Here is a 48,258-nt window from a genome sequence, read left to right as displayed (position 1 = left end):
ACCCTGCAAAATTTCGCCGACCGCTCAGCCGCCACCTCGCCAGTGTTGAACAGCCTGAAAGCGCGGGCAAAAGTGGTTGTGGAAAAAATCTAGACGACTCAAACCGTTTTCTTGTTTTCATTTCGTTAAAAGCCCCCTTTTCTAGACAACTTGAAACGTGCTTAATCGCTCAAAGGAGTACATGGCATGCAACAACTGCACACTTTGAAAGACATCGAACAGGCCATCGCCACACACCCTTTAGTATCACTGTACATCAAAGCCCCAATCTGCGGTGTTTGTACGGTTGTGGGCGCCCAGCTTGACTCAGCTTTGGCGGAGGAAGGAAATGTGTATGCCGTAAAAGCCGATATTGCTGAAATACCCGAAATGGCCGGACGTTTCCACGTGCTGACCGTACCTGCATGGCTGCTGTTTTATCAAGGCAAGGAAGTAGAACGGATGGACCGCTTCATCCCTCAGACACAGATGAAGCAGACATTGGCAAAATGGACAAAAGTAGCAGAAAGCGAACATCAGTAACCGGTCTATCAATGTTTCAGACGGCTGCGGTCTTGATAATGATGCAAGTGGTCAAGTTTTTAAGATGATTTGCAAAACACTTAAAAATTTGACCGCTCTTTATTACGAAAAGGTCGTCTGAAACAGCTTGCAGACTGAGATAATGATTGATGAAACGCTGTGATTTGTACACTAAAACCATCTTCTGAAAATCCCCTTTGACATTCCCCATCTTTCCATCTAAAATACGTTCAAATTTTTAAACATATAAACTTAAAAGGCCGAATATGCCGCAACAAACCATGAATTTAATGCGCGAGTGCATACCCATTTTTACCGTATTGAGCGATGAAAACCGCCATCAGATCCTGCGCGTGCTGTGGGAACACGGCAAGATGAATGTGAATGAGCTGACCGAGCATCTGCATCTGTCGCGCCCTGCGGTGTCGCATCATTTGAAAATTATGCTGCAAGCCGGGGCGGTGGCGGTGGAGCAGGTCGGCAAAGAGCGGTTTTACAGTATTGCCATGGCGGATGCGGTGGCGAAGTTGAGACAGCTTGCTGATTTGATGGCACAAAATTGCCCACTTTCAAAATAGGGTTATCCATTAACCCTTTATTTTTACCCAAATACGTTTACATTTTTAAACTTATCAACTTAAAGGAACGATTATGTTATTCACGCCATTCACTTTTCAAAACGGCAAAACCGCCAAAAACCGTATCTTCAAATCCGCCATGGAAGAGCAACTTGCCCAAAACGACCAGCCGTCTGAAAAACTCGTCCGCCTGTACGGCACTTGGGCAGAAGGCGGCGTGGGCGTTTTAGTTACGGGCAATGTGATGGTCGCCGAAAGCGGCAAAGGTTCGATAAACGATGTGGTAATTTCAGACGGCCGCAGCCTTGAGATGCTGAAAAAATGGGCGAAAGCCGGCACGCAAAACGACACGCTGCTCATCATGCAAATTAACCATGCGGGTAAACAGTCGCCTGCGGTGGTCAATAAAACGCCGCTTGCACCGAGCGCCGTGCCGTTGGTGGGCATGGACGGCTTTATCAACCCGCCGCGCGAATTGACTGCCGATGAAATCAACGGGCTGATTCAGCAATTCGTACAAACCGCGAAAATTGCCGAACAGGCAGGGTTTTCAGGCGTACAAATTCACGGCGCGCACGGCTATCTCATCAGCCAATTCCTCTCACCGCACCACAACCGACGCGAAGATCAATGGGGCGGCAGCTTGGAAAATCGTATGCGTTTCCTTTTGAAAACCTACACCGCCATCCGCGCCGCTGTGGGCAAAGATTTCTTGGTGGGCGTAAAACTCAATTCGGCGGATTTCCAAAAAGGTGGATTTGATGAAAGCGAATCGGTGCAAGTGGTACAAAAACTGTCGGAAATGGGCATTGATTTTATTGAAGTTTCCGGTGGTAACTACGAAAGCCCGCAAATGCTCGCCGCCAAAGACAGCACCCGCAAACGCGAAGCCTTCTTTATCGATTACGCCGAAAAAGCCCGTGCAGTCAGCCAAGTTCCGCTGATTATCACCGGCGGCTTCCGTTCGCAAAACGCCATGGAAGACGCCTTATCCAGCGGCCATTTGGATTTGGTCGGCGTCGCCCGCCCATTTGCCTTAGTGCCTGATTTAGCAAACCAAATGCAAAACGGTACCTACCAAACGGTGCAAACCGACCGCATCCAAACTGGCGTAGCATTTGTTGATAAAAAAGCAGGCGCGATGCTGGAAATGAACTGGTACATGACGCAAATGGACTTAATCGGACAAGGTAAACAGCCTGATCCTAAACTATCAGCGTGGAAAGTATTGCTGAAAACTTTATGGGAAAATGGCAAGGCAGGTTTGAGTACGGGCAGGGCTTGATGATGAAAGTGGTTGGATTTGAAGGAAGATTAAATTTCAAAATTTAACCGTATTTAAAAGTATGAATATAAATAAGTTGATACTAAAAAACTATTTGAATCTTTAAGTTCAAACGGTTTTTTTAGAATTTACGATAAAGACATTAATACAGAAAAGACCTTGTTTTAGTTGAGATTTAAAATAAAAAATAATGAGTAGATTTAAAACGAGTGTATTGGGTCTAGAGCTAACAGACTAACAGTGTGTCGATGTGTGAATTAGGTAATAGATTGTGATCATTGTAAATGAGCCACATCGTTAAGCTGCTCAATATGAAAACCGCTTTCACTATCGTATTTCACAATACTGATCGAAGTGTTCAACAATGACACGGATTTACCCTCATCACGATGATTTTCCCAAGTTGCTCCGCCTAGTAAGGATAATAAAAGCCGCAAGGTATGGCCATGCGATACCACTAAAATATTGGCTCCCGATTGATGTACTTTAATGATATCGTAAAGGGCGTCCATTGCACGTACTGCTAATTGTTCAAAGGTTTCGCCACCATTGCTTAATGCTTTATAAGCTGCCGGGTCATTGGTCAGTTGTTTGAATTCGGTTAGCTTCCGCAAGTCAGCGATCTGCATACCTTCCCAACTTCCAAAAGATTGCTCATTTAATCCACAGTGCTGAAAAAGAGGGATGGGACGCTGGCCGATAATATGGCCAGCCGTATCAATGGCACGTTGTAAAATGCTGGAATAAGCAGCGGTAAATTCTACTTGTTGTAGCACCGCCCCGGTTTTCTGAGCTCCTGCAATCCCTTGTTCGGTCAGTGGTGAATTACCGGATCCCTGCAAAAGCCCTTGTTCGTTCCATTGGGTACGGCCATGGCGAATAAAATAAAAAGTGAGCTGTTTTGACATCATAGTTCCTTGGAGAACGGGAAGTATAGGGTATAACTAACTCATGATGCAAAGGCCGTCTGAAACGATAATTTCAGACGGCCTTTTTACTTTAACGTGTGCCGTTTAGATACGGTCGTGCCTGGAGGATAACAAGCTTACCATTATCAAACGCCCATTCGATGTCCTGCTCACCATTTGCAAATAGCTGTTTGATTTGTTGGCCGGTTTGGTCAAGGCGACGTATTTGTTCTTGATTCATCACGTTACCACTGGTTACAGGCACCTCCCGTACTCCACCGTTTTTATCCAGTTGCAACGCTGTGGTTTCATTAGAGGAGCTTAGACGTTGTACAGAATCATTGCGACGGTTATAGACTACCTGTTCGGCTACCCGTTTACCTTCAACGACACGAATACCCAACCCGCGTTTGGCGGCAATGTAGGCGCTATTTTTCTGAGCAATATCATAAGGATTGATGGTAACCAACACGCCGGAGAGATCTGCATTGATGCTTTGTTGCACAAAGACACTCATTTTCACGCTATCGTGAGGCAATCCGGCAATACGGCGGGCTTCGTATGCACTGTAATTGAAAACAGAAGCCCAAGATTGCTTCACTGCTTCGGCCAATGCGTTTTCATCGGTAACATTTGGTACGGTAGTATACAGTCCTGCGCCGCTGAAATTGGGCAGGTCTTCGGAATTAGAGGAGCTGCGGACAAACACACCTTTGCTGTTTAATTGATTACGCCATTGCTCAGCCCATCTGTGTTTCCATTCCGATGGGATTTCGGCATCGGTGATTTTTTTCTGCAGTGTAAGTAAGGCAGTGCGGCGCTTGCGGTTGTCTCCATCACTTTGCGTTTCGATTTGTGTCAGTGTTGTCGCGTTAATACCCAGCCTATCCATCATGGCTTGATAGTAGGCAAACGGAATGCAGAATCCATCAGGTACATTACTGCCTTCAATATGGGCGCGGATATGACCGAGGTTGGCAGCCTTACTGCCGCAGTAATGGCTGTCATCACGGCGTAGGTTTGCCAAAGCCCGAAGGCTGTAATCGGAAACATCAGGTTGGGGCAGGGTAAGGCCGTTTGAAAAGCTTTTGCTGGTAGTGTTCCGGTTGGTTTGGATAATTCGGTATTGCTTAGCAGTCGCTTCAAATTCGATACGATGGCCAATATACGGGGCTAGGATCTTTTCTGCGTCTTTAAGGTAAATATTAGGAATCCCCCAGCCGCGTGCCAGTACATTCACATGGGACAATGCAGTGGATGGTTTCTCACTAATAATCCCCGCCACAGGTGGCAGCTCTAGGGGAACCTCTTTCAAAATAATAATATCGTCGGAGCCGACATTATAGAGATCATCTTCTTTGGCAATAATGCGTAATGTGCCTATCGCTTTGCCTTGGTATAGAGGCAGGTAGGGGAAATTTTTAATTAAACTTTCTTGGGTAATAAAAGGAACTTTGCTTTGTTCGGCAACGGTTTCCTGCCATAAAGAATTGGTTTTATAACGCAACGGAGCGTAGAAACTGTTTTTCAGACGGCCTGCCGCCAATTTCAACAATTCAGGCGTGATTTTGTCTCCTTCCCAAAACTCATAAACATATTCCTGAGTACTATTCTGCCAACTGATAGTGCCAAACAGATAACGCCGGTTAGGACTACGGTATTGTTGATTCAATTCAGTTTTTGACAGCATGGGTTTCAAGATAGTAGCCAGGTAGTACTCATGCAGCCGAAATTTGGGAGTATTGATGTAGTCGGTACGGTTATCGTCTTCACGATCGATGAGGAAAAGGATATGAGGAATTTCATATTCACTACCTTGCTCATAGATACGCGAAAGTAAGTCAAAATCGGCCTGGCTTTTGATTACAAATAATGCAGGAATTTGTGTTTTAATTGGGGTAGCTACAGTTTGACGCTTTTCAGACTCGTAATAAGAAGGCTTACGCGCCATTGGTGCCGCCGTGTCGGCTGTCTCAGCTTCAGGACGGCACGCTGAAAGTAAAAGCAATATCGGGAGTAAAAAAGCAAGCTTCATGATGTTGTCGGTTATCTAAATCAGATAAAAAGAAATATACCTATTGTAAAAATCTAAATCAAACTGTTTGTTGCCTGGATAAATCAGTTTTATCATCTGATATTAAATAGGCCGTCTGAAACGTAATTTCAGACGGCCTTTTAGATTGTTAATACTCCTAAAATATTCATGGACCTGAATACTTTAAAACAAGTTATTGAAATTTAGAAGAAGGAAGAAGAAATAGAAAAAAACGATGAATAGGATAAGGTAAAGTAGAGTTTCCAATATTTCTTAAATATTACCATTCAGACTGTATTTTCCCCATTAATCACTATCTATTTACCATCAGCATCATCTCAGTTAAGATGTCTGAATATTGTTATAATATACCTCAATAATAACCACTATTTAGAGTAATGTGGTAAATACGTTGAAGCATCAGACAATCAACGAATATGAATGTATCCTGATCAAGTTTTCTTAAATTAATATTTAATTTGCTCATGATATTGAATAAGGACTTTACTGATGAAACCTTTTATCCTGCTGCTATCTGCAGCTTTATTGTCAACTTTTAGCCTAAATGCTTGTACGGAGAGAAATAATATGAGTGTCCAAGAACAAACAGAAGCACGTTTCAAATTGAACCCCGAGCCGAAACAACCATACAGGATCAAGGTTAAGATTAATAATGCACCGGGGCCGATGAAACTTATAAATGATATGTATATTGGTTATGCAGCAAGAAATTGTTCTTATACCATTAGTCGGTTGGCAGGTGCGACGGCATCTCCTGAAAAAAATGTTCCAATCAAAATGAATTTGGTCGGACATGATGAATACGAAGCACTCTTCTATGCTGATGCTGTACTGGATGAAGATTATTTCGGAGAAGGTGTCTGCCAATGGAAGCCTGAAAATTTTGGGGCTTCATTTAAGGCAACAGGTAAAAAGGAAGAAACTGAATTCAATATCAGTGATGTAATGGAAAATCTTGAAAAAGAAAAAACACTGACCAAATATTATTGGAAGCGAGGGTATCCGTATTATAAAAATAAAGATGGTTTACCATATGGAAGCGAAGATTCTCCTGATGTGGATTTTGGTGAAAAAAGCCTGTCTGCCTATGGGGCGGGACCTCATAATGACAATGATTTTTTTAGTATCACCGTTACTTTAGAGGAAATTAAACAATGACCCAACTAAGTAAACAACAGTATGCCGATCTAGCCCAAGATTCCTATGAAGATCGTGTGGTTACCCCCCCTAATAAAACCTTACTTATTGGTGGAAATCATTATAGAGTCCTAGCTGTCCATAAAAACCCGACTACAGACTACCAAGGTGCGGTTTATCAAGATGTCCGTACCAATGAGATTGTTGTCGCACATAGGGGGACGTCATCCCTGATGGATATCAAAGTTGATCTGAAAATGGTTATCCATAAGGCCAATATCCAGTCAGAAGATGCAGCAAAACTAACTATGCTGGCATTAAAAGAAGCAGATAAATTTCACAATAAACATCCTGAACAAAGTCAACCCAACATTACACAAGTTGGTCATTCCCTCGGGGGGGCGTTGGCTCAAATTCAATCTTATCACTTTAAGCAGGAGGGCGTTACCTTTAATGCCTATGGTGCAGCAGCGTTAAATGGAATTCCCAAAGGTGGAAATAAAGTGATCAATTATGCCTTGGCCTCAGACGTGGTATCTGCAGCAGCTCCTCATTACGGCAAAATGGTCATTCTAGCTAAACAACCAGAATTAATTATGCTGCGAGTGAATGGATACAGTAATGAAAGTACTGGCATACCTCATCTAGATACCAAGAACACTGTTTCAGCAGCCATTGGAACTGTGTGGGCACACGGCATTGGTAATTTTACAGGCATTAATTCAATACTCTCAGAACGCAATTATCAGTCAGCTTTGGAATTGACAGAACGCAATAAAAAATTGATAAATGATTATAGGGATGATGTTAATGACTACCGAAACACGTTACATAAAATAGGCAAAGATGTAAGCGAAACCCGAGAAATGTACTGGAAAATCCGGAAAAACATTGACAGAGATCCGAACCTGATGTCTTGGAATGATAAGGAAGAGCAGTACAATTTCATGCAGACAGTTGCTTCATTTAACCCACAATCTCTTCCACCTGAAGCACAAAAACTTTTTGATTCTGTCAAAGGGCATATGACCGCTTACCATGAGAAAAACGGTTTGCCTATTGATGAAGAAAAATTCCAAAATTCCGTAATGGCTCTTACTGCTTTAGGGAGATCACAAGGAATGACTAATGCCACTCTGTTCAGTGTGAAAGGAGATCAATATCTAATTGGTGAACTCAACCCCCATCTGAATCGTGTTGGAATGCATATGAATGAATCTGCCTCTATACCTGCAGTAGAAAGTTTGAATCAAATTCAACAAGCTACACGGCAATTTGAATATGATGAACAACAAAAACAGATAGCGCAAACCCAGACACGAGGTATGAGCTTGTCGTAAAAGAAATGGACGCCAAGGCGCGGTTCGGTAACGAACTTGGACTATGATGTCACTATTTTAAAATTGGCAAATGCCTTGGGTGGAATAGAAGATGTTGGTCAAAAAGATGTCCTAAATCCGTTAGGGGACATAGGTAGCATGAAAAAAAGAAACAAAACCGTCGTAAAACCAGTCGTTATAATGAGAATTTAGTGTGCATCAATAGAGAAAAAGTCATCTGATAAATTTCAGGTGGCTTTTTTATTCTTGGATTCTATAAGTGATTGTACTACTGAGCGAAACAGAATTTAGCAGGCTAAAATACTAGCATTATAAATTTAACATAATATAAATTATGTAGTTTTTCCCTATACCTAACAATCGCCGTTGTTTATTCCTGTTTGTTAACTATTAGTTAATTTTAAAAGATTTCGTATAGTACTCCAATTTTTAGTATAAAATCAATAGGTTTTGATAGAAATTTGGCTACTTAATTTTACTGTGAACCTATCATTAATAGTAGCCTGACGAAATAGAGTAGGGCAAAGATAGTGAATTGTGCTAACTTTGTTTGAACTTATTCAAAACTGTTTAGATGGTCTTATTTCATTAATCCTATCTTTTTTCTCTCTACAAAATGCAAAGACCATTGTTGATTAGTTATTATCACTTATAACTACGGTCAATCCCTGCATTTTAGTTTCCACTGTTTTTCCTACTTTTTTTCAATCTTTCCTTAATCATGTGTGAACCTTTTCTTTTTCAGTCAATGACGTTATTTATTGGAGAAAAGTTTTCACTATCAGCCTTAACAATCACTATTAAAATGCGCTCCGATGTTCTGTCTCCGCCTGTATGCGGCTTGGGCTACGGCGAGGCTGCATTCGAGTAGGTTGAGGTTTTCGTATTCGGACGCGGTGTGCGGTTCGGCTTGTTTTTGCTTCCAAAGCCGCAGTTGGGCGATGGCGCGGCGCAGGCCGGTATCGTTGCGGAGGATGCCGAGATGGTGTTGGTTGAACGCTTGCAGGGCGGGGCGGCTGAATGTGTTTTGGAGGTCGTCTGAAAAGATGCCTGCTTCGGCGGAGGGGCTTTCAGACGACCTTTGGGACGGTGCGGTTTGGAATGCTTGTCCGTCCGCGATGGTTTGGGCGGCAAGTCTGGCGGTAACGACGCATTCGAGCAGGGAGTTGCTGGCGAGGCGGTTGGCTCCGTGCAGCCCTGTGCAGGCGGTTTCGCCTAAGGCGTAGAGCTGCGGCAGGGAGGTTCTGCCGCTGGGGTCGGTTTGGATACCGCCGCAGGTGTAGTGTTGCACGGGGCGAACAGGGATGGCTTGGCGCGTGATATCCAAGCCGCATTGGGACAGGCAGTGCCGATGGATGGACGGGAAATGCTGGAGGACGAACTCTGCAGATTGATGGCTGATGTCGAGCGAGACGAAGTCTTGCGTTTGTTTGGCGATTTCGGCGGCGATGGCGCGGGCAACGATGTCGCGCGGCGCAAGTTCGGCGCGGCGGTCGTAATGCGGCATAAACCGTTCGCCCGCTTGGTTGGTCAGGATGCCACCTTCGCCGCGCACGGCTTCGGAAATCAGGAAGGTGCGGCCGTTTTCAGACGACCTTGCCAAGCCTGTGGGGTGGAATTGGATAAATTCGAGGTTTTCGACTGCGCAGCCTGCGCGTATCGCCATGGCGATGGCGTCGCCCGTGCATTCGGGCGGCGTGGTGGTGGCGGCGTAAATCTGTCCCAAGCCGCCGCCTGCGAGTACGGTATGGCGGGCGCGGATGCTGTAGGTTTCTTGCGTTCGGCAATCGAGGACGGTCAGTCCGCACGCCACACCTGATTCGGTTTGAACGTCCAACGCCATCTGCCGCTCGCAAACGCGGATGTTCGGGCGGCGGCGTATTTGGGCAATCAGGCTCTGCATGACGGCTTCGCCCGTGTAGTCGGCGACGTGGGCGATTCGGCGGCAGGTATGCCCGCCTTCGCGCGTCAGGTGCAGGTCGTTATTATTTTGGTCGAACGCCACGCCCTGCGCCAGCAGCCATTCGATTGCCGGTTTGCCCTGCGACAGGATGGTGCGGACGGCGGCTTCGTCGCACAAACCCGCGCCCGCCTCCAAGGTATCGGCAACGTGTTTTTCGATGTCGTCCTCTCCCGACCACGCCGCCGCAATCCCGCCTTGCGCATGACGGCTGGCGGTGTCGTCCAGCCGGTTTTTGCACAAAATGACGATGCGGAACGACTCAGGCAGCGACAGGGCGAGCGTCAGTGCCGCCAGCCCGTTTCCGGCAATCAATACGTCACAATCGGTTTGCATGGTGTTGTCCTTGTTTGAGAGGTCGTCTGAAACGGCAATATTGACGGCAAATCAGGCGGGTCCCATGCCGTTGAACACATCCCCGCGTTTGAGTCCTGCCGCGAAGTCGAGCATACGCTGCAAAGGCAGTTTGGCGGCTTCGCCCAGCTTCCTGTCCAACAGGATTTCGTTGTGTCCTCTTGTCAGGGCGTATTTGATGCCGCCCAGCGAATTCATTGCCATCCACGGGCAGAACGCGCAGCTTTTGCAGCTTCCGCCGTTGCCCGCCGTCGGCGCGGCGATAAATTCTTTGTCGGGCGCCTGCTTTTGCATTTCGTGCAGGATGCCCAAATCGGTCGCCACGATGAATTTTTTTTCGGGACGCGATACGGCGGCTTTGAGCAGCTTGCTGGTCGAGCCGACCACATCGCCCAGCTCGATGACGCTTTGCGGCGATTCGGGATGAACCAGCACCACCGCGTCGGGATGCTCCGCCTTCAACGCCGCCAATTCCTGCCCCTTGAATTCGTTATGGACGATGCACGAACCCTGCCACAGCAGCATATCCGCACCCGTTTCGCGGCGGATGTAGTCGCCGAGGTGGCGGTCAGGCCCCCAAATCAGCTTCTCGCCACGCGATTTCAGATACGACACGATTTCCAAAGCCACCGAAGACGTTACCACCCAGTCGGCACGCGCTTTCACGGCGGCGGAAGTGTTGGCGTACACCACCACCGTACGGTCGGGGTGTTGGTCGCAAAACGCCGAAAACGCTTCTTCCGGGCAGCCCAAATCCAAAGAACATTCTGCTTCCAAATCAGGCATCAGCACTGTTTTTTCAGGACAGAGGATTTTTGCGCTCTCGCCCATGAAGCGTACGCCCGCCACCACCAGCGTATCGGCTTCGTGTTCCGCGCCGAAGCGTGCCATTTCCAGCGAATCGCCCACGCATCCGCCTGTTTCCAAAGCCAAATCCTGAATCAGCGGATCAACATAATAATGCGCCACCAAGACTGCGTTTTTTTGCTTCAGCAAGGCCTTGATTTCGTCTTTCAGACGACCTGCCGTCTCGCGGTCAGGCGTGTCGGCAACCTTCGCCCACGCCTGACGGATTTGGCAGGCGGAAGTCGGCGTTTGGATGAGGGGCATATCGTAATCGAACGAGCGGCGGGCGGCGGTTTGCATGAGACTTCCTTATGGCTGGTTTTTCAGACGGCATAAAGGTTTGCCGTTTATATTTTGAAATAGTTTTTATATTATGCTCAATTTGAGTATAATAAGCAAGATCGTCTGAAAACCGCTTTGGTTTACAATAAGGTTTTCTCTTGAATGAAAGCCACGCATGGATGCCTATCCTGAAACAGCAGCCAATACGCAAAGTATCGTCGAGCTGGTTCCTGTACTGATCGCCATTACAAACGGCAGCTTGAGGGTTTTGACAGTTGCCAAAGGAGAGCTATTACCCAATGGCCTGCTTGCACCGCTTCGCCACTCTCTGCAAGCAGGAGTCAGAATGTGGGTCGCCAAGCAGACATCGCAGCCTATGGGTTATGTAGAACAGCTTTATACCTTTGTCGATACGCGCCGCCAAAACGAGCAAGGCATGCCTGTCTTGTACGTCAGCTATCTGGGGCTGGTGCGCGAGGCAGCCGACAGCATCCTGCACCCCGACGCAAAATGGCAGGACTGCTACGGCTATTTTCCGTGGGAAGATTTGCGTACTGACGGCAGGCAGCGCGACGCCATCGTCAGCCGCCTGCGTATTTGGGCAAACTTAGCGGATACGGAGGAAGTGCGCCAGAAGCGGCTCAAGCGCATTCATTTGTGCTGGGGGGTAGAACCTGAAAATTGGTCGGAAGAATACGTTTTGCAACGCTATGAAATGCTGTATGAAAGCGGCCTGATAGCGGAAGCTGCCGAGCCTCAGGAAAACTTCAACTTCGCACTCACGGGGCAGCCTATGCGCCACGACCACCGCCGCGTGTTGGCGACCGCCCTATCCCGCCTACGAGCCAAAATCAAATACCGCCCCGTGATTTTTGAACTGATGCCGCCCGAATTTACACTGCTGCAACTGCAAAACAGCATCGAAGCCATCAGCGGCAGATTGCTGCACAAGCAAAACTTCCGCCGCCAGATTCAGCAGCAAAACCTCATCGAGCCGTCGGATACCGGCGTATCAGGCAGTAAAGGCCGTCCTGCACAGCTTTACCGCTTCCGAGATGACGTTCTGCCCGATCAGCTGATTTCTGATATCGGACTGCCGCTGGGTAGCCGCTAACTGATTTTCAGACGGCCTCAAATTAAATTTTGCCCCATCGGGCAATATCAATATTTTTCCAACAAAGGAACCTTCATGTCGTCTGAAAACAATCTTCTTCCTCTCCCCGATACCCTGTTGCGCCCCATGGTGGAACAAGCCCTGAGCGAAGATTTGGGCAGGCGCGGCGACATTACGTCCGCCGCCGTCATCGCGCCCGACAAAACCGCCAAACTCTTCCTTGTCAACCGCGAAGATGGCGTTATCGCCGGCATGGACTTGGCGCGTCTTGCCTTTCAGACGATGGATCCGTCCGTCCGCTTCCAAGCCGAAATCCAAGACGGACAAGCCGTCCGCGCATGTCAGACGCTGGCTGTCGTCGAAGGCAACGCCCGCGCGCTGCTCGCCGCTGAACGCACCTCACTCAACTACCTCACGCACTTAAGCGGCATCGCCACCGCCACCTCGCGTGCCGTTGCCGAAGTCGCTGAATACGGCACAGACATCGTGTGCAGCCGCAAAACCATCCCACTGCTTCGCGTCCTGCAAAAATACGCCGTCAGAGCAGGCGGCGGCGTAAACCACCGTATGGGCTTGGACGACGCCATCCTCATCAAAGACAACCATCTTGCCTATTGTGACAGCATTGCCCAAGCCGTACGGCAGGCAAAGCAAGCAGTCGGACCGTTGACCTGCGTGGAAATCGAAGTGGACACGCTGGCACAACTGGACGAAGCCATCGCGGCGGGCGCGGAACGGATTTTGCTGGACAATATGGACGACGAAACCTTAAAAGAAGCGGCAAACCGCTGCCACACACAAACCGCCCACCCACACACCGTCTATTGCGAAGCATCGGGCGGCATCGGCTTCGACCGACTGAAGCGCGTGGCACAAACCGGCGTGGACGGCATCGCCCTCGGCTATCTGACCCACAGCAGCCGCTCGTTGGATATAGGATTGGATTTCGTGGCTTAAATTTCGAGCTTGCTATAAAGCAAAGGCCATCTGAAATATCGACGTTTCATTTTCAAGCGGCCTTTTTGCTTCCAAAGTAGAAGATATAAAAATTATGCAGTTTAGCTTCAACCTTCATATAACATGAAAGAGTAGGGCATAACTAAGCCATCATGTAAAAAGCCGTCTGAAACCCAATGTTCAGACGGCTTTTTACTCCCAAAACGATTAATTGATCATTACCATTTTCCAGTTATCCCAATGCGTATTGTCCTACCCGGTGCGGGCAGATAGGAGCGGCTCATCGGGTCGAGGTAGTAGCGGTTGGTCAGATTGCTGCCCACCAGTTCGGCAGTCAGGTTTTTGCCGATTTTATAGCGCAGGTAGGCATCCCATACCGCAACAGGCTGCCAGCGCATATCATTATATTGGGGTTTATGATTAGTTCCCATATATTGATTGAATACGTTGTAGTGGGGCTGCCACGCATCATTGCGGTTTTCATAGACGCGGCTGTGGTAATGAAGGCGCACGCCTGTTTCCAGTCTGTTGGCAAGAAAGCGGCTGCCCAATTCGGCATCAATCGACCAACGAGGTTGAAGCGCGCTTGCCAGATAGCCCGAATCGCTCAAACCTCCGTGATTGCAGACAGGGCGGCTCATGGTTTTACCAGTTTGAGCAAAATATGTTGCATCGACATCTCCCGCAGTTACAGTCGACCATTGGAAGGTTTCGTCGCACATTTTGTTTTTCAGGCTGCGGAATACGTTCAGGCTGCCGAAGACGCGTCCGGTATCGAAGCGGGTGGACAGCTCGACACCACTGCGGATTTGTCTGTCGAATTGTTCGAATTCGAGATTATCATCCCTGTCGATAACGTTTTCGGTCTTGTTATGGAAGTAGTTAATGCGGAAATCCACTTTTTTCATTTTCGGTAACAGCCCCGTCAAATCATGAATGTAGCCGACTTCCCAGTTTTTGGCGTGTTCAGGCCGCCAGCCATAGCCCATGCGATTGAATGAGCCGGCGGCAGTAGAAAAGCCGTAAGTCCCTTCAAAAATGCTGGGGTAGCGCAGGATTTCGGTATAGCGCAGATAGGCGCGGCTGAAGTAGGTAAAATGGACGGTGGCGGAAAATACGGGAACCCAACCGCTGCCTTTCTGCTTCATTGCCCTCTGTCTCTCTGCTTCGGTCATTGGTGTTGTATAAACAGCACCATCGACACCGTAATATTTGGGCACGAATTGGGGGCTGTCGGGAATGGTGGGATCATAAACAGGGTTTGGAACCGGGAATGCTGCCGTTGGTAAGGGGGTGATCCTTCATATTCAGACGACCTTTATCGTCTTTCAACCAATAGAAATCCACCTTTTCATTAGGATTGACCCATTTTTCGCGTTCAACTGTCAAAGTCGGAATAAATTGTGAATTGACGCTGAACTGGTTTAGCGAAATCTGCTTATATTTTTTCAATTGTTCTGCATATTCATCTTTGGCATATAAGCTCCCCAATCCAAACTACCGTCTGCCAACGCATCATCAATCGCCTTGTAATCCGCGTATTCCTGCAGAGTCGCCACCCTGCCGACCGAATATTTCATCCCCCTGTTCATTTCCAGCGGGCGACCATATTTGTTCTTACCGCTTTCCAAGCGTTTGCTTTTGTCCTGAAGCTGGAAATTCGTGTACCGTCCGCCCACCGTCAACGTCAGCCAGCGGAACGGCTCATAGCGGAAATTGAAGCCCAGATTGTATTCTCGCCGCTTGCCGTTGCGCGGTACACCGTATTGGTTCAATTCATAATTTGCCCTGATGGTGCTGTTTTCGAGTTCTTCCCGATATTTGTCGTATCCTCCTCGCTCCAGCTCGTCTGAAAAATCATTGCGCGATGTCAGCTTCTCATTTTGAAAATCGCCCATCAAGGTCAACGACAGTTTGTCGCTCAATTTCATACGGTTGGAGAATTGAAAGCCTGTACGGTTGTTACGGGCGTAATAGGCGTTGCCTTCAATAGTGTTGAAGCGTCCGTTGGTATTGGGCGTTTCGGGTTTGGGCGGTTTTGGGGTTTCAAAGCCTGCATCCAGCAATTCTCGACGTTCTTCGGACGTAGCTTTTTGCCATCTGTCGTACTCATCCCATGCTATTTGAAATTTGTTGTCCTCATAAACAGTATCGCCGGGCGAGCCGCCTGCGGTATTGGTTTTGGAATTGGTGCGCGTTGTCCAAAGCGTGGCATCGAAATCTATCCAATGGCTGCCCTCGGGCTTCCACGAATAGTCGATATTGTAGGAACGCTGTTTTACCCATGCCTGCGGCCATTCGGCAATTTTGTTGAGGACGGACGCATCCCAACTGATGGGGCCGATAATGCGCGAAGGCATGATTTCGCCAAACGTGGAATCGGTATGGCGCAGACCGAATTTGAGCGTTTGGCGGTTCGGCAGACGGAAGGTGGTTTTACCTACCCATGATTTGGTTTCGAGTGAGGTATTGCTGACTTCTCCGCCCGGATGGTAGAAAAGTCCGATTTTTGAAATATCGGGTGCGCCCAGCATGTTTTCACTGCCGTAAAATTTCTCGCCCTTGGCAGCGGCTTCTTCTTGACGACGTTTTAATTCGTCTAAAGTTTCTTGTGTCCAAGGACCGATATAGCCGTAGCGTTCCGCGCCTTTTTTGCCGGAGAAATAATTGCCTTTACTGCGGTAGGCGTAGGCGAGCATGGCATCGAAATTGTCCTGCTTGGTGGCAGCGGCAATGCGGTAGGCTTTATCCTCCCCAAATTTATTGCGTCCGTTGAAACGCTGGTCGATTCGGTCGGTATCGTCAAAAAACGAACGCCAAATACCGCCCGTTGCTACTGCGGGAACAGGTAAGGTTCGATAATCGACCGAATGTTCATAAGCATTCTCACGCCGCTTGATGGAATTGTTGGCAGCTTCCGCCTTCACTTCAAAACCGTATTGCTGCCCTTCGGGGACAATATCGTCAGCATCGATGGTTTTCAGGGCGACGGAGCCGCCTATGCCGCTTTTCATATCACGGCTGAACGAGGGGCCTTTTTCGATGGAAATGCTGCTGATGATGTTGGGGTCGACGTAGTTGCGGTTATTTGCGCCTGCGTAGCCGCGCCAGACGGTAATCGCCTGCTCCGTGCCGTCGATGGTAACGGGAATCCGTCCCTGCCCCTGCACGCCGCGTATATTGGGATCCAGCGCGCCGCTGTTTCGCGCGTCGCCGCTGTACACGCCGGACATACCGCTTAAAAGGTCGGATACAGTGTTGCCCTTGAAGGTTTCGACTTCGTTTTTGCCTTTGTAAAGATTGACGATTTCGCGGGCATAAACTCGGTTTTTACCGATTTCGTCTTTATTGCGTGTGCCTTTGACAGTGATGGTATCGAGAATAACTGTCGAATTATCTGCAGCATAAACGGCAGGGACGAAACCAATGGCGGCGATGCAGGCGGAGAGGGTGGTGGCTTTGATCGGTTGCATAGAATGTATCCATATAGCTTGATTGGTAAGGCCGTTTGAATGAGACAGACCGAAAATAGATGCGATTACACTCTAACTAAAATAATATAAATAAGTTTGATTATTATTTATAATTTTGTGAAATTCTAACTAATTTTTAATAATATGGAAATGTTTTTTGAGTTTGAAAGTAAACAGAAGGGTGAGGTAAGAGGAAAAAAATAAAAGCCTGTTTGAAAGTTTCAGACAGGCTTGGATTCGGATTTCAAAAGCAACATCCGGATACCAGTGATTGGAATAGATTCAAGAATAAAACACTTGGCGTTTCGTGGCTAAATGTTTTTTCTCTGCGATGTACTTCTTGATCATTGTCGATGATGGTGTCGGCCTCCTAATCGCCGATGCGGGATTTTTGGTCGACAACGGCAGGTCGGTTTTCTATGCCAACGCGGTCGGGCACTTTGCCTCTGATCCATGAATTATTTATCCAGCTACGTCATACTATATTTTGCGTTTTTGAAGTGGTTTTAGTGCTATCTTGTGGTTTCTAAACTTGCAAAAATCGCCTATTTATTTTATAAATACAAACCATTATTATTCAAATAATAAGGTTATGTAATGAAAAAGAAAGCGATTGCCTGTGTAGTAGGGGCGGTTTTTTCCGGACAGTTATATGCGGCTCAGATGCCGGTGGCTCAGGCAGAAATAGAGCCTGTGGTGGTTACGGCCGACCGCAATGCGCAAACTTTGGATAAAGCCGCGCCGAATGTGTCGGTTATCGGACGTAAAACCTTGAATCAAGCCTCGGCACAGAATTTGGACGATATCGTGATGTATGAATCCGGCGTCAGTGTGCCGTCAGACAATAACCGCCGCGGTCATGCCGGTATCAATATCCGAGGCATAGACGGCAACCGCATTCTGATGATGGTGGACGGTGTGCGCATTCCTGAATCTTATGCAGGCGGCGGCTCCAACGGCGCGATTTCGGGACGCGATATGGTCGAAAGCGACACACTCAAGCAGGTCGATATTGTCAAAGGTCCTTATTCCGCGCTGTACGGTAGCGATGCGCTCGGCGGTGTGGTGAATATGGTGACGCTCTCGCCGAGTGATTTCGTCGATGCGGGCAAACGCGGGCATTTCGGTTTGAAACACGGCTACCGCAGCCGCGACCGCAGCCATGGAGTTACTGCGACTGTGGCAGGTTTCCATGAAAACGCCGAAGGTCTGCTGATGCTGACGCGCCGTCAAGGTCATGAAACCGAAAACATGGGCAGTGATACCAGCTACTCGACTGCGCGTACTGCTACCAACCCGCAGAAAAACAATGCCTACAATATTTTGGCGAAAGGCAATATCGGCAACGAACGCCACCGCTTTGAAACTTTGTACGAACAGTATTACCACGCCAACGATACCGTATTGGCAAACGGCTTGGGTTCGCAATCGCGCGGGCCGGTAACCATCACAACATCTGAGAGCAATGCTCGCGACCGTATTCGCCGTCAACGTATCGAAGCAGGCTACCGCTACACTGGCGAAGGTCGTCTGAAAGAAGCGAACCTGACCGCCTATCAGCAAAAACTGCGCACGGAAGACGATGCCGTCGATGTCAGCATTACCCGCATGGGCGCGCGCCAACCGGGCAACTCGACCCGCTATTCCGATTACGGTTTCAATCGGACCATACGCGGGCTGAACGGGCGCGGCGTGTGGGAATTTGACGGCGTGGTCAAACAAACCGTCGTTGCCGGCGCAGAATACAAACACACCGAGACCGCGCGTCCGCGCGACAGTCTGACAGTGGACAATCTGACCGGCGCCGTCAGCAAAGTTTATGCAGGCAGCACCTATCCGAATAAAACCTTCCCCGACAGCAAGCGCAAAACATTCAGCGTTTACGCGCAAGACAGCCTGACCTTCGGCAACGGCATCGTTCTAACTCCGGCCTTGCGTTACGAAAAAGACAAGCTGAACACGTCGACCGACCAAGCCTATCTCAATGCTAATCCCAGCGGAACGGCGACACGCTTCAGTGATTCCGCGTTTACGCCCAGCCTGCGCCTAAGTGTGCCGATGGGTGAGCAGGTCACCGGTTTTGCCACTTATTCCCAGGGCTTCCGCACGCCGCCGTTTGACAGCGCGACCATGGCATTTGCCAACACAACCTACGGCTATGCCGTCATTCCCAATGCCAATCTCAAATCCGAACGCTCCAACAGCTTTGAATTGGGGATGAAGTTCAAAAACGAACGCGCCCGTGCGCAAGTTACCGCGTTCTACAACCGTTATCGAAACTTCATCGACCGCACTGAAGTCGGCACTGCCTCCATAGGCGGTCGCCCGATTATCCAGTACCAATATCAAAACCTGGATAGGGTCAAAACCTACGGTGCCGAAGCCTCTGCCGCCTACAAATTCCTGCCGGGCTGGCAAGTCTCCGGCAGCATCGCTTGGATGCGCGGTGAGCAGCAGGACGGCAAACCGTTGGATTCCGCTTATCCGCTTAACGGAGTTTTGGGTTTGGATTACATGCAGGAAAAATGGGGTGTCGGTACCAAGCTGCGTTGGTCGAAAAAACACAGCCGCGTCAGCAGCGACACTGTTTTCCAAGCGCCGGGTTATGGCGTATGGGATGTCGGCGCGTGGTATAAGCCGTTTAAAAACCTCGAAATCGGCGCAAACATTTACAACGTCGGCAACAAAAAATACTGGCAGCACGCAGACGTTGCCGGCATGAGCCGTACCAGTGTGATGGACTTGTACACCGAAACCGGTCGCAATTTCGCCGCAACCGTACAACTGAAGTTCTAATGTGATTCAACCGTTTTCAGACGGCCTGAGAAAACGAGCAGGCCGTCTGAAAGCATGCGATAAGGAAAAAAACAATGAAACTCAAACTCCTCCTGCTTTCTGCGCTTATTTCGTTGGCCGGCACTGCACACGCACAACGCATCGTCGTGTTGACCCCCGATACGGCAGACATCGTTGCCGCGCTCGGCGCATTGGACGAAATCGTCGGCCGCGATCAGACCGTTCAAAATCCGGCGTTGAAAAACAAGCCCAGTATCGGCATTCATCGCCGCCTGACGGTTGAACCGATTGTGGCCGCCAAACCCGACATCGCCATCGGTTCATGGATGGCACAGCCTGCCGATATTTTTGCCCACCTGCAAAAAGCAGGCATTAAAGCCGTCAATGTTGCGCCAGACGACAGCATCGCCGCCTATCCGCAAAGTATCCGCAACATCGGTCAGCTTATCGGCAAAAGCGCGCAGGCGGACAAGTTGGCCGGTAAGTGGCAGGCGGATATGAAACAGCAGCCTTCCAGCGGCAAACGCTACCTCTTCAGCTACGACGGGCGCATCGTATCGGGCAAGAATACCGCTGCCGACGAAATCATCCGCCGCGCCGGCGGTATCAATGCCGCAGCCGCCATTGACGGCCTCAAACCGATGACGCGTGAGGCATGGATTGCGGCCAAACCCGACATCATCATTATTGCTGACCACAACACCGCCATGATAGGCAACGTCAAAACCTTTGCCGCACGACCCGAAATTTCCGGCTCGCCTGCCGCGAAAAACGGCAAGATTTATTTGTGGAAGGCCAACGATATGTTCCGTTACGGGCTGGATACGCCGCAAGTGATTCAGCGTTTGCACGGTCTGGCGAAATAAACGCGCCTGTTTTGAAAACCCTGCCCGATTTTTGTTTTCAGACGGCCTTGATTTGTTCCTTCTTGTTGAGGAGGAAGCAAAACGGTTGTCTTAAAAATGCCGTCTGAAACCGTTCCTCAATCCGCTTGAACCGCATGATGTCATGAAACCGCATACCCTTACCCTCTGCCTGCTGCTTACTGCCGTAGCCGTTTATTTGTGCTGCGGCATCGGCTTTGGTGCGTGGGAGTCGCCACTGGCGATGGATGAAACCGTCCGCCAAATTCGTTTACCGCGCATCTATACCGCGCTTTTGGTTGGAGCCGGTTTGTCCGCTTCAGGTGCGGCATTGCAGGCTTTATTTGAGAACCCGCTGGCCGATCCGAGTTTGATCGGGACATCGGGTGGGGCGGCCTTGGGCGTGATTGTGCTATTGGCTTTGGGCGGTGGCGCGATGGGTGTGTCGGCGGCGGCTTTTCTCGGTGCATTGGGTGTGTGCCTGCTGATTTTGGCGGTGCACAAACTGCTCGGCGGCGGTACTTTGGGATTGCTGGTGTTGGGTTTTGTGTTGAGCGCGTTTTCGGGCGCGGTAGTCAGTATGATTTTGTTTTTATCTGACGATTTGGTATTGCGCAGCGCGACCACATGGCTGTCGGGCAGCCTTGCCGAAGCCGGTTTCTCATCGCCTGTCGCGGCAATCGCAGTCATGTTGCCCGGTTTTCTGATTTTGCTGTCGGCAGGCAGGCGGCTGGATGTTTTGATGACGGGGGAAGATACGGCTGCCAGTATGGGTGTATCAGTTGGGACATTGCGTGTGCAAACCGTAATCGGCGCGGCATTGATGACGGGGGCAGCGGTATCGCTTTCGGGCATCATCGGTTTTCTCGGCATGATGATCCCCAATGTGCTTGCGCAAACCGTCGGCGGCAGCCGCCGCAAACTGATTACGCTGTCGGCTTGGTTAGGCGCAGTGTTTTTAATGGTGGTGGACGGCGCGGCGCGCTGGCTGACATACCCTGTCGATCTGCCGGTCGGTATCGTGATTGCCTTATTGGGCGGACCATTTTTTATGTATTTGTTTATCAAGCCTTTGAAAAGCCGTTAATGCCTAAACAGGCCGTCTGAAACTTCATTGCCCCATATCTTTTGCCATGCACACCTTATTTCAAATCCGTAATCTTTCCGTCCGCGTCCAAGACAAAACCCTGCTTGAAATTGATCAACTGGATATACCTTCGGGCATGACCGTTATTATCGGTCCGAATGGTGCGGGGAAATCCACTTTGTTGCGTGCCTTAATCGGGCAAACAGGGCAGGGGGGAATCACGCTTTTTGGTGAGGCCGTTGCGCCGCAAATCCGCGCGGGCAGGGTGGCATGGGTCGGGCAGCATGGCCGTTACAACATGCCGATGACCGTACGCGAATACATTGCGTTGGCGTCATTCGTACAAAAAGTCCGTCTGAACCATGAATGGGCGGACGAGTTGCTCGATTATTTTGATTTGACGGTCTTGGCGGATAAGCGCATCGGCAAGCTCTCAGGCGGCGAACAGCAACGCGCCAACATCATCCGCGCCCTGCTGCAAAACGCGCCGGTCTTGCTTTTGGACGAACCGTGCAACCATCTCGATATCCGCCACCAACACCGCCTGATGCAGTATTTGGTCGGGCATTCGAACCATGCCTCATCAATGATGGTATTGCACGATTTAAACCTCGCCGCGCGTTATGCGGAACATATTATTTTGATGAATAAGGGAAAAGTCGTTGCATCAGGCAAGGTAGGGGAAGTGATGCGCCCCGACTTGCTTGAATCGGTTTACGGTTGGCAGATACGCCGTTGTGAAGATGAAGCAGGGTTTTATTTCAGAAGCTGAGCGCCTAAAGGCCGTCTGAAAAACGATAAATAAAATTTATTGTATTGTTCAAAAATGAAACGAGATGGGACGATATTCCCGACTTGAAGCACCAAATTTTGTGTATTGCCCAAGTAACATGCCGATTTTCATCAAATAGAAATACATTTTATTATTTATAGAATACAATATTTTAAAATAATACTAATTTTTAATTACGCAAAAATATTGACAAGAAAATGATGATGGTTATTTAATATATAAATCTTATTAATAATTTTTATTAATCATTATCATGGTACAGCAGCTTGTTTGGACTCCGAAACAATCCGCGCCCAAGGCATTTCCCGAACGTCAGGCATTAATGCCCGTTTGGGGCGGCGTTCCAATGCCGCGTCCCCAGTGGCAGAACATTTGGAAGAAAAAGCTTCCCCATGCCACCGATGTGGACGCGCTTGCTTATCTGCATATTCCATTTTGCGCCAACCATTGCGTTTTTTGCGGCTTCTACCGTAATGCGTGGAAGGACAGCCAAAGCAGCGTGTACACCGACAAAATTATCGAAGAAATGGCCGCTGAAGCCGAAGTCCGTAAAGGCAAGGGCAAAATCCGAGCCGTTTATTTCGGGGGCGGTACGCCGACCGCGTTGCTTACGGAAGACCTCGTCCGCCTGATTCGTGCCTGCTACCAATATCTGCCGCTTGCCGAAGACTGCGAGTTTACAATCGAAGGGCGCATGAGCCATTTCGATTTGGAAAAAGCACAGGCTTGTCTCGAAGCAGGGGCCAACCGCATTTCCATCGGCGTGCAAACCTTCAATACCGCCATCCGCCGCCGTCTCGGCCGCAAACACAGCGGCGACGAAGCGTTTGAATATTTGGCAAAATTGTGCGAACTCGATGCCGTGATTGTGGCCGATTTGATGTTCGGCCTACCCAATCAAACCGATGAAGTTTGGCAAAACGATATTGCCCGCGCCGCCGAGCTGCCGCTGTCCGGTTTGGATACGTACGCGTTCAACCTTTATACCATGCTGCCCATCAACCGCATGATTGAAAAAGGCGCATTTCCGACACCGCCGGGTTTCGATATTCAGGCAGACCAATATGCCTACACGGTTGAAACACTGCTGGAAAAAGGCTGGGAACAGGTCAGCAACAGCCACTTCGCCTATCCCGGCCGCGGCGAGCGCAACCGCTACAATACTCTGATCAAATCCGATATTTCCTGTTTGGCGTTCGGCTCCGGCGCAGGCGGTAATTTCGGCGGTTTCAGCTATCAGGTGCAGGGCGATTTGGAGAGCTATCTTGCCACGCCGAAAGGCGAGAAAAACATCGCATTTATGAGCGGTCATAGCCCAAATAAAGCACTTCTCAGCAAAGTCCAGCACGATATTGAAACAGGCCGTCTGAATCCATCATTGTTCGACGGCAACAAAGCAGCCCAAAAGCTGATTGCACAATGGCAGGAAATACAGCTTTTTAAAGAACCCGATTCAGACGGCATTATCCGTTTGAATACCAGCGGCCGTTATTGGTCGCCAACCCTTATCCGCAAACTCATGCTCACACTTCCGACTCAAGAAAAGGATCAAACCATGCAAAAACTTTCAGCCGAACAACAAACCATGTTGCGCCAATCATTGGAAAAAAATCCCGGCCAAGTGCTGGAAATGCTGGCCGCGCAAAACCAATGCAGTTTTGAAGATGTTATCCGCTGCCTGCCTGAAGAGAACGTGCGCCAAACCGAAGGCAGCCGCATTGTCGAAATCCTCCAAGCCATCGCAGCATGGAATGAATCCGTTACCTTCATCGCCCATACCCCCGATGCCATCGTCGAAGTCAGCGGCAAACTGCCTAACGGCAAAGTCGGCCGCGGCTTCTACAACTTTGACCATCCTGAAACCGACGGCGGCGTACACGGCCACATCTACTACGAAAACTGCGCCTCCATCTACCTTTTGGAACGCCCGTTCATGGGTAAAGCCACTTGCTCGCTTAACTTTATCAACCGCAACGGTGGCGCCATGTTTAAAATTTTTGTCGGCCGCGATGAAGTAGGTGAGTTGAAACAACACCAAATCGAAGCCATGCGAAAACTGTTTGATGCCGCTTAAACGGTTTCAGACGGCCTGATAATCCGTTCCTTGTTGCATAAAGGAGCGGATTTTCTAACAATAAACATCTACCATACAAAGGAACCCTAAACATGCAACTCATCTTCGGAGCCAACGGCCCATCCGGCCGCGCCTATATCCGCACATTGACTGACTCAGCCGATACCGTCGCCGTATTGAGAAGGCCGTCTGAAGACAGCTTTTTTACCGAACACAATATTCAAACCGTCGTCGCCGATGCGCTTGATGCCGACGTGCTCGATAAAGCGTTGGCACAATACCATCCCGATACCGTGATCAGTTTTGTCGGCGGCAAAAACGAAGAGGGTATCCGCAGCGATGCGCTGGGCAATATCAACATCATTGCTGCCACGAAAGCCGCCAATCCGCAAGCCCGCTTTGTACTGATTACCAGCATGGGCTGCGGCGAACAATGGGACATGATGAGCGAGCCGTTCAAACAGGCACTCGGCGAAGCTGTCCGTGCCAAAACAGAAGCCGAAATCTATCTCAAACAAAGCGGTTTGAATTGGACCATCCTGCGCCCCTGCGGCCTTGCCGATGGCGAAGATAATGCCTATACCTTGACACAAAATGCCCAAGAAATTCCGCAAAAATACATGACGCGCAACGGCTTGGCCGCCGCTGTTGCTACCATTGTCGGCCAAGCGGACAGCAAGAGCGAAACGTATAGCGTTGGTGCGGCATAAACTGATTGAACAGATTGCCCACTTTCCATTGTTAAAGTTGGAGTAGGTAATTGATTAGCAGCCGATCAAACAATAAAGGATTTGCTGAGAAAAGACTGGGAGATATAAATAAAAGGCCGTCTGAAACATTTCAGATGGCCTTTGATTTTTTACTTTATTCTCCAAATACAGCTTCGTCAAAACGTTCAATATAAGCGACTAAATTTGCTTTGGTTCTTGCATATAGCGCAATTTCAGTGTCGATGGGGGTAAGAATCAGGTTTGCAACAACAGGCACGATGGACACATCAACGGAGGTTAATTCTTCGCCGAAAAAGTAGGATTTTGTGCCTAAGTAGTTGCTAATGGCGTCTAAATCTCCTTTTCCGAAGGCGTAAATATCGGATTGCGTGTGTCTTCCGATACCATGTCCGTACATTTCTTTTTTCGCGTTTTCCTGTAACACAGCAAAAATCGTTTCGGCTTGTTCGGTCGGCATGCCATCAAACATTGCCTTCATCATAAATGGTTTGCTGAGAGGATCGACGAAACGGTTATATACGACCATCCAATATAAATGCTCTTCTGTCATACGGCGAAAGGCTTCAGCAATCGCTTTTTGTTCAGGCGTTAAATGTTTATCTAAATCAATGCCGTAGGTTTCGGTTAGATAACGCTGAATGAGAGAGCTATCAGGGATCAACTTCTCACCATCTTGCAATACCGGAACTTTGCCTTTAGGCATTTTGCTAAGATCGGCAACATATTCTTTTTCGAAATCTAAGCCGGATAAACGCAGCATCGCTTCGGTTTTCCAGGCGAAAGGTGATGGACTGCGAATTTTACCTTCACCGGGTAAAGTAAATAATTTAAGCATTTTTTTTCCTTTCATTATTTGTTATTCAAATACGGTTCTACAATAGTCCAAACAGCCGGGAAGTTCAAGACAAATACCGGATGTGGCGCATTAGGGATAATGGATAAATCGGCATTCTGTGTCATGCGATAGGCGTTGATGACTGTATCCAAGGGTGCATTGGCATCGTCTTCGCCAACCACAAACAACACCGGCGATTGGATCTTACCAAATGTCTCTTTGCCAACTTGGGTGTTGTCATAATTTTTCTGCGCATTGTCAAACCACGTTGCCGTTTGTTGTGGGTTTGGGCGAATGCTTTGTTGCATTTCCCAATAACTTGGATCTAACTGGCGGATTTGTTCATAGCTTGCACGTTTATTTCCCCCGCCTTGAATAAAACCACGTTTCCATTCGCCGGCACCGATGGCAATAATTTTGGCAGCTTGTTCGGGATAAGCGGCTGCAAAGGTTAGGGCGGTGTAAGCGCCGTCTGAAAAGCCGAGCAAATCCACTTTGCCGTTAATTTGTGCGGCTTTTAACACGGCAAGCATATCAGCCGCTTTTTGTGCGTAAGTTGGCGCGACACTGCCGACTTCAGATTTTCCATGACCGCGTGTACTGATGGCGATGACTTCATGATTTTGGCTTAAACGGTCAATAAACTCGCCCATTTCAGCCGTTGAACCGACTAATCCGCCATGCAAAACAATCACAGGTGAGCCTTTGCCATAGCGTTCAAAATAAATTTTCGCCCCATCACTTGCCGTCGCATAATGACCGACTTTTTCATTGTTCCTATAAGGCACTTGGCTATGGTAGGCAGTTTCATTTTGTCCGAAATAACGCAACGGTTCGCCGGCAAAACTGCTCGTTGCAAGGGTGGCGAAAAGTACGCTAAACGCTATTTTTTTAAATGCTTTCATGATGTTCTCCTGAGTAAAGTGCGGTCATTTTTTTTAAGGTTTTCGATGAGACGCGCAGGTTACATTTCATATTCGGGCTTACGTAGCAGGCTCTCTACATTTGGCTCAATCTCTTTGTCCCAAACCTTTTCTTTCCACTCATCAGCCGAAATTTCAGTGTAGGCAATGGTGATGAATTCTGCGGGCGTGTTTAGGCGCTCGCTGGCACAAGCCGTTAAATCATCTGCGAAGGCTTGCAATTCCTGTTCAGACAGATTCTTTGGATAACATTTGATATTGATATGTGGCATAAAGTACGCCTTGTTTTATCTGTTTTCAATGAAATGTATTGTATATTCCTTTAATAAACTTGATAATCTATCAAATTAAACAAACAGTTTTAAGCGGAGCTTTATAATGGAGCAATTCAAACTTATTTATATTTTTGCTACCGTGCTGCAATACGGCAGTATGAATGCTGCCGCGCCGTATTTGGGCATGACTGCCAGCGCAATCAGTCAAGCCATTCGCAAGCTGGAAACACATTACGGCGTCAAATTGCTTAACCGCACCACACGTAGCCTCACGCCGACGGTAGAAGGGCGGCAGTTGCAACAATATGCCCGTCAATTGACCGACTGGCACGATGCCGTTGAGCGCGAAATGGGCATTTTGCAAACCGAACCGGAAGGAAAAGTCCGCATCAGCCTACCGACCGGTTATAGCGCGGTTGAACCGATGAAACGCACCGTGCAAACCTTACGCCATCGCTACCCAAAAATTCGCTTAATACTCAATGAAAACAACAACTTGGTGGATTTACAAAACGATACCGATATCGCTATCCGCGTTGTTTTACATCCTGACGATCCCGACAGCATCGCGCGCCCGTTGGCACAGTGGCAAACCTTGATTTGCGCTTCACCAGACTATTTGCACAAACACCCCATTGCCCAGCCGCAAGATTTACTCAATGCCGACTGGCTCAATCACAATAGCAATGTCCTGCTTCACGCATTGAAGTGTTTAGGGCTACCTGAAACGCTGCCTGAAAATCGCACCGATTGCCCAGATTCTTCACTGGTCGCACGCGAATATGCCTGTGCCGGCATGGGGTTGGCGGTGTTGCTTTCTGGCGATGTGGCGCCTTTGATAGAAAATGGTCAGTTAAGCATTGTATTACCTGAACACACACTTCCCACCCACACCCTTTATGCCACCAGCGCACATCGCACCCAATCAGCAAAAGTACGCACCGTATTGGATTGCTTAATGCGTTGTTTTGGTGAAGAGATAAATAAAAAGCCTTGAAATCTGACCGAACTTTGATGTCTAAAACGAAACTTTGTACTATTATTTCAATTCGCGATACATGTTAGGGAGTGATTTATGAAATCCAAACTATCCGCGCTCGTCGCAACAGCTCTTCTCGCTGCCTGTTCTACCGTTCCGCAACATAATGAGCAGGCTAAAGCCCTATTGGACGAAGGCATCGCCTTGTATCAAAAACAGGATTACCAACATGCAATGCCCTACTTTGAGCAAGCTCAACAGGCTGGGCATATGAAAGCACCGCGTTATCTGGGGCTGATGTATCTAAACGGCGAAGGTGTCGCCAAGAATGCGAAAACCGCTTTTGCCTACTTCATGCAAGCGGCAGAAGCGGGCGACATCACCGGGTAATACTGGCTCGGCCATTGCTACGAAAACGGCATCGGCACGGCAAAAGACATGACCAAAGCCGTGCATTGGTATCAAGAGTCTGCTAAACGTGGTGATCATATTTCCCAACCTGCCATTGATGCGTTGAACCGTTTAGGCATCGAAAAAAATTAATGATTTCCCGCAAAATTTAAGGAGTTTCCACGATGAAGAAAACCGTAACGATGATTGCCGCAAGCTTGTTGCTTGCCGCTTGCAATGCCACCTCAAATGCGACTGAAAAAGCAGTGACGACTCAAAACACGCAAAATTCCGCTTGGGACAAACAATACGGCGGCGCGGATAAATCCTACGATAGTCGCTTGCTTGCCTTGCGTGAACAAATTGCACCACGTTTTGAAGTGTTAACGTTTAAAGATCCCAAAACAGGCAAAGAAATGCAGTACAACCTGTACACCCCGAAAAATCTTGAGCCTGGTCGCAAATATCCGTTAGTCATGTTTATCGCAGATGCCAGCACAGCAGGAAAAGACGTAAAAGCCCCACTAATGCAAGGCTACGGCGGCATTATCTAGGCAACCGATGAAGCGCAGGCGAAATACCCAGTCTTTGTCCTTGTACCGTCTTACACCGAAACGGCAGTCAATGATAAATGGGAAACAACTGAAGAAGTCCCCATGACCTTACGCCTTGTCAAAAATCTGATCGCCGAAAAAGCGATTGATGCCAATCGTGTTTATACCACGGGTCAATCCATGGGCGGTATGATTTCATTCTACCTAAATAGTATCGAGCCTAACTTCTTTGCGGCGTCTATGTTTGTCGGCAGTCAATGGGATATCAATGTTTTAAAACCATTGGAGAAAGCGAAGTTTATTTATACCGTTTCGGCTGCCGATCCAAAAGCCTCTGCAGGCATGGCTCAAGTTGGAAAAATGCTGAAACAAGATAAAGTCAGCTACGCCGAAACTGAGTTCTCTGCCAAATTACCGCAGACCGAACAAGACGCAAAAGTCCAACAAATGCTTGCCCAAGGCAAACGTATTAACTTCATCCGTTTCACACCAAATACCGTAATTCCGGAAAACTCAACCCACAAAGGTGCAGAGCATATGTACTCATTTGATTACGCCTATTTACTCGAACCTGCCCGTGATTGGTTGATGCGTCAGAAGAAAGGAAAATAATTAAAAAAATACAAGCGGTCAGATTTTGAAGATGATTTACAAAAATACCTAAAAAACTGACCGCTCTTTGTTATGAAAAAAACCGTCTGAAAAACAGGATAGGGGTGCAGCATCGTAGGCACGCATTCAAAAAATCAGATCAATGGCAGCCTGCACTGTTTCAGGTAGCCTGAAACAGTATGGTTTAGATTCAGTTTCATTGTGACACGTCTGTTAGTAGTCTTTAAAAGGCTAATCATCAACTTTTAAGGACTTTCTAGGTTGTTAAATTAACTTTTAATTCATATTTTTTAAGTACAATATAACAGTCCATTTTTCGGACGAGCTTTTCCTAATCTTCGCAGGAGACACAATATGAGCAACACCCCCACCATCCTACAGAACCCTCTCACCAACAAAGATACCGCTTTCACATTGGAAGAGCGAGCAAAATATGGCCTGACCGGCCGCCTACCTGTCGTTGTAGAAACGCTCGAACAACAGGCCACGCGTGCTTACCGCCAGTTTTCATCCTATGAAAAAGATATTGAAAAATATATCTTTCTCGATCAACTGCACAATCGCAACGAAGTACTGTACTACAAACTCCTGATTGACCATCTAGCCGAAATGCTACCCGTCGTTTACGACCCCACTGTCGGCGAAGCAATTAAAAAATGGAGCCGCGACTACCGCCGTTCGCGAGCTGTCTATCTGGATGTAAACCATCCTGAAAACATCCGTGCATCGTTTGAAACGCTGGGCTTGGGTGCGGATGATGTAGATTTGATTGTAGTTTCCGATGCGGAAGAGATTTTGGGTATCGGCGACTGGGGTGTGAACGGCACGGATATTTCCGTCGGCAAACTGGCAGTTTATACTGCTGCTGCGGGCATTCATCCCAGCCGCACCATTGCTGTGAATCTAGATGTGGGTACAGATAATGAAGTCCTGCTCAATGATCCCACTTATTTGGGCAATCGCCATGCCCGCGTGCGTGGTGAACGCTACGACGCATTGATTGCAAGCTACCTGAAAACTGCTACTGAAATGTTCCCCAATGCGCTTTTGCACTTTGAAGACTTCGGTCCGTCTAATGCCCGCCGCATTTTGATGGAGAACCGTCGCCAATATCGTATTTTCAACGACGATATGCAGGGAACTGGCGCGATTGTGATGGCTGCCGTATTCTCTGGCCTGAAAGTGACCAAACAGACCTTTGCCGAACAGCGGTTGGTGGTGTACGGTGCAGGCACCGCAGGTACGGGTATGGCCGACCAAATCAGTGCGGCGATGGAGCGCGAAGGCCTGAGTCGCGAAGAAGCGAAACAACGCGTATGGCTGATTGACATTAATGGACTGATTACTGACGATATGGACGGCTTGCCCGATTACCAGCAGGAATATGCCCGACCCGCCGCCGAAGTTGCCGACTGGGCGAAAACGGACGGTAAAATCGGCTTGCTCGAAGTTGTAAAACAAGTAAAACCGACTATCTTGATTGGCACATCCACCGATCACGGCGCATTCACTGAAGACGTAGTCAAAGCCCTATGTGCGGGCGTAGAGCGCCCAATTCTACTGCCGTTATCTAACCCGACCGAGAAAATCGAAGTGATGCCGAGTGAGGCTATAAAATGGTCGGATGGCAAAGCACTCATTTCTGTCGGCATCCCCGTGCCACCCGTGCCGTATAAAGGCGTGAACTACGAAATCGGTCAAGCTAACAACGCCATGCTTTACCCAGGGTTGGGGCTGGGGGTTATCGTTTCTGGTGCGAAACACGTTACTGACGGGATGCTGCTGGCTGCAGCTGAAGCAGTCGCCTCGCAAGTCAATCCACAGGACGAAGGTGCGTCGCTCCTGCCATCGGTGAATAACCTGCGTGCATCGTCTGCTACTGTTGCTGTTGCTGTTGCTAAACAGGCGATCAAGGATGGTGTAGCGACCAAGCAGCCTGAAAACTGGGTACAGGCGGTGCAGGACGCAATGTGGCAGGCGGTATATGAATAAGGTCTCCTAGAAGCTATAAGGCTACCTGAAAGCAAAAAGCAGTCTGAAATCCATGCAAAGAAGTCAGGCTGCTTTTACATTTTCAGACGACCTCCACCCGCAGCGCATCCACAATCATCTTAAACACATTGGAATGCCCGCGGCGGCTGGGGTAATAGAGGTAAAGCGGTTCGTAAGTCATAGCATACTCAGGCAACAGCTCGACCAGGTGCCCCGAATTGAGTGCATCCGCTACGCTCATATGTGCTATCCACGCAATGCCGAGGCCGTCTGAAACGGCTTGCAGGCGTAGATGGTTGTTGATGGAAAATTGTGATTTGGGCGTGAATGTAATCAGCTCTTTTTTGTACTTGAATTCCCACTGCATTTCCGCGCCGTGTTCGGCGGAGAGCTTCGTGCCGATAAGGCGGTGCTGTTGCAGATCATCAATATTTTTCGGTGAACCATGTTGCGCCAAATAATCGGGCGAGGCAACCAATACCATTTTGAGCGGTGCGGAAATCGACACGGCAATCATCTCTTCGGGTATTGGTTCAAAATCGGCTTTAATTTTGGATACAACACGGCTTCCGCTGCCATTGCAGGGGCATTGATAATGTGGATGATCAGTTTGCGGAACGTCGCCGTATTGCTTGTCGAAGTGTTTTAGCAGGGAAAGAGCCAAAATTTTTGATTATCAACAAGCAAGAATGTTTAGATTGGGAAAAAAGATGTTTGGCAGGTCTTGAATATCAGGAAATTTCCGATAAGGAAATGTGTAGAATCAACTGGCGTTCGCCTGAATATGGAGAATAAAACTAGATGGCACAAATTGCTTATTGAAATAACCGGAGACTTTAACAAAGAAAGACTTGTTGAGAAAGGGCTGGGGAATATAAACAACGAGGCCGTCTGAAAAACCTTTCTGACGACCTTTTACTTTTGAATTTTGTAAGTGATTGAACTACTGAGAGAAACAGGATTTAGCAGGCTAAAATACTAGTGTTATAAATTTAACATAATATAAATTAATTTCCTTTTCCCTATTCTTCTACAAATTCCGCTTATTGTTCCTATATGTCAAATGAGAATTAATGATACTCTAGAGAGTGTGCTCATAGTACTCCAATTTTTAGTATCAAATCAATAGGTTTTAAGAAATTTGTCAGTTTAATTATGCTATAACTCTATCACTTAATTATTTAGTAGTGGAATAGGGCCGTGGGGACATATCCCAAGCTCTTTAAATTCTTTGAGAATAGAGAAATGCAGTACAAATACTTGGTAATGTAAATGTCACCTAAATTCTAAAAACTAGTAAAAGAGGTCCGTTTTAAGCCATAAGGGACCTGAAAACGGAAAGACCACATATCCTAACCTAATTATTAATATCAGCTTAATAATCAAGTAAGTCTTTCACTGCTTATCGTATGCAGGAAAACTGCTACAATAAAATAACCATTAATAAACCATCCCTTGAATCTATTCAGTCTACCTGAAACCCAAAAAGCAGCATACACATGGTTTTACAGAAACCCTGTAAACGGCAAAGCTATCTCTTTAGAAAACGCATAAGGAAAACAACATGAATCTAGCCATCACTGGCTCCAGCGGCAACATCGGCGGTATGGTCGCCCGTCATCTGAGCACACGCGGCCTGCCGCTTATCCTGCCGCTGCGTAACTCCGCCAAAGCGCCCAATCTCACGAACTGCGAGGCGCGACGGTTTGCCTATGGCGATTTGGAGCTTGCCAAGCAGGCATTAAACGGGGTGGACGTGCTGTTTATGGTGTTCGCCTCCGAAAGTCCGTTGCGCGAACAGGAGCATTTGACTTTGGTGCAGGCTGCTTCGGAAGCGGGCGTGAAGCATATTGTCTATCTCTCTTTTGCTCAAGCGGCGTTGGACAGCACCTTCACGCTGGCGCGCACTCATGCGGTTACCGAAAATGCAATCCGGCAAACAAATATGCGCTACACCTTTCTGCGCGACAATTTTTACAGTGAGATGATGGCAACCATTGCTGACGCAGACGGCATCATCGCAGGCCCAGCCGACGAGGGGCGCGTTGTCTGCGTTTTGCAGCGCGATGTCGCCCAAGCAGCGGCAAACATCATCGCCGACATCGCTTGCTACAATCACCACCACGATAATCAGACCTACACACTGACCAGTTCCCAATCATTAAGTTTTGCTGAAATAGCCGCCGTCTTAACCGAAATCACCGGCAAACCGCACTGCTACCACAATGAAACAGTGGAAGAAGCCTTCGCCAGCCGCAAAGCTGAGTATCCTGACACGCCCGATTGGCAGATTGAAGCCTGGGTTTCTACCTACACTGCCATTGCCAAAGGCGAGCTTGCTACCGTTTCAGACGACCTGTCGCAGTTGTTGGGACGCGCACCGCTTAGTTTTGAAGACGTAGTAAAGGCACAATATGCAAAATAATCTTGTCCCATTTATCGAGTTTCGTGGCACAGGCAAGCATTATGACGGCAAATATGCTGTGCGCGATTTGGACTTGACCATTTATCAGGGGGAATTTTTCGTGTTGGTAGGTAGCTCGGGCAGCGGCAAATCCACCACTTTACGCATGATTAACGCGCTAATTGAACCGACCGATGGCAACGTTTATCTGCACGGGAAACGGATTAAAGACTACGACATCCGCCAGCTCCGCCACCAAATTGGTTACGTATTGCAACAAATCGCGCTTTTCCCCACCATGACCGTCGCGGAAAATATCGAACTCATGCCTGACGTACTGGGCTGGCCGAAAGCCGAACGCAAAACGCGTGTGAATGAATTATTGGAGCTGGTGGAACTTGACCCTGCGCACTACCGCGACCGCTATCCGCACGAACTTTCCGGCGGTGAACAGCAGCGCATCGGTATTTTGCGAGCCATTGCAGCTAAGCCCCAAGTTCTGCTGATGGACGAACCGTTTTCAGCACTTGACCCGCTGGTGCGCACCGTGCTGCAAGACCAAATTGCTATGATTCACCAAAAATTTGGCACCACTATCGTTTTCGTTACCCATGATATGCAGGAAGCCACCAAACTCGCTTGCCGTATCGGTGTAATGCATAATGGCAAACTGGTACAAATCAGCACACCTGAAGAAATCAAAAAGCAGCCGGCAAATGATTATGTGCAATCGCTGTTTTCCACCGCCGACGCACCCGATGCCGAACGCATTATCCACCAATTCTTACGGTTGGATAAACAGGGACAGGAAGCTGTGAGAAGGGCAGTGTTATGATGGTGAAGGCCGTCTGAAACCTTTTTCACGGCGCTAACACCTTTGCTGTAAAGCAAACATAAACATCTATTATTCAACATACTAACCATAACAATTAAAACTATGCTCTCATCCCTAAACGTTACCCTAGCAGAACTCTGGCAAATGCTACTTACGCATTTATGGCTTTCCGGACTGGCTTTGCTCGCGGCAGTGGTAATTGCGGTGCCTGCCGCCGTATTGTTTGCGCGCAGACAGCGGGCAGCGGAAGTGGTATTACAGTTTACCAATATATTGCAAACCATTCCGTCTTTGGCGCTGCTAGGTTTGCTGATTCCGTTTGTCGGTATCGGTTCGCCGCCCGTCTTGATTGCACTCACGCTATACGCACTGTTGCCGATTTTTCAAAATACCTATTTGGGGCTGACCCAAATCGACCAATCGATTCAAGATGCATACACTGCATTCGGACTATCGCGCTGGCAATCATTGTGGCGGATTGAGCTGCCGATGGCTTTGCCTGCCATGATTTCGGGCATTCGCACGGCGGCAGTGCTGATTGTCGGCACGGCAACTCTGGCTGCGTTAATCGGCGCAGGCGGCTTGGGTAACCTGATTCTGCTCGGCATTGACCGCAACAACATGACAATGACGTTTACCGGCGCATTGCTCTCCGCGTTATTGGCTGTCGGTGTAAGCGGCATTATCGGGCTGTTGCAGAAATCGCGACGCAAGTTGCCGATTATTCTTGCATTGGCGGTGGGCTTCGGCGCACTCGGTCTGTCTCAGATTTCATTTACACCTGCCACAAAAAACGTGGTGGTTGCCGGCAAAATGGGGAGTGAGCCGGATATTCTGATTAACATGTATAAATTATTGATTGAACGTGAGAATTCGAACGTGAAAGTCACAGTCAAACCTAATTTTGGCAAAACTACTTTCCTGTTTAGCGCACTGAATAGTGGCGAAATCGATATTTATCCTGAATTCACCGGCACAGTGCTGGAAGCCTTAGTACGAGTACCAACTGAACAGAAGAACCGCCATCTTTCGCCAGATGAAACCTATCAACGGGGCAAACAATTATTGGCGGAACAATATCAGTTAGAGTTTCTGCCACCAATGTCTTATCAGAACACTTATGCGTTGGCAGTCAAAGAAAGCTACGGCGCGGAGCACCAACTGAATGCCATCAGCGACTTGAAGCAGGCTGCGCCCGATATCCGAGCAGGTTTCTCACTGGAGTTTACCGACCGAGCAGACGGCTACAAAGGCATGCAGGCAGCAGGTATCACGCTGAAACATATTGTTAGCTTGGAACCCGCCTTACGCTATACGGCATTGTTGAATAAAAAAATCGACCTAGTGGAGGCCTTTTCTACCGACGCAGAATTGAAGCAATACCAGTTGCGCCTGCTGAAAGATGATATTTCCCTGTTTCCTGCTTATCAGGGGGCACCATTGATGAAAGCAGAATTTGCCGAAAAAAATCCGCAAATTGTGACCGCACTTAACCGACTGGCGGGAAAAATTAGCGAAGAGGAAATGAGCGAGATGAACTACCGCGTGAAAGTGCAAGGCGAAAGCGCGGAAAACGTGGCTCGGAATTATTTAGAGAAAAATGGGTTGTTAGGAAAGTAAAATTGGCAGTAGGCTACCTGAAAGCATCAGATTCTTAGGGAGGTATTATGAAAGCCTTAAAAATCAAAGGCTTCTGCATCAACCATTCCGAGATTTTCACGCGTGAAGGTAAATCGCCGTCTGTCCAATTTCCGCGCATCTTGGGCATTGAATGTGTAGGCGAAGTGGTGCAAAGTTCCACACCTTCACTGGCGGTCGGACAAAAGGTTGTCTTCTATTATGGGAGAGAAATGGGGCGCGCCTTTGACGGCAGCTACGCCGAATATGTGTTGCTGCCAAACGAGTAAATTTACCCCATTCATACCGATTTGGGTTGGACAACCCTTGCCGCAATTCCCGAAACTTACTACACCGCGTCCGGCTCATTACAACAGCTTCGTATCGCACCGCAAGATCGTGTGTGTTGGTGCGTGGTGCCGGCAGCAGTGTGGGCATAGCCTTTGCACAGCTTCTTAAAGTACGGTTTCCGCATATCGTATTACACGGTTCAACGCGTAATCCTGCTAAAGCTACTCATTTGCAAGCGGTCGGATTTGACGAAGTGATTACTGAAGCCGATGGCAAACTACAAACAGACCAAAACTATGACAAAATTCTGGAATTGGTCGGGCCGGCAACTTTGTGTGATTCTTTCACCCACATCAACGAACACGGCATCGTCTGCAATACAGGGCAGCTAGGTAATATATGATACGTAAACGATTTTGATCCGATTATCGAACTCAAAAACAACAGCTATCTCACCGCCTTTCATTCGGGCAATGTGTCGCAAGCCAAGCTGGATGCGATGTTTGACTATATCTGGCAATTTAATGTGAAAATCTTAATTGAACGCGTGTTTACATTGGAACAAGTTCCCGAAGCCCACCGTTTTTTGCAAAGCGCGGACGGGTTTGGGAAAGTGGTGGTAGTCAATGAATAGGGCTATCTAAAATTCTATCAAAGAAATTTAATCATGCTTTGGAATAAAACTGTGATCTGAATTGGTTTCATGGATATTGATAAAGAGAAGGCCGTCTGAAATTCTTCAGATGGCCTTTTATATTTGAATTCTGTAAGTGATTGTACAACTAGAAGAAACTGGATTTAACAGGCTAAAATACTAGTATTATTAATTTAACATAATATAAATTAAGGATGCTTTCCCTATTCCTACATCAAATTCGCTTTTTGTTCCTGATTGTTAACTGAGAGTTAATGATACTCCTTGAGAGTAGGTATTATGGTACTTTATTCTTGGGTATACAGGCAATACCCTTTATATTGTACTTCTAAAATCTTCCTACTATAACTGTCGTCACGTTATCACTCATTATGGGCGTAATGGAATAGGGTAGGGTAAAGATTTCAATATCTCCTCATACTGCCTTTCAGACGGCCTTCTTCCCATTCATCCCTTTCCCTTTACCATCGGCACGATCACAGATACCATATCTGTGTCATATTATTCCATTTGATGAGAAGGTACTCATGATGAAACCAACGACCACTGTATTGCTGACAGTTTTCCTGCTTACTGCATGCACCCCTGCCGTTTCTCCACTTACAGAACAAAATCTCTCTGCAACGACTGCTTCCTCATCTATCGATACCGCCTACTGGACCGAACAACCTTATTGCAGCAGCCGCTATCAATTGCGCCTGCCGTCTCATCTCCGCCATGGTAGTACACACATTGATTACAACGGCTGGAGCGTGATGGTTATGTTTAACGACTGGAATAGAAATGTCAGGAATATTAATGAGTTTAAAAGTAGTGGAGAATTTGGAACAGATATTGTCGCTGATACTCGCACCCTGATTCCGGATAGGGCGATGATGCAGGTAACGCGTAGTGATTTTGATTGGGATGGTAGATATGTTAAGAAACATGGTATGCCCTACGAAGCCTATTTATATTTCAAACTAGATAATAATGACGCCTATATCGTACGAAGTTATTTCCGTATTCCTTCAGATCATGGCAAAACCCCTGCCAACTGGAAAGCCAAAGAGAAAGAATTGATAGATGGCATGGAGAAAAAATTCCGCCAAGATTTCCTGAATAACCTGTGGGCACGTCAAGAGTTTGAAGTACCGAATCGGCAGGGTATCTGCCTGATAGGCGGTTTTATTGCGGACGATGGCAAAAAACCGTTTACAGCGCATACAACTGTCGAATTTGCCAAGCAACACGATATGAGTCTGGAAATCATGCATGGTGACGAGCTTAAGAAAGGCGAATCAACACTGCTGCAACGGGATATTGCTCCGAAAAAAGCGCATTGGCAAAAATCTTTAAAATCACAGGCTACCGCACTATTCGTCAAGGATCGCGTACCATTAACGGCATGTCAGGTACGGAAAAACTGATCAAGTGGGATGGTAACAAATATATGTTGATTTGGGAACGGGACGGTGGCGACCCACGCATCATGATGCAGTTTGGTACCGAGAAGAAAGACGGAACGAAGCGCAGCGAAGCCGAAATCCTCGCTATCTGGGACACCGTATTACCGACGTTAAAGCCGGTTGAGTAAAGATACGCTGACCATTTTTTTAGAATAAAGTTTAAAAACCTGTTTACCGGTGAAATAAAAGATTACACTGACCGTATAAAAAAAGGAAATACCATGATCGGTTCATTATTTCGCAGTATACACTTCAAATCCTTGCTTATCATTATAAGTGTCATGGCTTTATTGCTTGGTACCGCCCGACTGTCGGCACAAGAAAAAATCATGCCGCAGGAAGTAACTTTACAATTGGGTAAAAAAGGGCCGGAAAGTTTCAAACAGGCAGGTGCGGTGGCGGATCACTATACAGCAGGCGAATTGGCCGGCTTTTTAGATTTAAAATGGCCGTCGAAACAATTGGGAGCCGTCACCATCCGCCACAGCGGCCATGACCTGACTATTCCGCATACCTTTACCGCCATGGGATCGGTACGTTCCGAACCTGAGGGAGAGGAAGTAAATAATATTGTTTTAAACAGCGGTATCAGTGCCGATGAACTTATCCGCCATCGTGAAGCCTATGATTTATGGGGTAAGCTGATGAAGCGGATACAGGAAAGTGGTTGGCAACGCTATATTTATTTATCCAGACCAAGGTTAGCCGGTAAAGATGCAATCAGATATTTCCAAGATGAAGAAAATTTTGGCTTGGGCTATATTACCGATCCCAGTGCTGTTCCTGATTTTAGTACATGGTATAGCGTGATAAGACAAGGAGGCTTTATCGTGAACTTTTATTTGGACGGTGTTGAAATGAGTCTTTCATTTGACCCAACCGTCAACGACCAAGAAGATTTAGACGATATCAATAAAACTTTAAGTTTTAAAGAATGGGGACAGTATATGATGCGGATTGAATTTAATAATCTCAGGATGAGTATGCGTGAGCAAATGTATCTTACCTTTCTTGAAGGTATTCATGATGAAAAACTGTTATCAGCCAAGCGTGAGGATATTGCAAACAACATGACTAAATATTGGCCGCGCTACCGCGATATAGAATTAGCAAAACGCAAAAAAGAGGAAGCCATGCTGGTCAGCAAGGGTTATAAAATCGATGAGGGTTATCAGGATCCTGATCTACTGCCTTATTTACAGAAAGAACCCAAGTTTTAAAGTAGGGACACTTGGATTCGAATTTCAAGTGCAACACTAGTGTATTAGTGGTTGGAACAGATTCAAGAATAAAACACTTGGCGTTTCGTAGCCAAGTGTTTTTCTTGGTCGGTGGTTCAACTCATCTTGAACCCTGCGTATCTCCCGATCACTGATGTTGCGGAAATCGGTTTGTTTGGGGAAGTATTGCCGGATGAGTCCGTTGGTGTTCTCATTCAGCCCTTTCTCCCAAGAATGGTAAGGGCGGCAAAAATAAGTCTCCGCTTTCAATGCTTTGGTTATTTTGGTGTGTTGGTAGAACTCTTTGCCGTTATCCATGGTGATGGTGTGCACCCTGTCTTTATGTGCCTTTAATGCCCTGACAGCTGCCCGGGCAGTGTCTTCGGCTTTGAGGCTATCCAATTTGCAGATGATGGTGTAGCGGGTAACGCGTTCGACCAAGGTCAATAATGCGCTTTTCTGGCCTTTGCTGACGATGGTGTCGGCCTCCCAATCGCCGATACGGGATTTTTGGTCGACGACGGCGAGTCGGTTTTCTATGCCGACACGGTTGGGCACTTTGCCTCTGGTCCATGTGCTGCCGTAGCGTTTTCGGTAGAGTTTACTGCATATTCTGAGATGTTGCCACAAAGTGCCGCCGTTGCTTTTGTCTTGGTGAAAGTAGCGGTAAATGGTGCTATGGTGGAGCGTGATTTGGTGGTGTTTGTGCAGGTAGGCACATACTTGTTCGGGACTAAGTTTGCGGCGGATAAGTGTGTCTATGTGTTGAATCAGCTGCGAATCGAGCTTATAGAGTTGTCGCTTACGCTGTTTGAGAGTCTGGCTTTGCCGCTGGGTTTTTTCGGCACTGTATTGTTGCCCTTGTAAGCAGTGACGCTTGATTTCTCGGCTGATGGTGCTTTTGTGGCGGTTAAGCTGTTTGGCGATTTCGGTAAGGGTGCAGTGGCGGGATAGGTATTGGATGTGGTATCGTTCGTCTTGGGTCAGTTGTGTGTAGCTCATGGCAATCTTTCTTGCAGGAAAGGCCGTATGCTACCGCATACTGGCCTTTTTCTGTTAGGGAAAGTTGCACTTCAAATGCGAATCCGCCACAATATCAAATTGGATTGATTTTGATACCGTGTAAAAACAAAGGCCGTCAAAAATTTTGACGACCTTTGTTTTTGAATATTGTAAGTGATTGTAGAATTAAGAGAAACTGGAGTTATCAGGCTTAAATGTTACTTTATGAATTTAACATAATATAAATTAATTTCCTTTTCCCTATTCTTCTACAAATTCCGCTGTTTTGTTCCTATATGTCAAATGAGAATTAATGATACTCTAGAGAGTGTGCTCATAGTACTCCAATTTTTAGTATCAAATCAATAGGTTTTAATAGAAATTTGGCTGTTTAATTTTACTGTGACCCTATCATTAATTGTAGCCTGACGAAATAGAGTAGGGCAAAGATAGTGAATTGTGCTAACTTTGTTTGAACTTATTCAAAACTGTTCAGATGGTCTTATTTCATTAATCCTATCTTTTTTCTCTCTACAAAATGCAAAGACCATTGTTAATTAGTTATTATCACTTATAACTACTGTCAATCCCTGTATTTTAGTTTCCACTGTTTCTCCTATTTTCTTTCAATCTTTCCTTAATCATGTGTGAGCCTTTGCTTTTTCAGTCAATGACATTATTTATTGGAGAAAAGTTTTGACTATCAGCCTTAACAATCAACTATTAAAATATGCTCCGATGTTCTGTCTCCGCCTGTATGCGGCTTGGGCGACGGCGAGGCTGCATTCGAGTAGGTTGCGGTTTTCGTATTCAGACGTGGTGTGCGGCTCGCTTTGGTTTTGCTTCCAAAACCGCAGTTGGGCGATGGCGCAGCATAGGCCGGTATCGTTGCGGAGAATGCCTAGATAGTGTTGGTTGAACGCTTGCAGGGTGGGGCGGCTGAATGTGTTTTGGAGGCCGTCTGAAAAGATACCCGCTTCGGAGTAGGGGCGTTCAGACGGCCTTTGGGACGGTACGGCTTGGAATGCTTGTCCATCTGCGACGGGCTGGTATGCCTGCCAGCTTTCGGCGTAGCTGCGGATGAGGTAAGCGTCGTATAAATCGTGGCTGAAGAACGACCAGAACACGGGTTCGTCCTGATAAATCAGGCTGATGCCGTCGGGTGTGTGGAGTTTCAGGTAGCCTTGCGTTTGACGGTCGATATGCAGGGCGAGGCTGTTTGGGGAGGAGGGATGGTGGTATTGTTCCAGAACGGCGTTGAGCGATCGGTAGTGCATGGGGCATCCTTTGAAAGGCGTTCAGCGATAACTGATGACGATCATCGTACTGCCGTCTTTATTGTAGTAATACGCGCTCGCATTGCCCCATGTAAATCGACGGCATTTGCCAGATGCCGATGTTTCAATGGCGCAAGGGGCATCGCCCAGCTGCTTATCCAGCCATCGATCAAATTGTTTTCTGCGTTGCAATTCGCGCTCCTCCGACCATGCTGCCCAGCTGTTGTCCTCGCCTATCGGGCAGAAGAATATGGATAAGCTCTCCAGCCGCTGCTGCTCGAACTGGGCGGTAAGGGTGTATTGTTCGGACTGTTTGGTAAATGACAAACCGAAAAATGTTATTCCCGCTTGCAGATGATTCGGGCTGGATTTTGGGAAGCATGCAATCCAATCATCAAGCGTGGTGCGCGCGCTAATAATGTTGCCGTCTGGCAGGATGATGCTGCCGTTTTTAGGGTTTATCTTCATCGGTTTGAATTTCCAAATATAGTTTTCAGACGACCTGAGACTATGTCCGTTTTATAACACCTTTAAGCCGCACGATTTTTCATTTCACCAACAAGCGCCCCTGTCTCGCCAAATTCAAAGTCGCCAGCAACAGCAACATCACCAAACCGGAGCCTGTGGTGGCGAGGAAATAGCCTAAAAACAGTAAACGCTGTTCGGCGATCAAATGAAAACCGCAGCCCGTCATTGCCGCCAAACCGAACGAGAAACCCCAAAAACTGGGGCTAAATCCTTTCTCCAGCATCCAAGCCAGAAGGCGTAGCAGTAGCAGGAATTGCAGGCAGCCGTAGCCGATTAAAAGCACCGGGAAGGTATCGATGTGCCCACCCGATACGGCGAAATAGGCGCCGCAGCCGACAAAAGCGGGCGCAAGTTGAATGCCGACAATACCGCGCACAGGGGCGTTGACGGGTGTGCCGGTGCGCAAACGGCTCAATATGGCGGCTTCCAAGCTAAGCCATGAAAACAGTCCCGCGCCCAAAAACAGCCAAGCGTAATCCGATAAACCCAATGTCGCCATTGAGGTCGCGCTGACAAAATTGGTGGCAACGGTGGGCAGGTAAACAATCGGCGTGGTGGCATCAAGGTTATGGACGCCGCGCCACAAGCCGCCTGCGCGGTACATGGCAAATGCCAACTGTCCCGCCGTTCCCAGCAAAATCAACCCTCTCGCCGGTAGCGTTTGATAGGGTATACGGCGCAAACATCGGGGCGTAACGCGGGTTCATTTTTTGGCTCCTTGTGTTGGGTTAAAGGCTGTCTGAAAGCGGGTTCAGACGGCCTTTTTTGCATTTGTGTTGAATCAAATACAGTTATTCAAAATCAGATCTTTATCAGCTACGCGAATAACCCTGGTATTCCGTTTCCTGTTGTGCAATTTGAGTCTCTTGGTTCGAAAACGATGGTGTCTGTTGTGCCAAACCCTCCTGTACACGTTTGTTGAATTTATCAACAATATCTTGGTTTTCTGCTAAAAGCTGCTTGGTGTACGAACCATCCTTATCATTCATTAACCCATTGATCATCGAACGAATTTTTTCATATTTAGATTGGGATTCCGATTCATTTTTTCCAATATCCGGCGCCATCTCAGGTTTAATAAAGTTTTCTTTAGGCCGTAATGCACCGTGAAAAATAGTTTTTTGATCCCAATAAGAATTTCCTGTCATCACTACTTCAGCAGGCCCTGTTGATGTTTGAGATCCAAAAAAATGAATGCGTCCTTTTTCATCATACTCTTTAAAAACAGCAACGTGTTGAGAACCTCCCGGCATTGTCATCATTAATATGTCGCCTGCTTTCAAACTGCCATCTGTTTTGGCAGATGCAGGTAGTACATCAAAATTTTTTTGAGCATAGTTCGTTATATGTTTTCCGTTAAACAGCGTTCTGGTTCCAAAGTCTTTGGCTTCCATTTTAAGATTAAATCCCGCTCCTTCTAATGAAAAATAAACAAGAGAAGAACAATCAACACCTTTTCTTCCATCATGATCTTTGTCTTCATTTAAACGAGAAGGATCAATTTTCTCTCCAGATTTATTTGCAGAGCGTCTAGCCATATCCTGTCTGCCGTATTCATGCGTGGTTTTCGAAAAGTTTGCTTCAGCATAATCAATAATCCGTTGATTCTGCCGTTCTTGAATTTCAGACATTTCAATTTCTTTTATGCCGTGTTAAAAAATTAATCTGCAAAAAAACGGACAGCCTTTGTTTTAACCCAGCCGGTTGCACATACACCGCTGGCGGTTACAACAAGCTGCCCGCCCTCGTCAAACGAAGTCGTCAGACGGCATTGGCTGCCTGACGGTTTCTTTACCTGCCATTTGCTTGGAAAATCTGCCATTTTCAAGCATTCTTTCGCGCCTGCATCTTCACAGCCCGCACCCGCTGCCGGAGGCACTTTTTTCACCAGCGTCCAGCCGTTTGATTCAGCCACATTGCCAACCACACAGAGATATTGGGTGTTTCTTAACTGCATTACCGTTTTCGAACGGGCATCGGGCTTTTCCTTTAACACTGCGCCGCCTGATGATTGTACATAAACCTGATTGCCGCACGACACGGTTTGATGATGGGCTATTTTTCCACTATTTACCGGCTTCGCCACCACTGTTGCCGAGACGAGCAAGGTTAAAAGCAGCATTTTTTTCTTCATTTAAATACCTTTTAAAAACAATAAATTACTAAAATACGCAACATAATCAATGTAGTATTGATGATAAAACAACATTGCAAATAATGCAAACGACGAACATCCGAATGCGGTAAGGCCGTCTGAACAGTTTGTTTGTCGGGCATCCATGCCCGACCTGCTCGGCGTTTTCAGGCTGCCTGCGTGCGGAGTGCAAAGCCGAAAAACTTTTGCAAAATCCACCGCTCTTTTGGGGCGAAATGCCGTCTGAAAGCGATTTCAGAATCGGTGTGGGTATGTTGTTTGTAACCAAGTTTGTAGAGGCCGTTTTTCTTTGTCCAGCGGGCATCTTTATCTTTGCTCGGTGTGGTTTGACCGCTGACTTGTCCTTCTTCATCAACTTCTATGGCCTGACGCTATTTGCTGCCGGCAGTCTAAATAATGGTGGCGTCAACGACGGCGGCGGATGCTTTCTCTACTTTTAGGTCTTTTTCGGTCAATTGTCGGTTGATCAGTTCCAGCAGTTCGGACAGGGTATTGTCTTGCGCCAGCCAGTTGCGGTAGCGGCATAAGGTGCTGTAATCGGGGATGCTCAGTTCGTCAAAACGGCAAAACAGATTGAAGTCGATGCGGGTGATGAGGCTGTGTTCGAGTTCGGGGTCGGAGAGGCTGTGCCATTGTCCGAGCAGGACGGCTTTGAACATGGATAACAGGGGATAGGCGGGACGACCTAGGATTAGTTGATAAATGTGTCGCCGTATGGTTTAAATAATAAATTCATGGGGTTTCAAGACTATTTACAAAAAACACCTAAACATCTGATCGCTCTTTTATGTGAAATGCCGTCTGAAATTTCAGACGGCATTTGTGTCTAAGTTCATTACGATAACAATTTTTTCAATTCTAATTCACCGACACGCTCGCAGGCTTTACGGTAATATTCGTTGCTTTCTACTTGAGCAACAAAGCGTTCGATGTTCGGGAATTTGCCCTTAGGTACGAACATGAGAGCAAATTGCAGCGGGAAGGACATCATGATGTCGGCGCCGCTTAATTCTTCGCCTAAAAACCAAGTTTTACCATTTAGACTGCTTTCTATATAGCTGATGTGTAGGTCAAATTGAGCATCATAAAATGGTTTCATGGCTTCGCTCGGAGTAATGTATTTTGTCAACATTGCGGACATAGCTGAGCCTTCGGCGTAATGTAACCATTGCAAGTAGGCACTATAGTCAGCATGGTTAACATCGGGATGTAATTTGCCGTTGCCGTAACGAGCTAGGATGTATTCAACAATTGCTCCGCTTTCAGCAATAACGGTTTCATTGTCTTTAATCAGTGGAGATTTTCCTAGGGGATGAATGTCTTGTAGCTCTTTAGGGGCTTGTTTAGTCACAGGATCGCGCTCAAAATTTTTCACGTCATACGGCAAGTTCAGCACTTCCAGCAACCATGCGATACGTTGTGAACGAGATTGTTTAAGGTTGTATAGGGTGATCATGTTTTACTCCTTGTTTCTCTGTAAAGTTAGGCAGCTTGAGCACTACTTGATGTATTCAGGCAGCCTTTATTATAAATCAAAAGATTGGCTCACATTCACATGTAAACGTACATCGACATTCCCACGTGTAGCGTTGGAATAAGGGCAAACTTCGTGTGCACGAGTAATCAATTTGCGGGCTTCATCTTCAGTCAAACCTGCTACGGTAATCGTGATATCTAAATCTAAGCCAAACGCGCCATCTGCTTTTTGACCAATACCCACGCCAACTGTCGTAGAAGATTTCGTTGGTTTCAAACCGAGGGTCGGGGCAACATGATTCATCGCACTATCAAAACAAGCGGCGTAACCCATTGCGAAAAGTTGTTCTGGGTTAGTACCTTGCTTACCACTTTCATTTTGGAAAGAAACTAAATCAAAGCCGACTGAACCATCATCTATTTGGGTATGACCATCACGTCCGCCGGTTGCTGTTGCTGAAGTTTTGTAGAAAATTTTCATCATATTATCCTCAATTAAATATGGATTAACTGTTTGGGCGTATTGCCGTTGAAAGTGAAGCCATTATATTGAACTGCGTGTAGAGGTGTTATATGATTTCTCCAATTTACTTGCCTGTTTCTCTAAAATTATGTTTTCAACTGAAACGATCGAACGCTTATTAAAAGTTATTCCACATAACGAAACCTATTCATCTCCAATTAAAGGCTTGGTGATTCGCCATGCCGATCAACCGTTTTGCTACGAAGGTGTTATTCAAGAGCCGAGCATTTGCATCGTGTTAAGCGGGGAACGTGAAATACAGTTGGGCGAACAATGTTACCGTTTTGACAATCACCACTTTATGTTCTGCCCTGTCAATGTGCCGATGCGCGGTGAGATTAAATATGCAGAGCCGAAAAAGCCGTTTTTAGTGATGTCGATGAAAATTGATATTGAGAGCGTTAGCAAGATTTTATTAGTAAATCCAAACCTTGCAGATGATGTTGAACAGGGGAACGAAGGTTTTGCACAATGGCATTTGGATGAATCCCTCAAAAATGCCGTTAAACGCTTATTACTTTTGCACGAAAATCCAAAAGACATTGAATTTCTTGCACCACTTATCCAACAAGAAATCTATTATCGACTCCTTACTGGCGAACAAGGCGGCAAATTTAAAGCCATGGTAAGCAATGGATCGCACACCAAAAAAATCGCCCAAGCCACCCATTATCTGCAACAGCATTTTAGCGAAACCATCACCGTGGAAACCTTGGCAAATCTGAGTGGTATGTCACTGTCTGGTTTCCATAGTCATTTTAAGAAGATAACCAGCCTTTCACCGCTGCAATACCAAAAATCCCTACGTTTGATGGAAGCCAGACGACTAATCGCGCAAGAAGGGCGAGGCATTACTGAAGCCGCTTACCAAGTCGGCTATGAGTCGCCCAGCCAGTTTAGCCGTGAATACAAACGCTATTTCGGGCATGCGCCGAAGGGAGATATTAAATAGATGAGTTTTAAAGACAGGTTGCAAAAACACCTGAAAATTTGACCGCTCTTGGGTGTAAAAAGTCGTCTGAATTTTCAGACGGCTTTAACTTTTAACTCATCCACAATCATCTTAAACACATTGGAATGCCCGCGGCGGCTGGGGTAATAGAGATAAAGC

42 protein-coding genes and 5 pseudogenes are annotated in these 48,258 nt (G+C 47.4%); 29 read left to right on the top strand and 18 right to left on the bottom strand.

The window, feature by feature from the left end; genetic code table 11:
• Positions 1 to 186: 186 nt before the first annotated feature.
• The 3 genes from ACTHTS_RS10415 (at position 187) to ACTHTS_RS10405 (ending at position 2,385) form a co-directional block, all read left to right on the top strand.
• The gene (locus ACTHTS_RS10415; protein ID WP_440370000.1) at positions 187 to 522 is read left to right on the top strand and encodes a thioredoxin family protein; all 336 of its coding nucleotides are present in this window, start codon (positions 187 to 189) and stop codon (positions 520 to 522) included.
• A gap of 266 nt (positions 523 to 788) precedes the next feature.
• Positions 789 to 1,100: an ArsR/SmtB family transcription factor gene (locus tag ACTHTS_RS10410; protein ID WP_107723282.1), complete on the top strand. Its 312-nt coding sequence runs from the start codon at positions 789 to 791 to the stop codon at positions 1,098 to 1,100.
• A gap of 73 nt (positions 1,101 to 1,173) precedes the next feature.
• Positions 1,174 to 2,385 carry an NADH:flavin oxidoreductase/NADH oxidase family protein gene (locus ACTHTS_RS10405; RefSeq protein WP_440369999.1) on the top strand — a complete coding sequence of 404 codons (1,212 nt, stop codon included), beginning with the start codon at positions 1,174 to 1,176 and terminating at the stop codon, positions 2,383 to 2,385.
• Between the two features lie 275 nt (positions 2,386 to 2,660).
• Here ACTHTS_RS10405 and ACTHTS_RS10400 read toward each other — a convergent pair whose 3' ends face one another.
• Positions 2,661 to 3,293, bottom strand: coding sequence for a histidine phosphatase family protein (locus tag ACTHTS_RS10400; RefSeq protein ID WP_440369998.1), 633 nt, complete (start codon positions 3,291 to 3,293; stop codon positions 2,661 to 2,663).
• A gap of 91 nt (positions 3,294 to 3,384) precedes the next feature.
• Positions 3,385 to 5,328, bottom strand: a complete 1,944-nt coding sequence (locus ACTHTS_RS10395) for a PEP/pyruvate-binding domain-containing protein (RefSeq protein WP_440369997.1) — start codon at positions 5,326 to 5,328, stop codon at positions 3,385 to 3,387.
• A gap of 510 nt (positions 5,329 to 5,838) precedes the next feature.
• Here ACTHTS_RS10395 and ACTHTS_RS10390 point away from each other — a divergent pair.
• Both ACTHTS_RS10390 and ACTHTS_RS10385 read left to right on the top strand, forming a co-directional pair.
• Positions 5,839 to 6,507: a hypothetical protein gene (locus tag ACTHTS_RS10390; protein ID WP_440369996.1), complete on the top strand. Its 669-nt coding sequence runs from the start codon at positions 5,839 to 5,841 to the stop codon at positions 6,505 to 6,507.
• Complete coding sequence (locus ACTHTS_RS10385) at positions 6,504 to 7,826, top strand: lipase family protein (protein ID WP_440369995.1); 1,323 nt, start codon at positions 6,504 to 6,506, stop codon at positions 7,824 to 7,826. The genes ACTHTS_RS10390 and ACTHTS_RS10385 overlap by 4 nt, the downstream gene beginning before the upstream one ends.
• Positions 7,827 to 8,613: 787 nt before the next feature.
• Here ACTHTS_RS10385 and nadB read toward each other — a convergent pair.
• Positions 8,614 to 10,122, bottom strand: a complete 1,509-nt coding sequence (gene nadB / locus ACTHTS_RS10380; protein WP_440369994.1) for an L-aspartate oxidase — start codon at positions 10,120 to 10,122, stop codon at positions 8,614 to 8,616.
• A gap of 51 nt (positions 10,123 to 10,173) precedes the next feature.
• Positions 10,174 to 11,286, bottom strand: a complete 1,113-nt coding sequence (gene nadA / locus ACTHTS_RS10375; protein WP_440369993.1) for a quinolinate synthase NadA — start codon at positions 11,284 to 11,286, stop codon at positions 10,174 to 10,176.
• Between the two features lie 157 nt (positions 11,287 to 11,443).
• Here nadA and ACTHTS_RS10370 point away from each other — a divergent pair, with 157 nt between their 5' ends.
• Positions 11,444 to 12,382 carry an NUDIX hydrolase gene (locus ACTHTS_RS10370; RefSeq protein WP_440369992.1) on the top strand — a complete coding sequence of 313 codons (939 nt, stop codon included), beginning with the start codon at positions 11,444 to 11,446 and terminating at the stop codon, positions 12,380 to 12,382.
• A 75-nt stretch (positions 12,383 to 12,457) separates the two neighbouring features.
• Complete coding sequence (gene nadC / locus ACTHTS_RS10365) at positions 12,458 to 13,339, top strand: carboxylating nicotinate-nucleotide diphosphorylase (RefSeq protein WP_440369991.1); 882 nt, start codon at positions 12,458 to 12,460, stop codon at positions 13,337 to 13,339.
• Positions 13,340 to 13,557: 218 nt separating this feature from the next.
• Here the strand turns inward: nadC and ACTHTS_RS10360 are convergent.
• A pseudogene (locus tag ACTHTS_RS10360) lies at positions 13,558 to 16,812 on the bottom strand (TonB-dependent receptor domain-containing protein).
• 597 nt (positions 16,813 to 17,409) lie between these two features.
• Between ACTHTS_RS10360 and ACTHTS_RS10355 the strand changes: the two are divergent.
• The 6 genes from ACTHTS_RS10355 (at position 17,410) to ACTHTS_RS10330 (ending at position 25,135) form a co-directional block, all read left to right on the top strand.
• The gene (locus ACTHTS_RS10355) at positions 17,410 to 19,608 is read left to right on the top strand and encodes a TonB-dependent hemoglobin/transferrin/lactoferrin family receptor (RefSeq protein WP_440369990.1); all 2,199 of its coding nucleotides are present in this window, start codon (positions 17,410 to 17,412) and stop codon (positions 19,606 to 19,608) included.
• 74 nt (positions 19,609 to 19,682) lie between these two features.
• Entirely contained in the window at positions 19,683 to 20,474 is a 792-nt protein-coding gene (locus ACTHTS_RS10350) for a heme/hemin ABC transporter substrate-binding protein (RefSeq protein ID WP_440369989.1), read from the top strand.
• A 142-nt stretch (positions 20,475 to 20,616) separates the two neighbouring features.
• Positions 20,617 to 21,558 (top strand): FecCD family ABC transporter permease, encoded by a 942-nt coding sequence (locus ACTHTS_RS10345; RefSeq protein ID WP_440369988.1) that lies wholly within the window; start codon positions 20,617 to 20,619, stop codon positions 21,556 to 21,558.
• A 46-nt stretch (positions 21,559 to 21,604) separates the two neighbouring features.
• The gene (locus ACTHTS_RS10340) at positions 21,605 to 22,330 is read left to right on the top strand and encodes an ABC transporter ATP-binding protein (RefSeq protein ID WP_440369987.1); all 726 of its coding nucleotides are present in this window, start codon (positions 21,605 to 21,607) and stop codon (positions 22,328 to 22,330) included.
• A gap of 274 nt (positions 22,331 to 22,604) precedes the next feature.
• Positions 22,605 to 24,425 (top strand): heme anaerobic degradation radical SAM methyltransferase ChuW/HutW, encoded by a 1,821-nt coding sequence (hutW, locus tag ACTHTS_RS10335; RefSeq protein ID WP_440369986.1) that lies wholly within the window; start codon positions 22,605 to 22,607, stop codon positions 24,423 to 24,425.
• A 92-nt stretch (positions 24,426 to 24,517) separates the two neighbouring features.
• Positions 24,518 to 25,135 (top strand): NAD(P)H-binding protein, encoded by a 618-nt coding sequence (locus tag ACTHTS_RS10330; protein ID WP_440369985.1) that lies wholly within the window; start codon positions 24,518 to 24,520, stop codon positions 25,133 to 25,135.
• Positions 25,136 to 25,289: 154 nt separating this feature from the next.
• Here ACTHTS_RS10330 and ACTHTS_RS10325 read toward each other — a convergent pair whose 3' ends face one another.
• Genes ACTHTS_RS10325 through pptA form a run of 3 tightly spaced genes read right to left on the bottom strand, consistent with a single transcriptional unit; the run spans position 25,290 to position 27,186 of the window.
• Complete coding sequence (locus tag ACTHTS_RS10325) at positions 25,290 to 25,991, bottom strand: glutathione S-transferase family protein (RefSeq protein WP_440369984.1); 702 nt, start codon at positions 25,989 to 25,991, stop codon at positions 25,290 to 25,292.
• Positions 25,992 to 26,005: 14 nt separating this feature from the next.
• Positions 26,006 to 26,896: an alpha/beta fold hydrolase gene (locus ACTHTS_RS10320; RefSeq protein ID WP_440369983.1), complete on the bottom strand. Its 891-nt coding sequence runs from the start codon at positions 26,894 to 26,896 to the stop codon at positions 26,006 to 26,008.
• A 59-nt stretch (positions 26,897 to 26,955) separates the two neighbouring features.
• Entirely contained in the window at positions 26,956 to 27,186 is a 231-nt protein-coding gene (gene pptA / locus ACTHTS_RS10315; RefSeq protein WP_440369982.1) for a tautomerase PptA, read from the bottom strand.
• Positions 27,187 to 27,292: 106 nt separating this feature from the next.
• On the opposite strand from pptA, the gene ACTHTS_RS10310 reads away from it, so the two are divergent.
• From ACTHTS_RS10310 to ACTHTS_RS10285, 6 genes and pseudogenes are all read left to right on the top strand, one after another.
• A complete protein-coding gene (locus ACTHTS_RS10310) occupies positions 27,293 to 28,186 on the top strand; it encodes a LysR family transcriptional regulator (protein ID WP_440369981.1) in 894 nt (297 codons plus the stop codon).
• A gap of 78 nt (positions 28,187 to 28,264) precedes the next feature.
• Positions 28,265 to 28,558: a hypothetical protein gene (locus ACTHTS_RS10305; protein WP_440369980.1), complete on the top strand. Its 294-nt coding sequence runs from the start codon at positions 28,265 to 28,267 to the stop codon at positions 28,556 to 28,558.
• Between the two features lie 12 nt (positions 28,559 to 28,570).
• A pseudogene (locus ACTHTS_RS10300) lies at positions 28,571 to 28,711 on the top strand (tetratricopeptide repeat protein); the annotation flags it as partial.
• A 32-nt stretch (positions 28,712 to 28,743) separates the two neighbouring features.
• A complete protein-coding gene (locus tag ACTHTS_RS10295) occupies positions 28,744 to 29,112 on the top strand; it encodes a hypothetical protein (RefSeq protein WP_440369979.1) in 369 nt (122 codons plus the stop codon).
• 102 nt (positions 29,113 to 29,214) lie between these two features.
• A complete protein-coding gene (locus ACTHTS_RS10290) occupies positions 29,215 to 29,724 on the top strand; it encodes a hypothetical protein (protein ID WP_440369978.1) in 510 nt (169 codons plus the stop codon).
• A 354-nt stretch (positions 29,725 to 30,078) separates the two neighbouring features.
• Positions 30,079 to 31,716 (top strand): NAD-dependent malic enzyme, encoded by a 1,638-nt coding sequence (locus tag ACTHTS_RS10285; RefSeq protein ID WP_440369977.1) that lies wholly within the window; start codon positions 30,079 to 30,081, stop codon positions 31,714 to 31,716.
• Between the two features lie 82 nt (positions 31,717 to 31,798).
• On the opposite strand, the gene ACTHTS_RS10280 is transcribed toward ACTHTS_RS10285, so the two are convergent.
• Complete coding sequence (locus tag ACTHTS_RS10280; protein WP_440369976.1) at positions 31,799 to 32,380, bottom strand: LysR substrate-binding domain-containing protein; 582 nt, start codon at positions 32,378 to 32,380, stop codon at positions 31,799 to 31,801.
• Positions 32,381 to 33,280: 900 nt separating this feature from the next.
• Between ACTHTS_RS10280 and ACTHTS_RS10275 the strand changes: the two genes are divergently transcribed.
• From ACTHTS_RS10275 to ACTHTS_RS10235, 9 genes are all read left to right on the top strand, one after another.
• Complete coding sequence (locus tag ACTHTS_RS10275; RefSeq protein WP_440369975.1) at positions 33,281 to 34,141, top strand: SDR family oxidoreductase; 861 nt, start codon at positions 33,281 to 33,283, stop codon at positions 34,139 to 34,141.
• The gene (locus tag ACTHTS_RS10270; protein ID WP_440369974.1) at positions 34,131 to 34,955 is read left to right on the top strand and encodes an ABC transporter ATP-binding protein; all 825 of its coding nucleotides are present in this window, start codon (positions 34,131 to 34,133) and stop codon (positions 34,953 to 34,955) included. Before ACTHTS_RS10275 ends, ACTHTS_RS10270 begins: the two co-directional genes overlap by 11 nt.
• Positions 34,956 to 35,057: 102 nt before the next feature.
• Positions 35,058 to 36,575: an ABC transporter permease/substrate-binding protein gene (locus tag ACTHTS_RS10265; RefSeq protein WP_440369973.1), complete on the top strand. Its 1,518-nt coding sequence runs from the start codon at positions 35,058 to 35,060 to the stop codon at positions 36,573 to 36,575.
• A gap of 47 nt (positions 36,576 to 36,622) precedes the next feature.
• Positions 36,623 to 36,862: an alcohol dehydrogenase catalytic domain-containing protein gene (locus ACTHTS_RS10260; protein WP_440369972.1), complete on the top strand. Its 240-nt coding sequence runs from the start codon at positions 36,623 to 36,625 to the stop codon at positions 36,860 to 36,862.
• Between the two features lie 113 nt (positions 36,863 to 36,975).
• Entirely contained in the window at positions 36,976 to 37,266 is a 291-nt protein-coding gene (locus tag ACTHTS_RS10255; protein ID WP_440369971.1) for a hypothetical protein, read from the top strand.
• A 96-nt stretch (positions 37,267 to 37,362) separates the two neighbouring features.
• The gene (locus ACTHTS_RS10250) at positions 37,363 to 37,497 is read left to right on the top strand and encodes a zinc-binding dehydrogenase (RefSeq protein ID WP_234394578.1); all 135 of its coding nucleotides are present in this window, start codon (positions 37,363 to 37,365) and stop codon (positions 37,495 to 37,497) included.
• 551 nt (positions 37,498 to 38,048) lie between these two features.
• On the top strand, positions 38,049 to 38,927 hold the full coding sequence (locus tag ACTHTS_RS10245; RefSeq protein WP_440369970.1) for a T6SS immunity protein Tli4 family protein: 879 nt from the start codon (positions 38,049 to 38,051) through the stop codon (positions 38,925 to 38,927).
• The gene (locus ACTHTS_RS10240; protein WP_440369969.1) at positions 38,906 to 39,094 is read left to right on the top strand and encodes a hypothetical protein; all 189 of its coding nucleotides are present in this window, start codon (positions 38,906 to 38,908) and stop codon (positions 39,092 to 39,094) included. The genes ACTHTS_RS10245 and ACTHTS_RS10240 overlap by 22 nt, the downstream gene beginning before the upstream one ends.
• 93 nt (positions 39,095 to 39,187) lie before the next feature.
• A complete protein-coding gene (locus ACTHTS_RS10235; protein WP_440369968.1) occupies positions 39,188 to 40,186 on the top strand; it encodes a hypothetical protein in 999 nt (332 codons plus the stop codon).
• Between the two features lie 36 nt (positions 40,187 to 40,222).
• Here ACTHTS_RS10235 and ACTHTS_RS10230 read toward each other — a convergent pair whose 3' ends face one another.
• The 9 genes and pseudogenes from ACTHTS_RS10230 to ACTHTS_RS10190 form a co-directional block, all read right to left on the bottom strand.
• Positions 40,223 to 41,188, bottom strand: a complete 966-nt coding sequence (locus ACTHTS_RS10230; RefSeq protein ID WP_440369967.1) for an IS30 family transposase — start codon at positions 41,186 to 41,188, stop codon at positions 40,223 to 40,225.
• Between the two features lie 716 nt (positions 41,189 to 41,904).
• Positions 41,905 to 42,243: pseudogene (locus ACTHTS_RS10225) on the bottom strand (L-aspartate oxidase); the annotation flags it as partial.
• A 243-nt stretch (positions 42,244 to 42,486) separates the two neighbouring features.
• Positions 42,487 to 42,933, bottom strand: a complete 447-nt coding sequence (locus tag ACTHTS_RS10220) for a hypothetical protein (RefSeq protein ID WP_440369966.1) — start codon at positions 42,931 to 42,933, stop codon at positions 42,487 to 42,489.
• Positions 42,934 to 43,012: 79 nt separating this feature from the next.
• Positions 43,013 to 43,663, bottom strand: a pseudogene (locus tag ACTHTS_RS10215) (dicarboxylate transporter/tellurite-resistance protein TehA); the annotation flags it as partial.
• 142 nt (positions 43,664 to 43,805) lie between these two features.
• Positions 43,806 to 44,624 carry an NlpC/P60 family protein gene (locus ACTHTS_RS10210; RefSeq protein WP_036490867.1) on the bottom strand — a complete coding sequence of 273 codons (819 nt, stop codon included), beginning with the start codon at positions 44,622 to 44,624 and terminating at the stop codon, positions 43,806 to 43,808.
• 29 nt (positions 44,625 to 44,653) lie between these two features.
• Positions 44,654 to 45,127 (bottom strand): hypothetical protein, encoded by a 474-nt coding sequence (locus tag ACTHTS_RS10205; RefSeq protein WP_003746683.1) that lies wholly within the window; start codon positions 45,125 to 45,127, stop codon positions 44,654 to 44,656.
• Between the two features lie 254 nt (positions 45,128 to 45,381).
• Positions 45,382 to 45,834, bottom strand: a pseudogene (locus tag ACTHTS_RS10200) (transposase); the annotation flags it as partial.
• Positions 45,835 to 45,983: 149 nt separating this feature from the next.
• Complete coding sequence (locus tag ACTHTS_RS10195) at positions 45,984 to 46,604, bottom strand: glutathione S-transferase family protein (RefSeq protein ID WP_101756247.1); 621 nt, start codon at positions 46,602 to 46,604, stop codon at positions 45,984 to 45,986.
• 69 nt (positions 46,605 to 46,673) lie between these two features.
• Positions 46,674 to 47,105 (bottom strand): organic hydroperoxide resistance protein, encoded by a 432-nt coding sequence (locus ACTHTS_RS10190; protein ID WP_440369965.1) that lies wholly within the window; start codon positions 47,103 to 47,105, stop codon positions 46,674 to 46,676.
• Positions 47,106 to 47,190: 85 nt separating this feature from the next.
• Between ACTHTS_RS10190 and ACTHTS_RS10185 the strand changes: the two genes are divergently transcribed.
• Positions 47,191 to 48,099, top strand: coding sequence for an AraC family transcriptional regulator N-terminal domain-containing protein (locus ACTHTS_RS10185; protein WP_440369964.1), 909 nt, complete (start codon positions 47,191 to 47,193; stop codon positions 48,097 to 48,099).
• Positions 48,100 to 48,258: the final 159 nt, after the last annotated feature.

This window comes from Neisseria sp. P0019.S003 (assembly GCF_051957115.1).
In the GTDB taxonomy this organism is placed as follows: domain Bacteria; phylum Pseudomonadota; class Gammaproteobacteria; order Burkholderiales; family Neisseriaceae; genus Neisseria; species Neisseria flavescens_D.
This window is presented reverse-complemented; position numbering and strand designations above follow the sequence as displayed.

Excerpts from the sequence above, each read along its gene's own strand:
- ACTHTS_RS10370 (WP_440369992.1), top strand. The coding sequence starts at position 11,444 with ATGGATGCCTATCCTGAAACAGCAGCCAATACGCAAAGTATCGTCGAG.
- ACTHTS_RS10340 (WP_440369987.1), top strand. The coding sequence starts at position 21,605 with ATGCACACCTTATTTCAAATCCGTAATCTTTCCGTCCGCGTCCAAGAC.
- ACTHTS_RS10230 (WP_440369967.1), bottom strand. The coding sequence starts at position 41,188 with ATGAGCTACACACAACTGACCCAAGACGAACGATACCACATCCAATAC.
- nadA (WP_440369993.1), bottom strand. The coding sequence starts at position 11,286 with ATGCAAACCGCCGCCCGCCGCTCGTTCGATTACGATATGCCCCTCATC.
- ACTHTS_RS10355 (WP_440369990.1), top strand. The coding sequence starts at position 17,410 with ATGAAAAAGAAAGCGATTGCCTGTGTAGTAGGGGCGGTTTTTTCCGGA.
- ACTHTS_RS10415 (WP_440370000.1), top strand. The coding sequence starts at position 187 with ATGCAACAACTGCACACTTTGAAAGACATCGAACAGGCCATCGCCACA.
- ACTHTS_RS10275 (WP_440369975.1), top strand. The coding sequence starts at position 33,281 with ATGAATCTAGCCATCACTGGCTCCAGCGGCAACATCGGCGGTATGGTC.
- ACTHTS_RS10270 (WP_440369974.1), top strand. The coding sequence starts at position 34,131 with ATGCAAAATAATCTTGTCCCATTTATCGAGTTTCGTGGCACAGGCAAG.
- ACTHTS_RS10385 (WP_440369995.1), top strand. The coding sequence starts at position 6,504 with ATGACCCAACTAAGTAAACAACAGTATGCCGATCTAGCCCAAGATTCC.
- ACTHTS_RS10330 (WP_440369985.1), top strand. The coding sequence starts at position 24,518 with ATGCAACTCATCTTCGGAGCCAACGGCCCATCCGGCCGCGCCTATATC.
- ACTHTS_RS10240 (WP_440369969.1), top strand. The coding sequence starts at position 38,906 with ATGTCAGGTACGGAAAAACTGATCAAGTGGGATGGTAACAAATATATG.
- nadC (WP_440369991.1), top strand. The coding sequence starts at position 12,458 with ATGTCGTCTGAAAACAATCTTCTTCCTCTCCCCGATACCCTGTTGCGC.
- pptA (WP_440369982.1), bottom strand. The coding sequence starts at position 27,186 with ATGCCACATATCAATATCAAATGTTATCCAAAGAATCTGTCTGAACAG.
- ACTHTS_RS10235 (WP_440369968.1), top strand. The coding sequence starts at position 39,188 with ATGATCGGTTCATTATTTCGCAGTATACACTTCAAATCCTTGCTTATC.
- ACTHTS_RS10265 (WP_440369973.1), top strand. The coding sequence starts at position 35,058 with ATGCTCTCATCCCTAAACGTTACCCTAGCAGAACTCTGGCAAATGCTA.
- ACTHTS_RS10220 (WP_440369966.1), bottom strand. The coding sequence starts at position 42,933 with ATGAAGATAAACCCTAAAAACGGCAGCATCATCCTGCCAGACGGCAAC.
- ACTHTS_RS10395 (WP_440369997.1), bottom strand. The coding sequence starts at position 5,328 with ATGAAGCTTGCTTTTTTACTCCCGATATTGCTTTTACTTTCAGCGTGC.
- ACTHTS_RS10400 (WP_440369998.1), bottom strand. The coding sequence starts at position 3,293 with ATGTCAAAACAGCTCACTTTTTATTTTATTCGCCATGGCCGTACCCAA.
- nadB (WP_440369994.1), bottom strand. The coding sequence starts at position 10,122 with ATGCAAACCGATTGTGACGTATTGATTGCCGGAAACGGGCTGGCGGCA.
- ACTHTS_RS10250 (WP_234394578.1), top strand. The coding sequence starts at position 37,363 with ATGTTTGACTATATCTGGCAATTTAATGTGAAAATCTTAATTGAACGC.
- ACTHTS_RS10190 (WP_440369965.1), bottom strand. The coding sequence starts at position 47,105 with ATGAAAATTTTCTACAAAACTTCAGCAACAGCAACCGGCGGACGTGAT.
- ACTHTS_RS10325 (WP_440369984.1), bottom strand. The coding sequence starts at position 25,991 with ATGCTTAAATTATTTACTTTACCCGGTGAAGGTAAAATTCGCAGTCCA.
- ACTHTS_RS10410 (WP_107723282.1), top strand. The coding sequence starts at position 789 with ATGCCGCAACAAACCATGAATTTAATGCGCGAGTGCATACCCATTTTT.
- ACTHTS_RS10285 (WP_440369977.1), top strand. The coding sequence starts at position 30,079 with ATGAGCAACACCCCCACCATCCTACAGAACCCTCTCACCAACAAAGAT.
- ACTHTS_RS10305 (WP_440369980.1), top strand. The coding sequence starts at position 28,265 with ATGAAATCCAAACTATCCGCGCTCGTCGCAACAGCTCTTCTCGCTGCC.
- ACTHTS_RS10260 (WP_440369972.1), top strand. The coding sequence starts at position 36,623 with ATGAAAGCCTTAAAAATCAAAGGCTTCTGCATCAACCATTCCGAGATT.
- ACTHTS_RS10290 (WP_440369978.1), top strand. The coding sequence starts at position 29,215 with ATGACCTTACGCCTTGTCAAAAATCTGATCGCCGAAAAAGCGATTGAT.
- ACTHTS_RS10295 (WP_440369979.1), top strand. The coding sequence starts at position 28,744 with ATGAAGAAAACCGTAACGATGATTGCCGCAAGCTTGTTGCTTGCCGCT.
- ACTHTS_RS10245 (WP_440369970.1), top strand. The coding sequence starts at position 38,049 with ATGAAACCAACGACCACTGTATTGCTGACAGTTTTCCTGCTTACTGCA.
- ACTHTS_RS10345 (WP_440369988.1), top strand. The coding sequence starts at position 20,617 with ATGAAACCGCATACCCTTACCCTCTGCCTGCTGCTTACTGCCGTAGCC.
- ACTHTS_RS10350 (WP_440369989.1), top strand. The coding sequence starts at position 19,683 with ATGAAACTCAAACTCCTCCTGCTTTCTGCGCTTATTTCGTTGGCCGGC.
- ACTHTS_RS10195 (WP_101756247.1), bottom strand. The coding sequence starts at position 46,604 with ATGATCACCCTATACAACCTTAAACAATCTCGTTCACAACGTATCGCA.
- ACTHTS_RS10210 (WP_036490867.1), bottom strand. The coding sequence starts at position 44,624 with ATGTCTGAAATTCAAGAACGGCAGAATCAACGGATTATTGATTATGCT.
- ACTHTS_RS10390 (WP_440369996.1), top strand. The coding sequence starts at position 5,839 with ATGAAACCTTTTATCCTGCTGCTATCTGCAGCTTTATTGTCAACTTTT.
- ACTHTS_RS10405 (WP_440369999.1), top strand. The coding sequence starts at position 1,174 with ATGTTATTCACGCCATTCACTTTTCAAAACGGCAAAACCGCCAAAAAC.
- ACTHTS_RS10320 (WP_440369983.1), bottom strand. The coding sequence starts at position 26,896 with ATGAAAGCATTTAAAAAAATAGCGTTTAGCGTACTTTTCGCCACCCTT.
- hutW (WP_440369986.1), top strand. The coding sequence starts at position 22,605 with ATGGTACAGCAGCTTGTTTGGACTCCGAAACAATCCGCGCCCAAGGCA.
- ACTHTS_RS10205 (WP_003746683.1), bottom strand. The coding sequence starts at position 45,127 with ATGAAGAAAAAAATGCTGCTTTTAACCTTGCTCGTCTCGGCAACAGTG.
- ACTHTS_RS10310 (WP_440369981.1), top strand. The coding sequence starts at position 27,293 with ATGGAGCAATTCAAACTTATTTATATTTTTGCTACCGTGCTGCAATAC.